Origin of the sequence: Microbacterium phycohabitans (assembly GCF_032464935.1) — a bacterium.
GTDB lineage: Bacteria > Actinomycetota > Actinomycetes > Actinomycetales > Microbacteriaceae > Microbacterium > Microbacterium phycohabitans.
The window spans coordinates 172,514-229,267 of the sequence record NZ_JAWDIT010000003.1; the positions used below are offsets into that span (position 1 = coordinate 172,514).

Annotated in this window: 52 protein-coding genes and 4 tRNA genes (2 of these 56 only partly in view); 17 read left to right on the top strand and 39 right to left on the bottom strand. The window is 70.3% G+C overall.

Annotated features, from left to right (window positions below; all coding sequences use genetic code 11):
* The 3 genes from RWH44_RS09390 to RWH44_RS09400 form a co-directional block, all read left to right on the top strand.
* Positions 1 to 377 carry the 3' portion of a TetR/AcrR family transcriptional regulator gene (locus tag RWH44_RS09390; RefSeq protein WP_316004381.1) on the top strand. Its footprint begins 256 nt before the window's first position, so the window shows 377 of its 633 coding nt (coding positions 257–633); its start codon lies off the left edge, out of view; the stop codon is at positions 375 to 377.
* A gap of 310 nt (positions 378 to 687) precedes the next feature.
* On the top strand, positions 688 to 1,593 hold the full coding sequence (locus RWH44_RS09395) for a shikimate dehydrogenase (RefSeq protein ID WP_316004382.1): 906 nt from the start codon (positions 688 to 690) through the stop codon (positions 1,591 to 1,593).
* Positions 1,594 to 1,608: 15 nt separating this feature from the next.
* Positions 1,609 to 2,928, top strand: coding sequence for an MFS transporter (locus RWH44_RS09400; protein ID WP_298872912.1), 1,320 nt, complete (start codon positions 1,609 to 1,611; stop codon positions 2,926 to 2,928).
* Positions 2,929 to 3,260: 332 nt separating this feature from the next.
* On the opposite strand, the gene RWH44_RS09405 is transcribed toward RWH44_RS09400, so the two are convergent.
* The 11 genes from RWH44_RS09405 to RWH44_RS09455 all read right to left on the bottom strand — a co-directional run bounded on the left by RWH44_RS09405 (position 3,261) and on the right by RWH44_RS09455 (position 15,255).
* On the bottom strand, positions 3,261 to 3,776 hold the full coding sequence (locus RWH44_RS09405) for a GNAT family N-acetyltransferase (protein WP_316004383.1): 516 nt from the start codon (positions 3,774 to 3,776) through the stop codon (positions 3,261 to 3,263).
* A 52-nt stretch (positions 3,777 to 3,828) separates the two neighbouring features.
* Entirely contained in the window at positions 3,829 to 4,905 is a 1,077-nt protein-coding gene (gene aroB / locus RWH44_RS09410; protein WP_316004384.1) for a 3-dehydroquinate synthase, read from the bottom strand.
* Positions 4,902 to 5,486: a shikimate kinase gene (locus RWH44_RS09415; RefSeq protein WP_437127282.1), complete on the bottom strand. Its 585-nt coding sequence runs from the start codon at positions 5,484 to 5,486 to the stop codon at positions 4,902 to 4,904. Before RWH44_RS09415 ends, aroB begins: the two co-directional genes overlap by 4 nt.
* Entirely contained in the window at positions 5,473 to 6,699 is a 1,227-nt protein-coding gene (gene aroC / locus RWH44_RS09420) for a chorismate synthase (protein ID WP_298872906.1), read from the bottom strand. The genes RWH44_RS09415 and aroC overlap by 14 nt, the downstream gene beginning before the upstream one ends.
* Positions 6,700 to 6,703: 4 nt before the next feature.
* A complete protein-coding gene (locus RWH44_RS09425; protein WP_316004385.1) occupies positions 6,704 to 7,540 on the bottom strand; it encodes a shikimate dehydrogenase in 837 nt (278 codons plus the stop codon).
* Positions 7,534 to 9,336, bottom strand: a complete 1,803-nt coding sequence (mltG, locus tag RWH44_RS09430) for an endolytic transglycosylase MltG (RefSeq protein ID WP_316004386.1) — start codon at positions 9,334 to 9,336, stop codon at positions 7,534 to 7,536. Before mltG ends, RWH44_RS09425 begins: the two co-directional genes overlap by 7 nt.
* A gap of 1 nt (position 9,337) precedes the next feature.
* The gene (gene ruvX, locus RWH44_RS09435) at positions 9,338 to 9,811 is read right to left on the bottom strand and encodes a Holliday junction resolvase RuvX (protein WP_298872899.1); all 474 of its coding nucleotides are present in this window, start codon (positions 9,809 to 9,811) and stop codon (positions 9,338 to 9,340) included.
* Positions 9,808 to 12,477: an alanine--tRNA ligase gene (gene alaS / locus RWH44_RS09440; protein WP_298872897.1), complete on the bottom strand. Its 2,670-nt coding sequence runs from the start codon at positions 12,475 to 12,477 to the stop codon at positions 9,808 to 9,810. Before alaS ends, ruvX begins: the two co-directional genes overlap by 4 nt.
* A 63-nt stretch (positions 12,478 to 12,540) precedes the next feature.
* Entirely contained in the window at positions 12,541 to 12,843 is a 303-nt protein-coding gene (locus RWH44_RS09445) for an ATPase (RefSeq protein WP_316004387.1), read from the bottom strand.
* 163 nt (positions 12,844 to 13,006) lie between these two features.
* Positions 13,007 to 13,636 (bottom strand): 30S ribosomal protein S4, encoded by a 630-nt coding sequence (gene rpsD / locus RWH44_RS09450; RefSeq protein WP_013586600.1) that lies wholly within the window; start codon positions 13,634 to 13,636, stop codon positions 13,007 to 13,009.
* A 185-nt stretch (positions 13,637 to 13,821) separates the two neighbouring features.
* Entirely contained in the window at positions 13,822 to 15,255 is a 1,434-nt protein-coding gene (locus RWH44_RS09455) for a replication-associated recombination protein A (RefSeq protein WP_316004388.1), read from the bottom strand.
* A gap of 115 nt (positions 15,256 to 15,370) precedes the next feature.
* Here RWH44_RS09455 and RWH44_RS09460 point away from each other — a divergent pair, with 115 nt between their 5' ends.
* The 3 genes from RWH44_RS09460 to RWH44_RS09470 all read left to right on the top strand — a co-directional run bounded on the left by RWH44_RS09460 (position 15,371) and on the right by RWH44_RS09470 (position 18,162).
* Positions 15,371 to 15,649: a dioxygenase gene (locus RWH44_RS09460; RefSeq protein ID WP_316004389.1), complete on the top strand. Its 279-nt coding sequence runs from the start codon at positions 15,371 to 15,373 to the stop codon at positions 15,647 to 15,649.
* Between the two features lie 605 nt (positions 15,650 to 16,254).
* Complete coding sequence (locus tag RWH44_RS09465) at positions 16,255 to 17,520, top strand: DUF349 domain-containing protein (RefSeq protein ID WP_437127288.1); 1,266 nt, start codon at positions 16,255 to 16,257, stop codon at positions 17,518 to 17,520.
* A gap of 63 nt (positions 17,521 to 17,583) precedes the next feature.
* Positions 17,584 to 18,162, top strand: coding sequence for a type IV toxin-antitoxin system AbiEi family antitoxin (locus RWH44_RS09470; protein ID WP_316004391.1), 579 nt, complete (start codon positions 17,584 to 17,586; stop codon positions 18,160 to 18,162).
* Positions 18,163 to 18,291: 129 nt separating this feature from the next.
* On the opposite strand, the gene RWH44_RS09475 is transcribed toward RWH44_RS09470, so the two are convergent.
* The 10 genes from RWH44_RS09475 to pdxS form a co-directional block, all read right to left on the bottom strand.
* Positions 18,292 to 20,544 (bottom strand): RelA/SpoT family protein, encoded by a 2,253-nt coding sequence (locus RWH44_RS09475; RefSeq protein WP_298872889.1) that lies wholly within the window; start codon positions 20,542 to 20,544, stop codon positions 18,292 to 18,294.
* A gap of 111 nt (positions 20,545 to 20,655) precedes the next feature.
* Positions 20,656 to 21,645, bottom strand: a complete 990-nt coding sequence (secF, locus tag RWH44_RS09480) for a protein translocase subunit SecF (RefSeq protein WP_298872887.1) — start codon at positions 21,643 to 21,645, stop codon at positions 20,656 to 20,658.
* Positions 21,645 to 23,354, bottom strand: coding sequence for a protein translocase subunit SecD (secD, locus tag RWH44_RS09485; protein WP_298872886.1), 1,710 nt, complete (start codon positions 23,352 to 23,354; stop codon positions 21,645 to 21,647). Before secD ends, secF begins: the two co-directional genes overlap by 1 nt.
* A 44-nt stretch (positions 23,355 to 23,398) precedes the next feature.
* Positions 23,399 to 23,857 (bottom strand): preprotein translocase subunit YajC, encoded by a 459-nt coding sequence (locus RWH44_RS09490; RefSeq protein ID WP_316004392.1) that lies wholly within the window; start codon positions 23,855 to 23,857, stop codon positions 23,399 to 23,401.
* A gap of 91 nt (positions 23,858 to 23,948) precedes the next feature.
* Complete coding sequence (ruvB, locus tag RWH44_RS09495; RefSeq protein WP_298872884.1) at positions 23,949 to 24,995, bottom strand: Holliday junction branch migration DNA helicase RuvB; 1,047 nt, start codon at positions 24,993 to 24,995, stop codon at positions 23,949 to 23,951.
* Entirely contained in the window at positions 24,988 to 25,608 is a 621-nt protein-coding gene (ruvA, locus tag RWH44_RS09500; protein ID WP_316004393.1) for a Holliday junction branch migration protein RuvA, read from the bottom strand. Before ruvA ends, ruvB begins: the two co-directional genes overlap by 8 nt.
* Before the next feature lie 9 nt (positions 25,609 to 25,617).
* Positions 25,618 to 26,220, bottom strand: coding sequence for a crossover junction endodeoxyribonuclease RuvC (ruvC, locus tag RWH44_RS09505; RefSeq protein WP_316004394.1), 603 nt, complete (start codon positions 26,218 to 26,220; stop codon positions 25,618 to 25,620).
* Between the two features lie 48 nt (positions 26,221 to 26,268).
* Positions 26,269 to 27,027, bottom strand: coding sequence for a YebC/PmpR family DNA-binding transcriptional regulator (locus RWH44_RS09510; protein ID WP_316004395.1), 759 nt, complete (start codon positions 27,025 to 27,027; stop codon positions 26,269 to 26,271).
* 9 nt (positions 27,028 to 27,036) lie between these two features.
* Positions 27,037 to 27,657 carry a pyridoxal 5'-phosphate synthase glutaminase subunit PdxT gene (gene pdxT, locus RWH44_RS09515; RefSeq protein WP_316004396.1) on the bottom strand — a complete coding sequence of 207 codons (621 nt, stop codon included), beginning with the start codon at positions 27,655 to 27,657 and terminating at the stop codon, positions 27,037 to 27,039.
* On the bottom strand, positions 27,647 to 28,531 hold the full coding sequence (gene pdxS / locus RWH44_RS09520) for a pyridoxal 5'-phosphate synthase lyase subunit PdxS (protein ID WP_298872873.1): 885 nt from the start codon (positions 28,529 to 28,531) through the stop codon (positions 27,647 to 27,649). The genes pdxT and pdxS overlap by 11 nt, the downstream gene beginning before the upstream one ends.
* A gap of 96 nt (positions 28,532 to 28,627) precedes the next feature.
* Here pdxS and RWH44_RS09525 point away from each other — a divergent pair, with 96 nt between their 5' ends.
* Entirely contained in the window at positions 28,628 to 29,968 is a 1,341-nt protein-coding gene (locus RWH44_RS09525; protein ID WP_316004397.1) for an aminotransferase class I/II-fold pyridoxal phosphate-dependent enzyme, read from the top strand.
* The gene (gene pdxY / locus RWH44_RS09530; RefSeq protein ID WP_298872867.1) at positions 29,965 to 30,816 is read left to right on the top strand and encodes a pyridoxal kinase PdxY; all 852 of its coding nucleotides are present in this window, start codon (positions 29,965 to 29,967) and stop codon (positions 30,814 to 30,816) included. Before RWH44_RS09525 ends, pdxY begins: the two co-directional genes overlap by 4 nt.
* 185 nt (positions 30,817 to 31,001) lie before the next feature.
* Here pdxY and RWH44_RS09535 read toward each other — a convergent pair whose 3' ends face one another.
* From RWH44_RS09535 to thrS, 3 genes are all read right to left on the bottom strand, one after another.
* Entirely contained in the window at positions 31,002 to 31,607 is a 606-nt protein-coding gene (locus RWH44_RS09535; protein ID WP_316004398.1) for a hypothetical protein, read from the bottom strand.
* Positions 31,608 to 31,664: 57 nt separating this feature from the next.
* The gene (locus RWH44_RS09540; protein ID WP_298873150.1) at positions 31,665 to 32,177 is read right to left on the bottom strand and encodes an HIT family protein; all 513 of its coding nucleotides are present in this window, start codon (positions 32,175 to 32,177) and stop codon (positions 31,665 to 31,667) included.
* Positions 32,178 to 32,272: 95 nt separating this feature from the next.
* On the bottom strand, positions 32,273 to 34,258 hold the full coding sequence (gene thrS, locus RWH44_RS09545) for a threonine--tRNA ligase (protein WP_316004399.1): 1,986 nt from the start codon (positions 34,256 to 34,258) through the stop codon (positions 32,273 to 32,275).
* A gap of 82 nt (positions 34,259 to 34,340) precedes the next feature.
* Here thrS and RWH44_RS09550 point away from each other — a divergent pair, with 82 nt between their 5' ends.
* Positions 34,341 to 35,492, top strand: coding sequence for an SLC13 family permease (locus RWH44_RS09550; protein WP_316004400.1), 1,152 nt, complete (start codon positions 34,341 to 34,343; stop codon positions 35,490 to 35,492).
* Between the two features lie 3 nt (positions 35,493 to 35,495).
* On the opposite strand, the gene RWH44_RS09555 is transcribed toward RWH44_RS09550, so the two are convergent.
* The 3 genes from RWH44_RS09555 to RWH44_RS09565 form a co-directional block, all read right to left on the bottom strand.
* On the bottom strand, positions 35,496 to 35,888 hold the full coding sequence (locus RWH44_RS09555; protein WP_264630796.1) for a TIGR03618 family F420-dependent PPOX class oxidoreductase: 393 nt from the start codon (positions 35,886 to 35,888) through the stop codon (positions 35,496 to 35,498).
* A gap of 40 nt (positions 35,889 to 35,928) precedes the next feature.
* On the bottom strand, positions 35,929 to 36,312 hold the full coding sequence (locus RWH44_RS09560) for a DUF7882 family protein (protein WP_316004401.1): 384 nt from the start codon (positions 36,310 to 36,312) through the stop codon (positions 35,929 to 35,931).
* A gap of 194 nt (positions 36,313 to 36,506) precedes the next feature.
* Complete coding sequence (locus RWH44_RS09565; RefSeq protein WP_316004402.1) at positions 36,507 to 36,920, bottom strand: PPOX class F420-dependent oxidoreductase; 414 nt, start codon at positions 36,918 to 36,920, stop codon at positions 36,507 to 36,509.
* A gap of 130 nt (positions 36,921 to 37,050) precedes the next feature.
* Here RWH44_RS09565 and RWH44_RS09570 point away from each other — a divergent pair, with 130 nt between their 5' ends.
* Positions 37,051 to 37,233 (top strand): hypothetical protein, encoded by a 183-nt coding sequence (locus tag RWH44_RS09570; RefSeq protein WP_316004403.1) that lies wholly within the window; start codon positions 37,051 to 37,053, stop codon positions 37,231 to 37,233.
* A 609-nt stretch (positions 37,234 to 37,842) separates the two neighbouring features.
* Here RWH44_RS09570 and RWH44_RS09575 read toward each other — a convergent pair.
* The 3 genes from RWH44_RS09575 to RWH44_RS09585 all read right to left on the bottom strand — a co-directional run bounded on the left by RWH44_RS09575 (position 37,843) and on the right by RWH44_RS09585 (position 38,153).
* Positions 37,843 to 37,914 (bottom strand) — tRNA-Val (locus RWH44_RS09575).
* Positions 37,915 to 37,941: 27 nt separating this feature from the next.
* Positions 37,942 to 38,012, bottom strand: a tRNA-Cys gene (locus tag RWH44_RS09580).
* 68 nt (positions 38,013 to 38,080) lie between these two features.
* Positions 38,081 to 38,153, bottom strand: a tRNA-Gly gene (locus RWH44_RS09585).
* 151 nt (positions 38,154 to 38,304) lie between these two features.
* On the opposite strand from RWH44_RS09585, the gene RWH44_RS09590 reads away from it, so the two are divergent.
* Positions 38,305 to 38,380: transfer RNA gene (locus tag RWH44_RS09590), tRNA-Val, on the top strand.
* A gap of 492 nt (positions 38,381 to 38,872) precedes the next feature.
* On the opposite strand, the gene RWH44_RS09595 is transcribed toward RWH44_RS09590, so the two are convergent.
* From RWH44_RS09595 to zapE, 3 genes are all read right to left on the bottom strand, one after another.
* Entirely contained in the window at positions 38,873 to 39,412 is a 540-nt protein-coding gene (locus RWH44_RS09595) for a type II toxin-antitoxin system PemK/MazF family toxin (protein WP_316004404.1), read from the bottom strand.
* Positions 39,413 to 39,484: 72 nt separating this feature from the next.
* The gene (locus RWH44_RS09600; RefSeq protein WP_316004405.1) at positions 39,485 to 40,759 is read right to left on the bottom strand and encodes an ammonium transporter; all 1,275 of its coding nucleotides are present in this window, start codon (positions 40,757 to 40,759) and stop codon (positions 39,485 to 39,487) included.
* A 166-nt stretch (positions 40,760 to 40,925) separates the two neighbouring features.
* Positions 40,926 to 41,963, bottom strand: a complete 1,038-nt coding sequence (zapE, locus tag RWH44_RS09605) for a cell division protein ZapE (RefSeq protein WP_316004406.1) — start codon at positions 41,961 to 41,963, stop codon at positions 40,926 to 40,928.
* A gap of 118 nt (positions 41,964 to 42,081) precedes the next feature.
* Between zapE and RWH44_RS09610 the strand changes: the two genes are divergently transcribed.
* Positions 42,082 to 42,984 (top strand): sulfurtransferase, encoded by a 903-nt coding sequence (locus tag RWH44_RS09610; protein ID WP_316004407.1) that lies wholly within the window; start codon positions 42,082 to 42,084, stop codon positions 42,982 to 42,984.
* A gap of 34 nt (positions 42,985 to 43,018) precedes the next feature.
* Positions 43,019 to 43,459 carry a SufE family protein gene (locus RWH44_RS09615; protein WP_316004408.1) on the top strand — a complete coding sequence of 147 codons (441 nt, stop codon included), beginning with the start codon at positions 43,019 to 43,021 and terminating at the stop codon, positions 43,457 to 43,459.
* A gap of 57 nt (positions 43,460 to 43,516) precedes the next feature.
* Here the strand turns inward: RWH44_RS09615 and RWH44_RS09620 are convergent, their stop codons facing one another.
* Complete coding sequence (locus RWH44_RS09620) at positions 43,517 to 44,725, bottom strand: alpha/beta hydrolase family protein (protein ID WP_316004409.1); 1,209 nt, start codon at positions 44,723 to 44,725, stop codon at positions 43,517 to 43,519.
* A 25-nt stretch (positions 44,726 to 44,750) separates the two neighbouring features.
* On the opposite strand from RWH44_RS09620, the gene RWH44_RS09625 reads away from it, so the two are divergent.
* The 4 genes from RWH44_RS09625 (at position 44,751) to RWH44_RS09640 (ending at position 49,945) form a co-directional block, all read left to right on the top strand.
* Complete coding sequence (locus RWH44_RS09625; RefSeq protein ID WP_298872831.1) at positions 44,751 to 45,341, top strand: DUF3000 domain-containing protein; 591 nt, start codon at positions 44,751 to 44,753, stop codon at positions 45,339 to 45,341.
* On the top strand, positions 45,334 to 46,530 hold the full coding sequence (locus RWH44_RS09630; RefSeq protein WP_316004410.1) for a ribonuclease D: 1,197 nt from the start codon (positions 45,334 to 45,336) through the stop codon (positions 46,528 to 46,530). Before RWH44_RS09625 ends, RWH44_RS09630 begins: the two co-directional genes overlap by 8 nt.
* Before the next feature lie 71 nt (positions 46,531 to 46,601).
* The gene (locus tag RWH44_RS09635) at positions 46,602 to 47,810 is read left to right on the top strand and encodes a thiolase family protein (RefSeq protein WP_316004411.1); all 1,209 of its coding nucleotides are present in this window, start codon (positions 46,602 to 46,604) and stop codon (positions 47,808 to 47,810) included.
* Positions 47,807 to 49,945 (top strand): 3-hydroxyacyl-CoA dehydrogenase NAD-binding domain-containing protein, encoded by a 2,139-nt coding sequence (locus RWH44_RS09640; RefSeq protein WP_316004412.1) that lies wholly within the window; start codon positions 47,807 to 47,809, stop codon positions 49,943 to 49,945. Before RWH44_RS09635 ends, RWH44_RS09640 begins: the two co-directional genes overlap by 4 nt.
* 211 nt (positions 49,946 to 50,156) lie before the next feature.
* Here the strand turns inward: RWH44_RS09640 and dxs are convergent, their stop codons facing one another.
* The 5 genes from dxs to dut all read right to left on the bottom strand — a co-directional run.
* Positions 50,157 to 52,106, bottom strand: coding sequence for a 1-deoxy-D-xylulose-5-phosphate synthase (gene dxs, locus RWH44_RS09645; protein ID WP_316004413.1), 1,950 nt, complete (start codon positions 52,104 to 52,106; stop codon positions 50,157 to 50,159).
* Between the two features lie 201 nt (positions 52,107 to 52,307).
* Positions 52,308 to 55,148 carry an aconitate hydratase AcnA gene (gene acnA, locus RWH44_RS09650; protein WP_316004414.1) on the bottom strand — a complete coding sequence of 947 codons (2,841 nt, stop codon included), beginning with the start codon at positions 55,146 to 55,148 and terminating at the stop codon, positions 52,308 to 52,310.
* 133 nt (positions 55,149 to 55,281) lie between these two features.
* On the bottom strand, positions 55,282 to 56,037 hold the full coding sequence (locus tag RWH44_RS09655; protein ID WP_316004415.1) for a DUF3159 domain-containing protein: 756 nt from the start codon (positions 56,035 to 56,037) through the stop codon (positions 55,282 to 55,284).
* Positions 56,034 to 56,663 carry a DUF3710 domain-containing protein gene (locus RWH44_RS09660; RefSeq protein ID WP_298872820.1) on the bottom strand — a complete coding sequence of 210 codons (630 nt, stop codon included), beginning with the start codon at positions 56,661 to 56,663 and terminating at the stop codon, positions 56,034 to 56,036. The genes RWH44_RS09655 and RWH44_RS09660 overlap by 4 nt, the downstream gene beginning before the upstream one ends.
* On the bottom strand, positions 56,660 to 56,754 hold the 3' portion of the coding sequence (dut, locus tag RWH44_RS09665) for a dUTP diphosphatase (RefSeq protein WP_298872819.1). Its footprint extends 361 nt past the window's final position; 95 of the gene's 456 nt are visible here — the last part of the coding sequence; the start codon falls outside the window, past its right edge — the gene reads right to left on this strand; it ends in the stop codon at positions 56,660 to 56,662. Before dut ends, RWH44_RS09660 begins: the two co-directional genes overlap by 4 nt.

The following is a 56,754-nucleotide window of genomic DNA, read 5'->3' on the forward strand; positions in this document are numbered from 1 at the left end:
CCATCCGCGCCCTCGCCGAGCTGACCTTCGACCATCACGTGGGTCACGATGCGTTCATCCGCCTCGTCGCGATCGAGAACATCCACCGCGGGGCGTTCATCCGGCAGATCGAGGGGCTGCGCACCCAGTCCCAGCCCGCGAAGGGGCTGCTCGACGAGATCCTGGAGCGCGGGCGTGCGGCCGGGATCTTCCGCGCCGACGTGGATGCCATCGACGTGCACCTCGTGATCAGCTCGTACTGCGTGTTCCAGGTCGCCAACCAGTACACGTTCGGCCACCTGTTCGACGTCGACCTCGCCTCCCCCGACCGCCGGTCGCACCTCCGCGCGATGATCGGCGACGTGGTCGTCGGCTGGCTCACGGCGCCCGCGCGCTGACCCCCTGCGGCCGGCCCCGGCGCGTCGGGTCGGGCTGCGTCATCCGCGCTCGCGCGCCCGTCCGCGCCGTGGCCCCGGCATCCGTCGAGTGTCCGAGACACGCCGGCTGGGGACTCTCGCGTGCGGCGTGTCCTGGACACTCGATGGGTGGGAACGTCCCGCGCGCGGGGCGGGCCGACGCCGCGTTGCGCGAGTGCGGCCGTGGTGGCGCGACACCCGGGATCCGTCGTTGACATGGACAGGCGAGCGTGGTTTCCTCTGAACGTACCGGTTAGTACATTGACCGGTGTCGCGGAAACGAAGGAGTACCGTGAACGACTCGCACCCCTACCTCGTGGGCCTCATCGGCACGGGTGTGCTCCCCTCGCTGACGCCGCCGATGCACATGGCCGAAGCCCGCGCCCTCGGTCTCACCTACGTCTACCGTCCGCTCGACCTCACCGCGCTCGGCATCGACCCCGCCCGCATCGGCGAGGTGCTCGCGTGGGCCGAACGCCTCGGATACGACGCCGTCAACGTCACCCACCCCTGCAAGCAGAGCGTCCTGGCCCACCTCGATCGCATCGACCCCGTCGCCGCCGCTCTCGGAGCGGTCAACACGGTGCTGTTCACCCCGACCGGGCGCGTGGGCCACAACACCGACACCACCGGTTTCGCCGCGGCCTTCACCGACGGACTCCCGGATGCCGAGACCCGGCACGTGGTCCAGCTCGGCGCGGGCGGGGCGGGCTCCGCCGTCGCCGACGCGCTGCTGCGCCTCGGCACCGCCCGCCTGAGCATCGTCGACCTCGACGCCGCTCGCGCCCGGGCGTTGGCCGACGACTTGGCGACACGGCATCCGCTCGCCCTCGTCGACACCGCAGCGCCGGCCGATCTCGCCACCGTGCTCGCGACGGCCGACGGCCTCGTGCACTGCACGCCGGTCGGCATGGCGGAGCACCCCGGGCTCCCCCTCGACGCCGGCCTGCTGCGCCCCGAGCTGTGGGTCGCCGACATCGTCTACCGCCCCCTCGACACCGAACTCCTCGTCGCCGCGCGCGAGCGCGGCTGCCGCACCCTCAGCGGCGGACGCATGGCGGTCCACCAGGCCGTCGATGCGTTCGCCCTCATCACCGGGACGCGACCCGATCCCGACCGCATGACCGCCCATTTCCTCGACCTCGTCACATCCGACGGAGCCCTCGACCGACCCGTCGACCCGGCTCTCGCCCGCTAAAAGGAGCACTCGTCCATGACCACCCCCGCAACGACGCGGAAGACTCCCGTGAAGGCGGCCACCGCCAGCTTCATGGGCAGCGCCGTGGAGTACTACGACTTCTTCCTGTTCGGCTCTGCCGCGGCCCTCATCTTCCCGACGGTCTTCTTCCCGTCGGGCGATCAGGCGGCCCTGGTGATGTCGTTCGCCACCTTCGGTTTCGCCTACATCGCCCGTCCCGTCGGCGCCGTCATCCTCGGCCACTTCGGCGACCGCATCGGACGCCAGAAGGTGCTGATGTTCACGCTGGTGCTGATGGGTCTGTCGACGTTCATCATCGGCTGCCTCCCCGGCTTCGCGCAGATCGGCTGGTTCGCTCCCGCCCTCCTCGTGCTGTGCCGTCTCGCCCAGGGCCTGTCGGCCGCGGGCGAGCAGGCCGGAGCCTCGTCGCTCACGCTCGAGCACGCCCCCGACGGACGTCGTTCGTTCTTCACCTCGTGGACCCTGACCGGAACGCAGGGCGGTCAGATCCTCGCCGCCCTGATCTTCATCCCCGTCGTCGCCCTACCCGATGAGATCAAGTTCTCGTGGGGATGGCGCGTGCCGTTCTGGCTCAGCGCCGTGGTCGTCGTCGTGGCGTTCTTCATCCGCCGGAGCCTGCACGAGACGCCCGAGTTCGAGCAGGCGAAGGCCACCGGACAGATCGCCCGGATGCCGTTGCTTCCGCTGCTGAAGAACCACTGGCGCGACGTGCTGCGCGTGATCTGCTGCGCGTTCATCGCCGCGGTCTCGACCGTGTTCGGCACGCTCGCGATCGCCTACGGCAAGGAGCAGGGCCTCGCCGCGAGCGTCACCCTGTGGCTCGTCGTGGTCGCGAACGTCGTCGCGCTCTTCACCCAGCCGCTGTTCGGCAAGCTCGCGGACCGCATCGGCCGCAAGCCCGTCTTCATCTACGGTGCGCTGTCGTCGGCGGCCTTCATGCCGTTCTACATGCTGTCGATGGGCGCCGGGAACGACCTCGTCACCTTCGGCCTCGCCATCCTCACCTTCTCGTGCGGATACGCCGCCGCGAACGCCGTGTGGCCCTCGTTCTACGGCGAGATGTTCAGCACCCGCGTCCGCTTCTCGGGCATGGCGATCGGCACCCAGCTCGGCTTCCTCATGGCCGGATTCGCCCCGAGCATCGTCGCGGCCCTCGGCGGCGGCGCGGCCGGCGGATGGGTCGTGATCAGCGTCTTCACCGCCGTGATCGCCGTCATCGCCTCGGTGAGCGCGCTGACCGCTCGCGAGACGAAGGACGTCCCCACCGACCAGCTCGGCCTCGCCGCCGAGCGCCGGGTGCCCGTCTCGGTCTGACCGGCGTCCGCGAGCCCCGTCTTCTCCGGAAGGCGGGGCTCCCGCGCGTCGTCGCGCGGCGGCGGATGGGTCCGTGCACATCGGCAGGGATCTCGCGGGACACGCCGTGTCGTCCCGTCCGGGGCCGGCGTGTCGGGAACGCGCCCCGCCGTCGTGCTCGCCGGCATCCGCTCCTGCCCAGCCGCCCGGCGCATCCCGCCGGTCCGGGCACGACGGCGGGAGACCCGCGCGACACGCTCCGCTGCGGCATCCGGAGTCGGCGCGTCGGCGAATCGCTCCGCCGTCGTGCTCGTCCACCCGGGGTGAGGGTGGGCCGCCGGGTCGAAACGGCGTCAGAGCGCGCGCAGCGAGCGGCTCATCGCGCGCTCGGCGCCGATGGGCCCCGTGAAGGTCTCCCCCGTCGCCACGAAGCCGGCGCGCCGGTACACCGCCTGCGCCCGGACGTTGTCGACGTGGACGTCGAGCGAGAGCGTCTCGAAGCCCCGAGCGGCGCACCAGAGCGCTGCGGCGTCGAGAAGCGCGTCGATCGCTCCACGTCCGCGGTGCGCCGGGTCGACGTAGACGCCGACGACGTCGGCGCGGTCGCTCGTCGACCGCCGTCCGGTGTGGTCGAGGTCACCCGCGCGCCGCACGAGCACGGTGCACGTGCCGATCCACTCCTCACCGTGCTCCGCGATGAACATCGCCGCGGAGTCTCCGTCGGCGCCGCCCGCCGCGCGTTCGTCCCAGAACGCCTGATCGCGCTCGAGCTCCTGCTCGTACGTGGTGAGGAAGGCGATGGATGCCGCGGGGTCGCTCACGGCGCGCAGACGCAGCTCGCGCACCCGGGCGCCTTCCCCGGCGCGCACGCGCCGCACGGTCGCGCCCCCGGTCCGCCCCTCCGTCACGAGGCGCTCCGGGTCACGCACCGACCTCCTGGTAGGCCGCGAACAGCAGCGACTCGTCGGGCGCCTGCAGCACGGTCGGGCGGGCGAGGTCGTCGAGCACGATGAAGCGCAGCATGCTGCCGCGGCTCTTCTTGTCGCGCTGCATCGTGGCCTTCAGCGTCTGGAAAGCGCCGGCGCGGTACGTCGTGGGCAGGCCGAGCGACTCGAGCACGGTGCGGTGGCGCTGCGCGACGTCGTCCGACAGGCGCCCGGCGAGGCGCGACAGCTCGGCGGCGAACACCATGCCCACCGAGATCGCGGCGCCGTGACGCCAGCGGTAGCGCTCGGCGTGCTCGATGGCGTGGCCGAGCGTGTGCCCGTAGTTCAGCACCTCGCGAAGACCCGCCTCGCGCAGGTCTTCGCCCACGACGCGTGCCTTCATGTCGATCGCGAGCTCGACGCACCGACGGAACGCGTCGCCCTTCGGGTCGACGATCCCCGTGGGGTCGGCCTCGATGAGGTCGAGGATCTCCGGATGCCAGATGAAGCCCGCCTTCACCACCTCGGCGAAGCCCGCGGTGGCTTCGTTCTTCGAGAGCGTGTCGAGCAGGTCGAGATCGCACACCACCGCGACCGGGGGCCAGAAGGCGCCGACGAGGTTCTTGCCCTCGGCGGTGTTGATGCCGGTCTTGCCGCCCACCGCGGCATCCACCATCCCCAGCACGGTCGTCGGCACCTGCACGAGCGCGACACCGCGCAGCCAGGTGGCCGCGACGAACCCCGCGAGGTCGGTGACCGCTCCCCCGCCGAAGCCGACCACCACATCGGTGCGCGTGAAGTCGGCCTGGCCCATGACCTGCCAGCAGAACGCCGCCACTTCGACGCGCTTGCCCTGCTCGGCGTCGGGGATCTCGGCCAGCAGCACCTGACGGTCGCCCACCAGCTGCGCGCGCAGGGCCTCGGCCTGCGCGGCGAGGGTGGGCGGGTGCACCACGAGCACCTTCTGCGCGGCGGCGGGCAGCTTCTCGCCCAGCGTGGCCAGCAGGCCCCGGCCGATGGTGATGTCGTAGCCGGGGTCGCCGGCGACGCTGATCGTGGTGGTGTCGCTCATGATCTCTCCTGGGCCGGAACGCTCTGCGCCCAGGCCACGATGTCGTCGACGACGCGGGACAGGGGCCCCGACGACGTGTCGATGGTGATGTCGGCGGCGGCCTCGTAGACGGGGCGCCGCTCTTCGTAGATGCGCCGCCAGCGCTCGGCCGGGTCTTCTCCGCCGAGCAGGGGCCGTTCGTCGCCGTGGATGCGGGATGCCACCACGTGCGGCGCGACCGTCAGCAGCACGACGCGATGCGCGGTGAGGCGTTCCCGGGTCGAGGGGTCGAGCACGGCTCCCCCGCCGAGCGCGACGACGCCCCCGCGGCCGAGCGCCTCGACGACCGCGTCGCGCTCGAGGGCGCGGAAGTGCGCTTCGCCGTGGGCGAGGAACAGATCGCGGATCGGCCCGTGGTCGCGTACGACGAGCTTGTCGGTGTCGGTGAAGGCCGTGCCCAGGGCGCGCGCGACGCGGCGCCCGACACTGGTCTTGCCCGCGCCCATCGGACCGATGAGCACCACGGCCGATCCGGCCCCGGTCACCGCTGCGCGGTCGTCCGGGCCGGCAGCGCCGGAGGGCGCCTGCTCAGGCGAGGTCATGCGCGAGAAGCGCGGCGTCCGACGCGTCGGTCGTGCGCAGGGTCTCGGGCAGGTTGGCGAGGTACGACTCGAGGTTGCGGCGCGTCTCGGCGACGTTGTCGCCCCCGAACTTCTCGAGCACGGCGTCCGCGAGGGTCACCGCGACCATGGCCTCGGCGACGACGCCCGATGCGGGGACGGCGCACACGTCGGAGCGCTGGTGGTGCGCGGCGGCGGTGTCGCCGGTGGCGACATCGACCGTGCGCAGGGCCTTGGGAATCGTCGCGATCGGCTTCATGCCGGCGCGCACGCGCAGCACGGTGCCGGTCGACATGCCGCCCTCCGTACCACCGGCGCGGTCGGACGAGCGGGTGATGCCGTCTTCGGTGGCGAAGAGCTCGTCGTGCGCCTGCGAGCCGCGGCGGGTCGTGGTGAGGAAGCCGTCGCCGACCTCGACGCCCTTGATCGCCTGGATGCTCATGAGGGCCTGGGCGAGCTTGGCATCCAATCGACGATCCCACTGCACGTGCGAGCCGAGCCCCGGCGGCAGGCCGTAGGCGAGCACCTCGACGATCCCGCCGAGGGTGTCGCCCGCCTTCTTGGCATCGTCGACCTCGGCCACCATCGCCGCGCTCGTCTCGGCGTGGAAGCACCGCAGCGGATCGGCGTCGAGACGGTCGACGTCGTCGGGGGTGGGCAGCTCGGCGTCGTCGGGAACCCGCACGGGCCCGATCGACAGCGTGTGGCTGACCAGACGGATGCCGAGCTCGCTCAGGAACGAGCGGGCCACCGCGCCCAGCGCCACGCGAGCCGCGGTCTCCCGCGCGGAGGCCCGCTCGAGGATGGGGCGGGCCTCGTCGAAGCCGTACTTCTGCATGCCGACGAGGTCGGCGTGCCCGGGGCGCGGGCGGGTGAGCGCGGCACCGCGTCCGCGCGAGCGGTCGGAGAGCTCGACGGGCTCGGGGCTCATCACCTCGGTCCACTTCGGCCACTCGGTGTTGCCGATGCGCAGAGCGATCGGGCTGCCGATCGTGAAGCCGTGCACGATGCCCGTCGACAGGGTCAGTTCGTCTTCCTCGAACTTCATGCGCGACCCGCGGCCGTACCCGAGTCGGCGGCGCGCCAGTTCGGCGCGGATCTGGGCCGAGGAGACGGGGACGCCGGCCGGCATCCCCTCCATGAGGGCGATCAGTTCGGGGCCGTGGGACTCGCCGGCGGTGAAGACGCGAAGCATTCGTCTAGTCTCCCACGAGCGCGATGCGCATTGCGGCCAGCACCTCGTCCTCGTGGACGAGGGGCCGAGCGGGGTCGCCTGCGACGAACACGCGCACCTGCAGCAGCGCCTGGTGGAGCAGCATCGCGAGCCCGTCGTGCGCGGCCACCCCCGCACGCTCCCACTCCCGCGCGAGGGGCGTGGGCCAGCCGCCGTAGACGACGTCGACGAGGGGTCCGGACGTGGATGCCAACGCCCCGGCGAGAGCGCCGAGGTCGGTGCCCCCGGGCAGGGCGGCGATCGTCGCGTCGACCGAGACGGGATCGGGCGCGTCGAGCGCGGCGATCCGCACCGCGACGCCCAGGAGCGCGCCGAGCTCGGCGAGAGGGGCAGCGGCATCGGGGCGCCGTGCCCGCACCTCCACCTCGACCGCCCCGGCGCGCACCGCCGAAACGACGGCCGAGGTCGCCGTCGCGCCCGCACCGAGCACGCGCACGCGCTCGGGTCGACGCACGCCGACCTCGTCGAGGGCGCGGGCGAGCCCGCCCACGTCGGTGTTGAAGCCCCGGGGACCTTCCTCGGTCAGCAGGTAGGTGTTCACGGCGCCCGTCAGCCGCGCGTCGTCGTCGAGGCTGATCGCGCGCTCCGCGGCGACGTGCTTGAGCGGCATCGTCAGCGACAACCCGCGCCAGGCGGCATCCAGCCCCTCGATCTCGGTCGCGAACGTCTCGTCGTCCACGCGCCGACGCCCGTACTCCCAGTCGAGCCCGAGCACGCCGTACGCGGCGGCGTGCAGCCGGGGCGACCGCGAGTGCGCGATCGGGTCGCCCCAGACGGCCAGCCGTGTCCCGCCGGTCAGCATCCGCCGTCGGGGTTGTCGCGACACCACGCGCGGAACTGGTCCACGGCCTTGAGCTGGTCGGCGTAGGTGGTGGAGAACACCGTCTCACCCGTGGCGAGGTTGACGGTGGTGAAGTAGTACCACGGGCCGTCCACCGGCTTCATGGCCGCATCGATCGCGAGGTCGCCGGGGTTGGCGATGGGGCCGATCGGCAGACCCGGACGGATGTAGGTGTTCCACGGGTTGTCGCTGGTGAGGGCGTTCTCGGACGACGACGAGGAACCGGCATCCAGCTCACCCGCGCCGTACTGGGCGGTCGAGTCCATCTGCAGCAGACCATGGGTCTCGGTGTTGTCGGGCTGCAGGCGGTTCTCGATGACCCGAGAGACCTTGTAGAAGTCCTCGCTGCTGCGCGCCTCGCGTTCGATGATCGAGGCGACGATGAGGATGCGCTCGCGATCGGTCTCCGGGACTCCCGCGGCGTCGAGCGACTGGATTGTGCGCTGCACCATGCGCTCGATGACCTGCTGCGCGGTGACGCCCTCGTCGAAGTCGTACGTCGCCGGGAAGATCCAGCCCTCCAGCGTGGAGGCCGGCACGCCGTACACCGAGGGATCGGCGACGGCCGCGTCGAGGTCGGCGCGCGGGAGACTGAGCTGCTCCGCGATGACGTCGAGCGACTGCGTCAGGGTGAGCCCCTCGCGCAGCTGCACGGAGTAGTTCAGTCGGCTCGCGGGGTCGCGGAGCGCGGCGAGGACCGCCTCCGACGTCATCTGCTGCTGCAGCTTGTAGACGCCGGGCTGGAAGGTGAAGGCGACGGAGTTGTCGACCATGTACTTGTAGAGCGAGTTCGAGGCCTTCGTGACCCCGGCCTCGAACAGCTTCGGCGAGACGGACTCCCCCGTGTCGCCCGAGACGATGGTGATGCGGGCCTCGCCCGTGGCCTGGCCCGCCTCGTAGTCGAGGGGCTCGCCGTTGCCCAGGAATGCTTGGATGCGATCACCGTAGGTGTTCCACACGACCGCGCCGCCCGCGGCGAGACCGCCGAGGAGCACGAGCACCACCGCGAGGGCGATCCACCCTCCGATGCGACGACGCTTTTTGGGCGGTCGCGGGGCGCTCTGGCCGATCTCGTGGGTCGTGGTCTGACCGGTGAAGAGGTCTTCGAGCGACCCGGAGGGGATGCCGCCGCCGGCAGGTGCCGTGCGTCCGGCCGTGCCGACCCCGGCGCCGACGAGCGCCGGCTCCGCTTCGCGCGGGGCGTCGGCGGACGCCGAGGGACGACGCGCACCGTCCGCTGTGGTCGACGGTGCTCCCGTACGGCGGGGTCCGGGCGCAGCCTCTCCCCCGTCGCGCAGGGCGCCGGAGGATGCCGGGGCGGATGCCGTGACTCCGGCGGCGTCGGCAGAGCGAGGGGCCGGGGCGGGCTCGGGGGCGCGTGCCGCGGGCTCGGCGGCACGGGGCGCCGGAGTCGGCTCCGCAGCGCGCGGAGCGGGCTCGGCGGCGCGCGGCGCGGGCGCGGAATCCGCAGCACGGGTCGGTTCCGGCATCCCGTTCCCGGCGGTCTCGCCCGGTGCGCGGCGGGCGGCGTCGAACCGGGGCGCCGGGGTGGCGGCACCGTTCGCGGCCGGAGCTTCGGCGGCGGGGTTCGTGTCGGTGGGACCGGTCTGCGCGCGTCGCGCCTCGCGAGCGGCGCGCCGAGACGGCGGAGCGGCGTCCGCGGAACCGTCGGCCGAGCGCGCACCGGTGCGCGGGTCGGGGAGGCGGCTGTAGAGGTCCGCGAACGGATCGCTCCCGGGGGGCTGGTTCTCGGGCATGTCAGGCGGGCTCCTGTCCCGGTGATATGGCGGGTCCGGCCGGCTCGCCGGACTGTCGCTCCACGTCGAGCGCCTGCTGCAGCAGCACCACAGCGGCGACTTGGTCAACAATGCTACGAGAGTCGCGCTGGGAACGACCTGCCTCCCGTAGGACGCCGTGCGCCGACACGGTGCTCAATCGCTCGTCGACGAGCCGCACCGGGATGGGCAGGGCCGAGGCGAGCTGGTCGGCGAACCGACGTGCGTCGGTGGTCGACGGGGTGTCCTCTCCGCGGAGGTTGAGCGGCAGACCCACCAGCACCTCGAACGCCTCGTACTCGGCCACGAGGGCGACGATGCGGCGCACCGGTTCGCCCTTGCGCGGCACCGTCTCCACCGGCACGGCCAGCACCCCGTCCGGATCGGACCGGGCGACGCCCACGCGCGCACGCCCGACGTCGATTCCCAGACGGATGCCGCGCCGGAACGCCGTCACGCGGTGGTCGCCCGGACGTCGGCGACGATGCCGTCGAGCGCCTGGGGCAGGGCCGCGGCATCCGTTCCGCCACCTTGCGCGACGTCGGGCCGACCGCCGCCACCGCCACCGAGGACGGCGGCAGCGGCTTTCGCGAGGGCACCGGCGGCGAGACCGCGCTCGCGCGCGGCGTCGTTGGTGACCACGACGACCGTCGCGCGGCCGCCCGCGACCGAGGCGAGCGCGACGACCGCGGGGTCGCTGCCGAGGCGATCGCGCACCTGCAGGGCGAGCGAGCGGACGTCGTCGGCCGATGCACCCTCGCCGAGACTCTGGGCCACGACGCGCACGGTGCCGACGGCCACGGCCGACTCGACGAGTTGCGGCAGACGTCCGGTCAGGGCCTGCGCCTCGAACGCGGCGATCTTCTTCTCCGCGGCCTTGAGGCTCGCGGCGAGCTCGCCGATGCGAGTGGTGAGCTGCTCGCGCGGGGTCTTCAGGCTCGTGCTGAGCTGCGAGACGATGGCGCGCTCGGCGGCGAGGTCGCGGAACGCGTCGAGACCCACGAGGGCCTCCACGCGGCGGTTCGACGCGCCGACCGACTGCTCGCCGACGAGGTTGACCAGACCGATCTCGGCGCTGCGCGCGACGTGCGTTCCGCCGCAGAGCTCGCGCGACCACGGACCGCCGATGTCGACCATGCGCACGGTGTCGCCGTACTTCTCGCCGAACAGCGCCATGGCGCCCGCGGCCTTCGCCTCATCCAGCGACATCACGCGCGTGGTGACCTCGAGGTTGTCGCGGACGGCGTTGTTGGCGATGTCCTCGATCTCGGTGCGGGTCTCGGGCGAGAGCGCCGATCCCCAGCTGAAGTCGAAGCGCATGTACCCGGCGCGGTTGAGCGACCCCGTCTGCGTCGCGGTCTTGCCGAGAGTGTCGCGGATCGCCGCGTGCACGAGGTGCGTGGCGGTGTGCGCCTGCTGCGCCGCGTGGCGGTTGAGCCCGTCGACCACGGTGGTGGCCGGGGCGCCCACGGCGACCTCGCCGGTGGTCACCTCGACCGTGTGGCTGACCAGACCCGGAACGGGACGCTGCACGTCGAGCACCTCGAGCTCGTAGCCCGGGCCGACGATGACGCCCTTGTCGGCCACCTGACCACCGGACTCGGCGTACAGCGCGGTCTCGGCGAGGATGACCTCGGCGATCTGTCCCTCCGAGGCGCGATCGGTCCCCTGCCCCTGGACCAGGATGCCGAGCACCGTCGACTCCGTCTGCAACTCGGTGTAGCCGGTGAACACCGTCTCGCCGAGCGCGCGGAACGGGCGGTACGCGCTCTGATCGGCGATGGTGCCCTTGCGGGCACGGGCGTCGGCCTTGGCGCGCGTGCGCTGCTCCTGCATCAGCGTGTCGAACGCGGCGCGATCGACGCTCAGCCCGGCCTCCTCGGCGATCTCGAGCGTGAGGTCGATGGGGAAACCGTACGTGTCGTGGAGCAGGAATGCTTCGGAGCCGGAGAGCGTCGAGCCGCCGCCGGTCTTGGCTTCGGCGACCGACTGGTCGAGGATGGCCGATCCGGCCGCGAGGGTGCGCAGGAACGTCTGCTCCTCGGCGATGGCGTAGGCCGAGAGACGGGCGTAATCCGCCTCGACCTCGGGGTACGACTCCTTCATCGCGTCGCGAGAGGCGGCGAACAGCTCGGGGAAGGTCGCGCCTTCGACGCCGAGCAGGCGCATCGAGCGGATCGCGCGACGCATGATGCGGCGCAGGATGTAGCCGCGGCCCTCGTTCGAGGGGGTGACGCCGTCGGCGAGCAGCATGAGCGAGGAGCGCACGTGGTCGGCGACGATGCGCAGACGCACGTCGTCCTCGTGGGACTCGGCGCCGTACGCCTTGCCCGCGAGCTTCGCGGCCAGGTCGAGCACGGGGCGCACCTGGTCGGTCTCGTACATGTTGTCGACGCCCTGCTTGATGAACGCGATGCGCTCGAGGCCCATGCCGGTGTCGATGTTCTTCGCCGGCAGCTCGCCGACGATGTCGAAGTCGTACTTCGAGCGCACGTTGGTGATCTCGTACTGCATGAACACGAGGTTCCAGATCTCGACGTAGCGGTCGTCGTCGGTCGCGGGACCGCCGTCGATGCCATAGGCCGGACCGCGGTCGAAGAAGATCTCCGAGCAGGGGCCCGCGGGACCCGGGAGTCCGGTCGACCAGTAGTTCGTGTCCTTGCCGAGACGCTGGATGCGGTCCTCGGGAAGAGAGCTGAGCTTCAGCCAGAGGTCGTGCGCCTCGTCGTCCTCTTCGTAGACGGTGACCCACAGGTCCTTCGGGTCGAAGGCGAGGCCGCCCTCGGACTCGGGGGCGGTGAGCAGCTCCCACGCGAAGCGGATCGCATCTTCCTTGAAGTAGTCGCCGAACGACCAGTTGCCGAGCATCTGGAAGAAAGTGCCGTGGCGCGGGGTCTTGCCGACCTCTTCGATGTCGTTGGTGCGGATGCACTTCTGCACGTCGGCCGCGCGCGGGTAGGGCGGCGGCACGACGCCGCTCAGGTACGGGATGAAGGGCACCATGCCCGCCACGGTGAACAGCAGGGCCGGATCGTCGGTGACGAGCGAGGCCGAGGGGACGATCGTGTGATTCTTCTTCTCGAAGAAGTCGAGGAAGCGCTGGGCGATCTCGGCGGTTTTCATGGCGGGTCTTTCCGTGCGCGTGCGGGATCGTCCCGCGGGGCGGGACGACGGATCGCAGAGAGGTCAGTCGGAGGTCGTGAGGGTCTTCTTGGCGGCGGAGGCCGCGTCGCCCGCGGCGTCCATGGCATCGCCGACGGCACCGGCGACACGGTCGGCCGCCGAGGAGGTGACGGCCTTGGCATCGTCGATGATGTCCGACAGCCGCGTCTCCTGGGCGTGGTAGGCGTCGGTCATGCGGTCGGTGAACTCGCCGATGCGCGCATCGAGTTGCGCGAAGATCTCCTGCCCGCGCGGGTCCTTGTTGACCAGGTGGGCGGCGACGAAACCGCCGGCGATCCCCACTGCGAACCAGAACAGGCTTCTCACGATGACCACTTCTTCCTCGATACGACGCCGCGGTCGCGGCATCCCTCATCGTAGGCGACGGCCCCTGTGCCGCGCGCGAGCACACACCACCGGGGGAACGACGGCCGGGCGGGAACGACGAAGGGCGCCGGGAGAACCCGACGCCCTTCTGTGCTCGCTGGGATCAGCGGGCGGCGTAGTACTCGACGACGAGCTGCACGTCACACGTGACGGGCACCTCGGCGCGCTTGGGGCGACGCACGAGCTTCGCCTGGAGCGTCGAGAGGTCGACCTCGAGGTAACCGGGAACGGGGGGCAGCACCTCGGCGTGCCCACCGGCGGCGGCGACCTGGAAGGGCTCGAGGCCCTCGCTCTTCGGCTTGACGTGGATCTGCTGACCCGGCTTGACGCGGAACGACGGGCGGTCCACGAGCTGGCCGTCGACCAGGATGTGGCGGTGCACGACGAGCTGGCGAGCCTGCGCGGTGGTGCGGGCGAAGCCCGAACGCACGACGAGGGCGTCCAGACGCATCTCGAGCAGCTCGACCAGGTTCTCACCGGTCAGGCCGTCGGTGCGGCGGGCCTCGTTGAACGCGATGCGCAGCTGCTTCTCGCGGATGCCGTACTGCTCGCGCAGACGCTGCTTCTCGCGCAGACGCACGGCGTAGTCGCTGTCGGCCTTGCGCTTGGTGCGGCCGTGCTCACCGGGAGCGTAGGGACGCTTCTCGAGGTAGCGGGCGGCCTTGGGGGTGAGTGCGACGCCGAGGGCGCGCGACAGACGCACCTTGCGGCGGTCCTGAGACTTCGTGGTCACGAAGTTCTCCTTCCGATGACGTGGCCGCGCCTTTCACGGCTCACGGGCGTATCGCCCCCTTCCGCCCGATCCGAAGCGCACGCCGGGGCGCACCGGAAGGTGATCACAGGAAGGAGGGGATGCCCGAAAACCCTGTTCCGAGCCGGTTCATGCTATCAGAGCGCGCTGCGGAGCCTCTCCGCGCGTCACTTCCCCTCGAGGATGCGGCGGATCTTCTCCAACCGTGCCGACACGTCGCGCTCGGTGCCGTGGTTGGTCGGCTCGTAATAACGGCGTCCGCGCAGCTCGTCGGGCAGGTACTGCTGAGCGACGATGCCGATCTCGCTGTCGTGGGCGTACTTGTACCCCTTGCCGTGACCGAGTCGTTTGGCGCCCGGGTAATGCGCATCGCGCAGGTGCATCGGCACGCGGCCGAATCCGCCGCCCCGCACGTCGGCGATGGCGGCGTTGATGGCGTTGTAGGCGGCGTTGGACTTGGCGGTCGTGGCCAGGTAGATCGTCGCCTCGGCCAGGGGGATGCGCCCCTCGGGCATCCCGATGAAGGCGACCGCGTCGGCGGCGGCCACGGCGATCTGCAGCGCCTGCGGGTCGGCCATGCCGATGTCTTCGGCGGCCGAGATCACCAGGCGGCGCGCGATGAAACGCGGATCTTCCCCGGCCTCGATCATGCGCGCGAGGTAGTGGATGGCGGCATCCGGATCGGATCCCCGCACCGACTTGATGAAGGCGCTGATGACGTCGTAGTGCTCGTCGCCCTGGCGGTCGTAGCGGAGCAGGGCCCGGTCGACGGCCTGCGCGATGTGGTCGGCGGTGATGACCGGTGGATCGGCGTCGCCCGGCTCGAACGGCGCCCCGTCGTCGTCACCGTCGTCGTCGCCGTCGTCGTCATCGTCGTCGTCATCGTCGTCTGCCCGGACGACGTCGCCGGACGCTCCCCCGTCGTCTCCCGCGACCGAGGCCGCCGCCTCGAGGGCGGTCAGCGCACGTCGCGCGTCCCCCGAGGCCAGGCGCACGAGCGCGGCCCGTGCGTCGTCGTCGAGCACGACGCGTCCGGCGAGACCGCGCGGATCGGCGACCGCGCGATCGACGAGCGCTCCGAGGTCGTCGTCGCCGAGCGGGCGCAGGGTCAGCAGCAGGGAACGCGAGAGGAGGGGCGAGATGACCGAGAACGAGGGGTTCTCCGTGGTCGCCGCGATCAGCACGACCCACCCGTTCTCGACCCCGGGGAGCAGGGCGTCCTGCTGCGCCTTGGTGAACCGGTGGATCTCGTCGAGGAACAGGATGGTGGACTGCCCGTAGAGATCGCGCTGCGTCAGCGCCTCCTGCATGACCTCTCGCACGTCTTTGACCCCGGCGGTGATGGCCGACAGCTCGACGAAACGCCTCCCCGACGAGCGCGCGATCGCCTGCGCCAAGGTCGTCTTGCCGGTGCCGGGCGGTCCCCACAGGATGACGGAGACCGCGGCGCCGGATGCCGAGGAGTCGGTGGTGGCGAGGGTGACGAGCGGCGACCCGGGGCGCAGCAGATGACTTTGACCCGCGACCTCGTCGAGGCTCACCGGGCGCATCCGGACCGCGAGCGGCGTCTGGCCCTGGAAGAGCGCGGAGGAAGGGGTCACCCCTCCAGGCTAGCCGCGGCCTCCGACACCGGTTCCGTGCGCGGCGGCGGCACGGTGCACCTCTCGGCGGGGTTTGTAGGATCGAGGGGCCCGTCGGTGGGCGGAGGAGGTCGATGTGGCGACGCGCGGGAAAGACCGGCAGACGCGGGAGCAACGCGAACGCGCCCGTGCCTATCAGGCTCGGGTGGCCCTGCATGAACGGCAGGTCCGACGCCGCACCCGTGACAACGTGCTCGGCGTGGTGGTCGGTCTCGTCGTCATCGCCGGGGCGATCGGCGCGCAGACGGCGTACTTCGTCGCCGGTCCGGGCGCGCCCGCCCCGTCGCCGAGCCCCTCCGCGCCGGCGACCGAGGCACCCGCCTCACCCTCCGGCGCCCCGTCGACGACGCCCTGACCCGGCGTTCCGCCCGCACGGCGCTCGTCCACCGCCGTCCCCATGCCTGTGGCGGCGCGGCCGCTCGTACTAGGCTCGGAGAGTCCTTCTCCCCCAGGCGGTTCTGCCGCGATGAGGTGCTACCCGTGACTTCCGTTCCCTCCCCCGAGACCTCCGACCCGCGCGACGACGCGAGCACGCCCGAGGTCGATCCCGCCGCGACCCAGACCGCGGCCGACACGACGGATGCCGAGGCCTCCGCGTCGTCGATCCCCGACGCGACCGACGAATCGGCGGATGCCGCGACCCCGGCCGCCGATGGCACGGACGCCGTCGAGGCCGCCGACGCCGCGTCGCAGCCCGCCGAGAGCGCAGAGAGCGGGGAGCCCGCGGCGCAGTCCCCGTCCGATGACGCCGTCTCCGCCGAGTCGGAGACTTCGGAGCCCGAGACCGCTGAGTCCGAGTCCGCCGAGCCCGATGCTGCGGAGCCCGAGGCTGTCGAGCCCGAGACCGCCGAGTCGGACGCTGCGGAGCCCGAGGCGGCTGAGCCCGCGTCCACCGAGCCCGCGTCCGAAGAGGTCCCCGCCGCGCCGCAGCCCGCGGCCCGACCCGTTCCCGGCGCGCGCATCCCCGGCCCCCCGCCGGGTGCCACGGCCTCCAAGACGGCGAGCCAGCCCTGGGGCCGTGTCGACGACGAGGGCACGGTCTCGGTCCGCGAGGCCGACGGCTGGCGCGTCGTGGGGCAGTACCCCGACGGCACCCCCGCCGAGGCGCTCGCGTACTTCCAGCGCAAGTTTGCCGACCTCGCCGGCGAGGTGACGCTGCTCGAGACCCGTCACCGTCGCGGTGGTGCCTCGGCATCCGATCTCCGTGCGACCGCGAAGACGCTGCGCGCCAAGCTCGACGGAGCGGCCGCGGTCGGCGACCTCTCCGCGCTGATCGGTCGTGTCGACGGCCTCACGGCCGAACTCGCGGAGGCGAGCGAGACCGAGGCCGTCGCGAACAAGCAGGCCTCCGAGGAGGCCGTTCGCGAACGTACCGCGATCGTCGAAGAGGCCGAGGCCCTGGCCGCCCGCGACCCGCAGTCCGTGCAGTGGAAGCAGATGACCGCCGATATGGCGGCGCTGTTCGATCGCTGGCAGGCCCACCAGCAGAACGGTCCGCGCCTGTCGAAGTCCACGGCGCAGCAGCTGTGGCGTCGTTTCCGCGACGCCCGCGCCACGGTCGACCGCCACCGCCGCGAGTTCTTCTCGTCGCTCGACGAGACGCACAAGGCCGCCCGCGAGGCGAAGACCCGCCTCGTCGAGCGTGCCGAGGCCCTCGCCCCCCGCGGAGAAGACGGCATCGGGGCGTACCGCGACCTGCTCGACACGTGGAAGGCCTCGGGTCGTGCCGGTCGTAAGGTCGACGACGCCCTGTGGGCGCGCTTCAAGGCTGCCGGTGACGCCCTGTACGGTGCGCGCATCGAACGCGAGACGGCCGACGCCGAAGCCTCCAAGGAGAAGATCGAGCAGAAGCGCGCGCTCCTCGAGCAGGCGGCGCCGATCGTCGACGAGAAGAACCTCGCGACGGCCCGTCAGAAGCTCACCGCCATCCAGCGCCAGTGGGACGAGATCGGTCGCATCTTCCCGCGCGACAAGGAGCGCGCCCTCGACGACGAGCTCCGCAAGATCGAGCAGTCCGTCCGCACGCGCGAAGACGCCGACTGGAAGCGCAACGACCCGGAGCAGAAGGCGCGCGCCAACGACATGACGCGTCAGCTCACCGACGCGATCGACAAGCTCGAGGCCGAGCTCGCCGACGCCGAAGCCCGCGGAGACAAGCGTGCCGCGGCGCAGGCCTCGGAGGCGCTCGAGGCGCGCCGCACCTGGCTGCGCGCCCTGGGCGGCTGACCGGCTCTCCACAGATCCGACGGGTCACCGTCACGGGCGACACCGCCCCGCCACAATGGCGGGATGGTGTCGCCCTTCCTCTTCTTCGCCAACGAACGGCTCTCCCTCGCCGAGCTGACCGCGGCGTGCCTCGACGGTGCGCTCGTGCCGCTGGGCGAGGGCTTCATCCCGGCCGACGCCGCCGAGACGAGGTGGATGCGCGCGCGCAGCCTGGCGCCTCTCCTCGGCGATCGGTGGGCCGCAGTTCGACTCACGGCGGCGTGGGTGCACGGCGGTGCCGCGAGCGAACCGGCGATCCATCACCTGCAACGCGTCCGCGACGTCCGCCTGCGCACGCGGCGCGACCTGCGCGCCGTGTTCCACGACGTGCGTCTCCCGAGCGACGACATGATGTCGATCGCCGGGGTCTGCGTCAGCACCCCGACACGCACGCTCGTCGATCTCGCCCGCTCCGACGACCGCGACGAGACCGCCGCGGCGCGCGCGTGGGCGTCCCGCGACCCCCTGCTCCGCGCGGATGCCGTGGCCTGGTTCGAGCGGCATCCGCGTTTCCCGCACGTCCACCGGGCCACTCGCCTGCTCCGCTCCGACGCCGTGAGCGAGACCACCGCGGAAGATGAGGTGGCGGATGCCGACGGGTGAGGCGAGGTCGGAAGGGGCGGATCCGGCGCGCACGGGACGACGCGGTGGAGGCTCCGAAGAGCGCGAGAGGGGCCCCACCCCGAGGAGGTCACGGGCGATGCGCCGTGGGCCGGGAGTGCGAGTCCCGGCTCAGGACGAGGTGACGCGGTACACGTCGTACACCGCATCGATGCGGCGGACCGCATTGAGGACGCGATCGAGGTGCACGGTGTCGCCCATCTCGAAGACGAATTTGCTGAGCGCGAGCCGGTCGTTAGTCGTCGACACCGTCGCCGAGAGGATGTTGACGTGGTGCTCGCTCAGCACGCGGGTCACGTCGCTCAGCAGGCCGGACCGGTCGAGAGCCTCGACCTGGATCTGCACGAGGAACACGCTCTTGGTCGTAGGCGCCCACTCGACGTCGATGAGACGATCGGGCTCCTCCTTCAGCGACCGCACGTTCGTGCAGTCGCCGCGGTGCACCGAGACGCCGCTTCCACGGGTCACGAAGCCCACGATCTCGTCGCCCGGAACCGGCGTGCAGCACTTGGCGAGCTTGACCAGGATGTCGGGCGCTCCGCGCACCAGCACGCCGGAGTCGCCGCCGCGCGGCGCGCGGCTACGTCCGACCGGGATGTCGATGGGACCGGTGTTGGTCTCCTCGACGCTGACCAGCGCGGTGACCTTCTCGATCACGGACTGCGTCGAGACGTGCCCCTCGCCCACGGCCGCATACAGCGCCGAGACGTCTTCGTAGTGGAACTGCCGCGCGACTTCGGTGAAGGAATCCTGGTTCATCAGGCGCTGCAGGGGCAGATTCTGCCGACGCATGGCGCGGGCGATCGAATCCTTGCCCTGTTCGATGGCCTCTTCGCGACGCTCCTTGGTGAACCAGCCGCGGATCTTGTTGCGCGCGCGCGTGCTCTTGACGAAGCCGAGCCAGTCCTGACTCGGCCCGGCGTCGGGGTTCTTCGAGGTGAACACCTCGACGACGTCGCCGCTCTGCAGCGTCGACTCGAGCGGCACGAGACGCCCGTTGACCTTGGCGCCCATCGTGCGATGGCCGATCTCGGTGTGCACGGCGTAGGCGAAGTCGACCGGGGTGGCACCCGTCGGCAGACCGACGACACGACCCTTCGGCGTGAAGACGTAGACCTCTTTCGCGCCGATCTCGAAGCGGAGCGAGTCGAGGAACTCCCCCGGATCGGCGGTCTCGGCCTGCCAGTCGGAGATGTGCGCGATCCACGCCATGTCGGCGTCGACGGCCTTGGCATCCGTCTTTCCGCCCGCCATCCGCTCCTTGTACTTCCAGTGCGCGGCGACGCCGAACTCCGCCTGCTGGTGCATCTCGTTCGTGCGGATCTGGATCTCGACGGTCCGCCCGCCCGGGCCGATCACCGTCGTGTGCAGCGACTGGTACAGGTTGAACTTGGGCGTGGCGATGTAGTCCTTGAAGCGCCCCGGCAGCGGCGTCCACCGCGCGTGGATCGCCCCGAGCACCGCGTAGCAGTCGCGTACGGTGCCGACCAGGATGCGGATGCCGATGAGGTCGTAGATGTCGTCGAACTCGCGCCCGCGCACGACCATCTTCTGGTACACGGAGTACAGCTGCTTCGGACGCCCCATGACGCGGCCCCGCACGCGCAGTTCGCGCAGGTCGGCGTCGACCGCGTCGATGACGTTCTGCACGTACTGCTCGCGCTGCGGGGTGCGCTGCTTCACGAGGCTGTCGATCTCGGCGTAGAGCTTGGGGTGCATGACGGCGAACGAGAGGTCTTCGAGCTCGCTCTTGATGGCCTGGATGCCGAGGCGATGCGCGAGCGGCGCGTAGATCTCGAGCGTCTCGGTGGCCTTCTTCGCGGCCTTGTGCGGGGGGACGAAGCCCCAGGTTCGCGCGTTGTGCAGACGGTCGGCGAGCTTGATGAGCAGCACGCGGATGTCCTTCGACATCGCGACGATCATCTTGCGCACCGTCTCGGCCTGGGCGCTGTCGCCGTACTTGACCTTGTCGAGCTTGGTCACGCCGTCGACGAGCATCGCGACCTCGTCGCCGAAGTCGGCGGCGAGCTCGTCGAGCGGATAGCCGGTGTCCTCGACCGTGTCGTGCAAGAGGGCGGCGGCGATCGCCTTCGGCCCGAGCCCCAGTTCCGCGAGGATCTGCGCGACGGCGAGGGGATGCGTGATGTAGGGCTCACCGCTCTGACGCTTCTGGCCGTCGTGCGCCTTGTCGGCGACGGCGTACGCACGCTCGATGATCGCGAGGTCGCCCTTGGGATGGTGCGTGCGGACGGTGCGCAGCAGCTTGTCGACGTCGTCGCGGCGAGCGGCGCGGGAGAAGATGCGCGGAACCAGGCGTCGCAGCGACGACGGCGGCGGCGGCGCGGAAGAAGCGGTCTCGGTCATCGTCACCCCCTCCTCGTGGCCAGTCGATCAAGTCTACGCTCCCCCGGCGTGCCGAAGCGGGCACGCCGGGGGATGTCGAGCGCGCACCAGGTGCGTGCGCTGCTACGGCGGTCAGGCCGGGATGCCGGCCTTCTCCCGGGCGGCCCGTACGCGCTGGTCTCGCTGGGCGATCGGCTTCTCGCGCTCGCGCAGCAGGGCGTACATGGGCACGGCGACGAACAGCGTCGAGTACGCCGCGACGATCGTGCCGACGAAGATCGACAGCGAGATGTCGCTGAGGGTCCGCGCTCCGAGAGGCACACCGATGAACAGGATCGCGCCGACGGGCAGGATCGCGACCACGGTGGTGTTGATCGAGCGGATCAGTGTCTGGTTCGCCGCGAGGTTGACCGACTCGGCGAATGTGCGGCCGGAGATCTCCCCGTCGTCCCGCGTGTTCTCCCGCACCTTGTCGAAGACGACGGTGGTGTCGTAGAGCGCGTAGGAGAGGATCGTGAGGAAGCCGATGACGGCGGCGGGCGAGATCTCGAAACCGAAGACCGCGTATACCCCGATCGTGATGACGAGCACGTCGACGAGGCCGATGATGGCGGCCACCGACATCTTCCACGTGCGGAAGTAGAGCGCGAGGATGAGGAATGTCAGCGCGAGGAAGATCGACAGCCCCCACAGCGACTGCCGCGTGACGTCGGCACCCCAGGTGGGGCCGATGAAGGAGTCGGTGATCTCCGACGAGGGCACGTCGTACGCGGTGGCGAGAGCGGCCGAGACGGCCTGGGTCTCGTCGGGCCCGAGCTGGTCGGTCTGCACGCGCACGGCCTGATCGCTGATCGTCGTGACGCGGGTGGTGGCTCCCGGAACGACGGACGTGACGGCGTCGGTGGCGAGGGCCTGATCGAACGATGCCGGGTTCGACACGGTGAACTGCGACCCGCCGGTGAACTCGATGGAGAACTGCACGGGTCGGAACAGCGGCACCAGCGCGGCGCCGATCACGAGGACGGCGGCGATGATGAACCACAGGCGACGACGCTGCACGAACGGGAAGGAGGTCTTCCCGGAGTAGAGGTCGTTACCGAGCTGCGACATGGAGCGGGGCATCAGTCGTCTCCCTCCTTCGTGGAGCGGCTATCGCCGCGGGCGGCGGCCGCGAGTTCCGCCTGCTTGCGCTCGGCGATCGTCTGGCGGCGCTGTGCTTCGCCGCGGGAGCGCGAGGTGCGACCCGCATTCGCGACGGGAGCGCGGAACTGGGCACGGCCGCGGTACACCGCGCCGAGAGCGTTGGGATCCATACCCGAGAGCGGGTGGCCGGAGCCGAAGAAGCGCGTGCGCGCGAGCAACTGCATCACCGGGTGCGTGAACAGAATGAAGATGAGCACGTCGATCGCGGTGGTCAGCCCCAGCGTGAAGGCGAAGCCCTTCACCGTGGAGTCGGCGAGGATGTAGAGCACGACGGCGGCGAGGACGTTGATCGACTTCGAGATGTAGATCGTGCGCTTGGCCCGCGACCATCCGTCTTCGACCGCGGCGGTGATCGACTTGCCGTCGCGAAGCTCGTCGCGGATGCGTTCGAAATAGACGATGAACGAGTCGGCCGTGAAGCCGATCGTCACGATCAGGCCCGCGACGCCGGCCAGTGACAGGCGGAATCCCGCACGCCACGCCAGGATGCACAGGGCGAGGTAGGTGAGCACCGCCATCACGGCGAGCGAGGCGATGATCACGGTGCCCAGCGCCCGGTACACGATGAGCGAGTAGATCGCCACGAGCCCGAGGCCGATCAGACCGGCGATGAAGCCGACCTGCAGCTGCTGCGATCCGAGCGTGGCCGAGACGGTGTCGGAGCTGACGACCGTGAAGCTCAGCGGGAGGGCGCCGTACTTCAGCTGGTCGGCGAGGGCCTTGGACGACTCCTGTGTGAAGCTGCCCGTGATGCTCGGACGACCGTCGACGATGATGCCGTTCATCGACGGCGCGGACAGCACGCTGCCGTCGAGGACGAAGGCGAACTGGTTGAACGGGGCCTGAGCTCCGTACAGACGCTGGCTCACCTCGGCGAACTTCTGCGTGCCCTGGTCGTTGAACACGAGGTTGACGGCCCACTGGCCGGTGTTCTGCTCCTGGCCGTTGGTGGCGTCGGAGATGTCGTTCCCGTCGAGTTCGACGGGGCCGAGGATGTACTTCGCCTGCCCGTTGACGTCGCAGGTGATCATCGGCTGGTCGGCCGGGGCCTGCGCGGGGTTGGACGACGGGTTGGCGCAGTCGTACGAGAGGAACTCGGCCTGCAGCGCCGGCGTGATGTATGCGGGGTCGCTCGCGTTGGTCGGCGACGCGGTGGGGGTCGCCGGCAGGCTCGGGTCGGGTGTCGGGTACGGGGTGTTGTTGCCGTCCTCGCCGACGAACGACGTGGCCGGCGAACCCGTGAACAGCACCGGCCGCAGCTGCAGCTGAGCGGAGCTCTGGATGCGCTGACGCGTGGCGTCGTCGGCCTGGCCGGGGATCTGCACGACGATGTTGCGCCCGCCCTCGGTGGCGACGTCCGCCTCGCCGACGCCCGAGGCGTCGACGCGCTGGCGGATGATCGTGACGGCCTGTGCCAGCTGGTCGCTGTCGGGGGCCGCGCCGTCGGTCGTCTGGGCTTGCAGAATGATCTGCGTCCCGCCCTGGAGGTCGAGAGCGAGCTCGGGAGTCCAGGAGCTGGCGTTGAAGACGTACACGCCCAGCGCGTTGATGCCGAAGAGCACGCCGACGATGGCGAGCAATCCGGTCAGTACGCGCCAGGCATGACGGACAGGGGTCGAGGGCGCCACGGAGTCGGCTTTCTGTGCGGCGGGCGGGAACGGCGGAGCGGGCGTCAGGCCTGCGGGCGGTCCTTGTCGGTCGGGTCGGGGTCGGCGGTGTGCTGACGGGCCGCGCGCTGGTCGTCGCTGATCGAGGTGATGTCGCCGTCGGCGACGCCCGCGACGTACTCGGCCTCGGTCTCCTCCGCCTCGATGAACTCGTCTTCGGTGACCGCGCCCTGGGCCGGGTCGACGATGCGCAGCACGGCCTGGCTGTGCACCTTGATGACCACGCCGGGGGCGATCTCGACGAGGGCGGGCTTGTCGAGGTCGACGCCGTCGTACTCGACGACGGTGCCGTAGAGGCCGCCCTGCAGGAGCACCTCGGCGCCGGGAACGGTCTCGCGCGACTTCTTCTCGAGCTCCGCCTTCTGCTTCTGCATGCGGCGCCGCGAGCTGTAGAACATGAAGATCAGCAGGGCGATGAGCAGGATGACGATGCCGTAATCGGCGAAGAACCGGGCGATATCCATCGAGGCGGTGCACCTTTCGAGTCAGGCGCGCCGTGCGGCACTGCCTAGCGTGAGTCAAGCGGGGGTCGGGGAATCCCTCGCCGAGTATAAGTCATGACCCCTGGCTGAACCGGAGCAGGCCGTCGGGGTGAGGGGCGCCGAGGTGGTCGTACGCCTCGGGCGTGGCGACGCGGCCGCGCGGGGTGCGACCCATGAAGCCGATCCGGACGAGATAGGGCTCCACGACCGATTCGATGGTCTCGGGTTCTTCGCCGACGGCCACCGCGAGAGTGCTGAGCCCCACCGGTCCCCCACGGAAGCGACGCACCAGGGCATCCAGCACGGCGCGGTCGAGGCGGTCGAGCCCGATGGCATCCACGTCGTAGAGGTCGAGGGCGGCGCCGACCGTACGCACGTCGGCGTCGCCGTCGTCGGTGCCCGCCGAGGGGCCGTGGACCACGAGGTAGTCGCGGACGCGCCGGAGCAGGCGGTTCGCGATACGGGGCGTCCCTCGCGAGCGGCGGGCGATCTCGGAACGCGCGGTGCCGGGGAGGCCGACGTCGAGCATCGCCGCCGACCGCGACACGACGCGCTCGAGCTCCTCCGGTTCGTAGTACTCCAGATGCGCGGTGAAGCCGAAGCGGTCGCGAAGCGGGTTGGGGAGGAGTCCCGCGCGCGTGGTCGCTCCGACCAGCGTGAACGGCGAGAGGTCGAGAGGGATGCTGGTGGCACCCGCCCCCTTGCCGACCATGATGTCGATGCGGAAGTCCTCCATCGCCAGGTAGAGCATCTCCTCCGCAGAGCGCGCCATGCGGTGGATCTCGTCGATGAACAGTACTTCTCCGGGCGTGAGCGACGACAGCAGCGCGGCCAGGTCGCCGGCGTGCTGGATCGCGGGACCGCTCGACAGGCGCAGCGGTCGTCCGCTCTCGTGCGCCACGATCATCGCGAGGGTCGTCTTGCCGAGGCCGGGAGGGCCCGAGAGCAGGATGTGGTCGGGCGAGCGCTGCTGGATGCGCGCGGCGTCGAGGAGGAGCTGGAGCTGGCCGCGCACCTTCTGCTGACCGACGAACTCCGCGAGCGAGGTGGGACGCAGGGCCCCCTCGATCGCGAGCTCGGTCTCGTCGTCGGGAGTGCCGGCGTCGCGGACGTCAGCCACCCACGCTCTCCTTCCGCGCCGGACCGAGCATCGCCAGGGTCAGTCGAAGCAGGGCCTGGACCGACGCCCGATCGGCCTCGGAGGCGTTCTCGGCGACGGATGCCACCGCCTCGGCCGCGGTGCGCTCGGTCCACCCGAGCCCGACGAGCGCCTGGGTCACCTGGACGGGGACCTGCCCGTGCGGGGCGACCGCGGCGGGGGTGGATGCAGGCTGAACGGCGAGCTTTCCGGCCAGCTGCACGACGATGAGCTTGGCCGTCTTCGGACCGATGCCCGACACGCGCCGGAAGGGGGCGTCGTCGTCGTCGGCGACGGCCTGGGCGATCTGCGGGACGGTCAGCGACGACAGCACACCGAGCGCCGATTTGGGACCGACGCCCGTGACGCTGATCAGCTGGGTGAAGACGGTCAGCTCTTCGCGCGTCTCGAAGCCGTACAGCGACAGGGCGTCTTCTCGCACGATGAGGTTGGTGTGCAGGTGGACGTCGTCGCCGAGGTGGACCGTGCGCGCGAACTGCGCGGTGACGGCGACCGAGAAGCCCACGCCTCCGACGACGACCACGAGGGAATCGTCGGCGACGTGCGCCGCCGCCCCATGCAGCGAAGAGATCATGAGACGAGCCTACGCGTCCGTTCGTACATGTGTTCGAGCGACACGGGGCTGTGGAGAACGCCGCTTCTCGGCATCCCGCCACGCCCGCTGGGCCGGCGTGAGGGCGGACTCCGCCGAGGGCGTCGCCGCGCCTCCTCGCCATGCGTGGCACAGCGCGATCGCGAGGGCGTCGGCGGCGTCCGCCGGCTGGGGCAGGGCGTCGAGACGGAGCACGCGCGCGACCATCGTCTGCACCTGGAGCTTGTCGGCCGACCCGTAGCCGGTGATGGCCGCTTTGACCTCGCTGGGCGTGTGCGTGGCCGCGGTCAAGCCGTGCTCGGCGGCGAGGAGCAGCGCGATGCCGCTGGCCTGCGCCGTGCCCATCACGGAATGGCGGTTGTTCTGCGCGAAGACGCGCTCGACGGCGACCACGTGCGGCTGGTGGGCGACGAGAACCTCCCGGATGCCGGCGGCGATGGCCGCGAGACGCTTCTCGATCGGATCGCCGGGCGCCGACCGCGCGACGCCGACGTGCACGAGCGAGGCGGTGCGGTTCGGCGAGACGTCGACGACGCCGATGCCGCAGCGCGTGAGGCCGGGGTCGATGCCGAGGACGCGCAGAGAACGGGACACGGCCCCCACGCTAAGCGCAGGGGCCGTGTCGTGGCGAAGGGCGCGCCCTTACTCGTCGTTCTCGAGCTCGGCCTGCACCTCGGGGGTGAGGTCGAAGTTGGTGTAGACGTTCTGCACGTCGTCGCTGTCTTCGAGCGCATCGATGAGGCGGAAGACCTTGCGGGCGGTGTCGGCGTCGACCTCGACCTTGAGGGAGGGGACGAACTCGACGTCGGCGGAGTCGTACTCGATGCCGGCGTCCTGGAGCGCGGAGCGGACCGACACGAGGTCGCTGGCCTCGGTGATCACGCCGAACCCGTCGCCGTGCGGCTCGACCTCTTCGGCGCCGGCCTCGAGCACGGCGAGCATGACGTCGTCTTCGGTCGTGCCCTCGGCGGGGACGACGATGACGCCCTTGCGGCTGAAGTTGTAGGCGACGCTGCCCGGGTCGGCCAGGGTGCCGCCGTTACGGCTGAGGGCGGTGCGCACCTCGGCCGCGGCGCGGTTCTTGTTGTCGGTCAGACACTCGATGAGGAAGGCCACGCCGTTCGGGCCGTACCCCTCGTACATGATCGAGGCGTACTCGACGGCCTCGCCGCCGATGCCGGCACCGCGCTTGATCGCGCGGTCGATGTTGTCTTTGGGGACCGAGGTCTTCTTGGCTTTCAGGACCGCGTCGAACAGCGTCGGGTTGCCCTGGAGGTCGGCTCCACCGAGCTTCGCCGCGACCTCGATGTTCTTGATGAGCTTGGCCCACGACTTGGCGCGGCGGGAGTCGATGACCGCCTTCTTGTGCTTGGTCGTGGCCCATTTGGAGTGTCCGGACATTTCTCCAGTTTACGATGCGGGGGCGCTGATGCCGCGTCGGTTGCGCACGTGCTGCAGGAACCGCTCGTGGAAGCGCGTCTCCCCCGTCGATTCGGGGTGGAACGCCGTCCCCATCAGCACCCCCTGCTCGATCGCGACTACGCGCCCGTCGGGAAGGGATGCCAGGGGCTCGGCATCCGGGCCCCACTCGACCACCGCGGGCGCCCGGATGAACACGGCGTGCACCGGTGGCGCGCCCAGGGCGGGCACGTCGAGATCGGTCTCGAACGACGCGGTCTGGCTGCCGAAGACGTTGCGTGCGACGCGTGCGTCGATGCCACCGAAGGTCTGCTGGTCGGCGATCGCGCCGTCGATGCGGTCGGCGAGGAGGATGAGCCCGGCGCAGGTGCCGTACATCGGCATCCCCGCGGCGATCGCCGCCCGGATCGGGTCGAAGAGGCCGAAGGCCCGCGCGAGCTTGTCGATGACGCTCGACTCGCCGCCGGGGAGCACGAGGCCCTCCACGGCGGCGAGTTCCTCGGGCCGACGCACGGGCTGCGCGTCGGCTCCGAGGGAGCGCAGCACGGCGAGGTGCTCGCGCACGTCGCCCTGCAGGGCGAGCACCCCGACGAGAGGGCTGTTACCAGCCACGCTCTGCCAGGCGGTGCGGGGCTGGGAGGTCGCTGACGTTGATGCCGACCATCGCCTCGCCGAGTCCGCGTGAGGCTTCGGCGACGATCTTGGGGTCGTCGTGGAAGGTCGTGGCCTTGACGATCGCGGCCGCGCGCTGGGCGGGGTTGCCCGACTTGAAGATGCCCGAGCCCACGAACACGCCGTCGGCGCCGAGCTGCATCATCATGGCGGCGTCGGCGGGGGTCGCCACTCCCCCGGCGGTGAAGAGGACGACCGGGAGCGTGCCGGTCTCGGCGATCTCGGCGACGAGCTCGTACGGGGCCTGCAGCTCCTTGGCGGCGACGTACAGCTCGTCCTTCGTCTTCGCGCGCAGCGCGTTGATCTCTCCGCGGATCGTGCGGATGTGCTTGGTGGCCTCGGACACGTCGCCCGTTCCCGCCTCGCCCTTGGAGCGGATCATCGCGGCGCCCTCGGTGATGCGGCGCAGGGCCTCGCCGAGGTTCGTGGCACCGCACACGAACGGCACGGTGAAGTTCCACTTGTCGATGTGGTTCACGTAGTCGGCGGGCGAGAGCACCTCGGACTCGTCGATGTAATCGACGCCGAGCTCCTGGAGGATCTGCGCCTCGACGAAGTGACCGATGCGCGCCTTGGCCATCACGGGGATCGACACGGATGCCACGATGTCGTCGATCAGGTCGGGGTCGCTCATGCGGGCCACGCCGCCCTGGGCGCGGATGTCGGCGGGCACGCGCTCGAGCGCCATCACGGCGACGGCGCCGGCGTCTTCGGCGATGCGGGCCTGCTCGGCGGTGACGACGTCCATGATGACGCCGCCCTTGAGCATCTCCGCGAGTCCGCGCTTGACGCGGGAGGTTCCGGTGTCGGTCATGACTGCTCCGTTCCGCGCTTCGGGGCGCGTTCTATTGGCTTAGGCCAAACCGTAGCATGGCGCAGGACATAAGCTGGGCGAAAGCTTTGGGGGCGTATGACCATCGACATCACCGGCCGTTCGGCATCCGAGATCGCCGCGGGCCTGCGCACGCGCATCGAGCGCGGAGAGCTGCCTCCGGGCACGCTCCTGCCGCCGGTCCGCACGCTCGCGGCCGAGCGGGGCGTGAACCGGAACACCGTCGTCGCCGCCTATCGGCAACTCGCTCAGGCCGGGCTCGTCGAGGCCCGCGGCCGCGGGGGCACGAGGGTGGCCGACCGCGCCGCGGTGGCGCAGGAGGGCTACGCACCCGACACCGTGCTGCGCGACGTGGGCACCGGCAATCCCGATCCCGCGCTCATCCCCGACCCCACCGCAGCGCTCGCCCGCTCCGCCCGCCCGGTGCTGTACGGCGAACCCGTCATCGACCCGGGACTGGAGGCGTGGGCGCGCGAGTGGATGGCCGACCAGCTCCCCCACGACGACATGCGCATCACGGTCACCAGCGGCGCGAGCGACGCGATCGAGCGTCTGCTCGCGCAAGCGCTCCAGCGCGACGACGCGGTGGCGCTGGAAGACCCCTGTTTCCTGTCGGCGCTGCACACCGTCCGCACCGGCGGGTACCGTGCGGTCCCCGTGCCCGTGGATGCCGAGGGTATGACGGTCGAGGGGCTCCGGGAGGCACTGGCCGCCGGCGTCCGTGCGGTGGTCGTGACGCCGCGGGCGCACAACCCCACCGGCGCGAGTCTCAGCACGGAGCGGGCGACGGCCCTGCGCGCGGTTCTCGCCGAACATCCCTACGTGCTGGTCATCGAAGACGATCACTTCTCGCTGCTCTCGCGCGCCCCGCTCCACTCCGTGATTGGCCCCGCCCAGCGGCGGTGGGCGCGCATCCGCTCGATGTCGAAATTCCTCGGACCCGACACGTGCCTCGCCGTCACGGCATCCGACGCCGACACCGCCGACGGTCTCGCCCTGCGGCTCACCCCCGGCACGACCTGGGTGAGCCACATCCTGCAGCGGCTGACGCTGGCGCTCGTGACCGACGCGGCCGTGCGGGCCGACATCGAGAGGGCCGCCGAGCACTACGCCGATCGCAACGCCGCTTTCGCCCGCGCCCTCGGCGAACGCGGTCTGCCCGTGACGCCCGGCGACGGTCTCAACCTCTGGGTGCCGCTCCCCGTCGCCGCCGCACGCGTGCGCGAGGAGCTCATGCATCGCGGGTGGTTGGTGCGCGAGGGCGACCCCTTCTTCCTGGGCGACGGCGACCACGGCTCCTTCCTGAGACTGACGGTGCACGACCTCGACGGCGACTCCGCCCGTGTCCTCGCCGACGACATCGCGCGCGCCTGCGGAGTGCTCCGCGCCGACGTGGGAAGTGGAAGGATCGAGGCATGAAGGTTCTCTCGATCCAGTCCGCCGTCGCGTACGGACACGTCGGCAACTCCGCCGCCGTCTTCCCCCTCCAGCGCATCGGCGTCGAGGTGCTCCCGGTGTACACGGTGAACTTCTCCAACCACACCGGCTACGGCGCATGGCGCGGCCCGCTCATCTCGCCCGACGACGTCGCCGCGGTGATCGCGGGCATCGAGGACCGCGGCATCTTCCCCGAGATCGACGTCGTGCTCTCGGGCTACCAGGGCGGCGAGGGGATCGGCGACGTCATCATCGACGCCGTCTCGCGCGTGAAGAAGGCCAACCCGGATGCCGTGTACGCCTGCGACCCCGTCATGGGCAACGCCAAGTCGGGGTGCTTCGTGGCCCCGGCCATCCCCGAGCTGCTGCGCGAGCGCGTGGTCCCCGTGGCCGACATCATCACGCCGAACCAGTTCGAGCTCGGCTTCCTCACCGGCACCGAGCCCGGAAGCATCGACTCGACCTTGGAGTCGGCGGATCTCGTGCGTGCCCGTGGCCCGCGCACCGTGCTGGTGACCAGTGTCGAACGTCCCGACCGCGAGGCCGACACGATCGAGATGATGGTCGTCGACGACGCCGGTGCGTGGATCGTGCAGACTCCCCTCATCCCGATGAAGGCGAACGGTTCGGGAGATGTCACGGCGGCATTGTTCACCGCGCACTACCGCCGCACGGGGGATGCGGCGGACGCCCTGGCCCGCACCGCCTCGAGCGTCTTCGACCTCCTGTCGAACACGTACGAGTCGGGCTCGAGAGAGCTCCGCCTCGTCGAGTCGCAGGAGGCCTACGCCCACCCGCGCCTGCAGTTCGGCGTGCGTCAGGTGCGCTGACTGAGCGCCGAGCGCCCGCCGCTTCGGATCCGCCGCTTCGCGCGCCGCGAGCTTCCTGAGCCTGTCGAAGGCGCCGGCTCGGCGGCGTTCGGGCGGGGTGCGGGATCTCCGCGTCACACGGGTGAGGTCCCTGAGCCTGTCGAAGGGACCGGGACCACAGCAGTGATGTGCCGGGGCGGCGGAGCTCAGCCCCCGTACACCTGCTGATACGCGGCGACCCACGCGTCGCCGTCGTCGGGGCAGAGGAACGTCGTCCCGAAGACCATCACGCTCGAAATGGGCGCCTCCGCTTGCGTGCGGGCTGCACCGTCGAGCTCGGCGGGGATGAGCTGTGCGAACAGCGGAGACGTCGTGACGTGGGCGATGAGGGTCGAGGAGTCCACCTCATGCCGGCTCAGGATGGCGGTCTCGCACGCGTCTCCCGCCAGGGCCAGAGCCAGGTTCTCGTCGGATGCCGTCCACTGCAGCCCCTGCTGTTCGACGTATGCGCGCTGCTGGGCGATGAAGTCCTGCTGAGCCGGGGTCACCGCGACCAACGGCGTGCCGTCCATGGGGAGCTGCTGCTCGCGGAAGAACTCGTCGCGCTCGGCGAACACATCGGCGAAGTCGTCGGGATCGGCCGTCGCCTCGTCACCGGGCGTGGACGGCTGCGAAGCGGCGGGGGCCGGGGCGGACGCCTCCCCCGCCTCCCCGCGCTCGAGCGGGCTCGGAAGCGGGAGGCACGCGGTGGTCGCGCCGAGCACGGCGGCGAGAGTCAGCGAGAGCACGAAAGGGCGAGTCCGAGCGTTCATCGGAACACCATAGCCACGCCCGCTGCCCCGGCGGACGGGGTTGTGGATGACGCCGATTCAGGCGTCCCACGCCTCCGACACCGTCCGGCGCACGTCGCCGAGCAACTGCGGGAGGGCCTTCGTCTTCGCGATGATCGGGAAGAAGTTCGCGTCCGATGCCCATCGCGGCACGATGTGCTGGTGCAGGTGCGCGTCGACGCCCGCGCCCGCGATCGCCCCCTGGTTCATCCCCAGGTTGAAACCGTCGCAGTTCGACACCGCGCGGAGCACGCGCATGCCCCGCTGCGTGAGGGCGCCGATCTCCGCCACTTCCTCGTCGGTCGCCTGGTCGTAGGTGGCGATGTGGCGGTACGGGCACACGAGCAGATGCCCCGAGTTGTAGGGGAAGAGGTTGAGCAGCACGTAGGCGGTCTTCCCCCGCGCGACGATGAGCCCGTCTTCGTCGCTCTTGTCGGGTGCGGCGCAGAAGGGGCAGTTCTTCTCCATCGGCTCGCGGCCGGCGGAGATGTAGGCCATGCGGTGCGGCGTCCACAGGCGCTGGAACTCGTCGGGGACGCCCGGCAGGGTCATCGCGTCGACGAGCTCCGCGTCGGTGGTGGGCGCCCCGGATGCCGCCGCGTCGGTCGCGGACGTCGACTCCCCCGCGACGGCTTCCGGGTCGTTCGTCACGCGAGGTCCTCCGCGGTGTTCACGAGCGCGCGCCCGCTGATCGCTCCGGTGATGCGCGCGACGGCCTCGTCGACCGGGATGCCGTTGAGCTGGGTGCCGTCGCGGAAGCGGAACGAGACCGTGCCGTTCGAGCGGTCCTGCTCGCCGGCGATCAGCATGAGCGGCACCTTCTGCGTGGTGTGCGTGCGGATCTTCTTCTGCATGCGGTCGTCGCTGTGATCGGCCTCGGCGCGGACGCCCCGGGCCTTCAGATCGGCGACGATCCCCTGGAGGTAGTCACCGTACTCGGCGGCCACCGGCACGGCCACGACCTGCACGGGGGCGAGCCACACCGGGAAGGAGCCCGCGTAGTGCTCGAGCAGGATCGCGAAGAATCGCTCGACCGAGCCGAACAGGGCGCGGTGGATCATCACCGGGCGGTGCTTCTCCCCGTCGGGGCCGGTGTATTCGAGCTCGAAGCGCTCGGGCTGGTTGAAGTCGAGCTGGATCGTCGACATCTGCCACGTGCGGCCGATCGCATCGCGCGCCTGCACCGAGATCTTCGGGCCGTAGAACGCGGCTCCGCCCGGGTCGGGGACGAGTTCGAGGCCGGAGGCCTCGGCGACCTCGCGCAGGGTCTCGGTCGCCTCGGTCCAGAGGGCGTCGTCGCCGATGAACTTCGGGTTGCCCTCCTCCTTCGTCGACAGCTCCAGGTAGAAGTCGTTCAGACCGTAGTCGCGCAGCGTCTGCAGCACGAAGTCGAGGCTGTGCGTCAGCTCGCCCTTCACCTGGTCGGCGGTGACGTAGATGTGCGTGTCGTCCTGGGTCATGCCGCGCACGCGCGTGAGGCCCGCGAGGGTTCCGCTCTTCTCGTAGCGGTAGACCGAGCCGAACTCGCTGAGGCGCAACGGGAGTTCGCGATAGCTGCGTCCGCGCGAGCGGAAGATCAGGTTGTGGAACGGGCAGTTCATGGGCTTCAGGTAGTACTCCTGGCCCTCCCGCGACACGTGCCCGTCGGCATCCACCACCTCGTCGAGCACCATCGGGGGGTACATGCCGTCGGCGTACCACTGGAGGTGGCCGCTGGTCATGAACAGGTCGCCCTTGGTGATGTGCGGGGTGTTGACGACGTCGTAGCCGTTCGCGAGCAGGCGCTCGCGCATGTACCGCTCGATCTCGTAGCGGATGATGCCGCCCTTGGGGTGGAACACCGCCAGGCCCGGCCCGATCTCGTCGGGGAACGAGAAGAGGTCGAGTTCCTTGCCGAGCTTGCGGTGGTCGCGCTTCGCGGCCTCCTCGAGGCGGTGCTGGTAGGCGCGGAGTTCGTCCTTCGTGGGCCACGCGGTGCCGTAGATGCGCTGCAGCTGCGGGTTCTTCTCGCTGCCACGCCAGTAGGCGCCGGCGATGCGGGTGAGGTCCCACCCGTTGCCGATCAGGCGCGTTCCGGGCACGTGCGGACCGCGGCACAGGTCTTTCCACGCGGTCTCGCCGTCGCGGGTGACGTTGTCGTAGATGGTCAGCTCTCCGGCTCCGACCTCGACGGACGCACCCTCGGCGGCTTCGGCGGACCCGCCCTTGAGGCCGATGAGCTCGAGCTTGAACGGCTCGTCGGCGAGCTCGGCTCGCGCCTCGTCGTCGGTGACGACACGGCGTACGAACCGCTGGTTCTCGCGGACGATGCGCTCCATCTCCTTCTTGATGACCTTGAGGTCGTCGGGGGTGAAGGGCTCGTCGACCTGGAAGTCGTAGTAGAAGCCGTCGGTGACGGGCGGGCCGATGCCCAGGTTGGCCTGGGGCTTGACACGCTGGACGGCCTGGGCGAGAACGTGCGCCGTGGAGTGGCGGAGGATCGAGAGCCCGTCGGCGCTGTCGATGGTGACCGGCTCGACCTGATCGTCGGCCCTCACGGTCGTGGCCAGGTCTTTCAGCTCCCCGTTGACGCGCAGAGCGACGACCGAACGGTCAGGGAAGAGGGCGAAGCCATCGGCGGGGAAATCAGTCACAGAACATCTCCTGAAGGGGTCGGTTCCAGGCTACCGGGCGGGCGTGGCCTCGATCGCACCGGACGTGCCCCATAGTGGAGCGGTGACTCTGGCCATCATCGGCGGCGTGCTCTGGATCCTCGGGATCGTCGCGCTGCTCACCGGCGCCTTCCCCGCCGACGACGCCCTCGCCGTGGCCGACCGCGTCTGGCCCATCCTGCTGTTCGTTGTCGCCGTCACGATCGTGGCGGAGTTGGCGTCGAAGGCGGGCCTGTTCGACGTCGTGGCGGCGCGCCTCGCGCGGATCGCCCGCGGGCGCACGGCGCTGCTCTGGGCCCTCGTCGTGCTGCTGGCGACGGTGGCGACCGCCTTCCTCTCCCTCGACACCACCGCGGTGCTGCTCACGCCCGTCGTGGTCGCGATGGCGGTGGCGCGCAAGATGGACCCGCTGCCGTTCGCCTTCGTGACGGTGGTGCTGGCGAACACCGCCTCGCTGGTGCTGCCGGTGTCGAACCTCACCAACCTGTTGGCATCCGAGGCCCTCGGCGGTGGTCACGACCCCGTCGCGTTCCTCGTGCTGCTCGGGCCGTCGGCGCTCATCGCGATCGCGGTCTCGGTGATCGTGCTCACGGTGGTCTTCCTGCGGCGTCTGCCGAAGACGTACCCGGATGCCGCGCCCCCGGCCGTGTCCGATCCGATCCTGCTGCGGGTGGCCGGCGTGGTGACCCTGGCCCTGCTTCCTCTGCTCGTTGTGGGGCTGGAGCCCTGGATGCCGGCCGTCGCGGCCGCCGTGGTGCTCATCGTGGCGTTCGCCCTGCGCGCGCCGAAGGCACTCGGCATCCGTCTGGTGCCGTGGTCGCTGCTGGTGTTCGCGGGCGGACTCTTCCTCGCCGTCGGCGCTCTCGAGGCCCTCGGCAGCGGGAGGGTCATGTCGGTGCTCGCGGGGACCGGAGACGACCTCGGATCGCTGTGGCAGCTCGCGGGGGTCGGCGCGCTGGTCGCGAACGGGATCAACAACCTCCCCGCCTACCTCGCCCTCGAGTCGGTCGCGGGTTCGCCCGAGCGCCTCGCCGCGCTGCTCATCGGCGTCAACGCCGGCCCGATCGTCACCCCCTGGGCGTCTCTCGCGACGCTGCTGTGGCACGACCGTCTCGTGGCAGCCGGCATCGAGGTGCGCTGGAGCCGCTTCATCGCGCTGGGCGCCGTGATCGCCCCGCTGATCCTGCTGCTGGGCGTCCTTCCGCTCGTTCTCTGAGCGTCAGTCCTCGTACGTCCGCGACCACGCCTTGCGCGGCTCGATGAACCAGACCGCCAGCCCTTCGCGCAGTCCGTAGGGCTCGCCTGTGTAGAGCGTCGAGATGCGATCGACGAACGGCAGCGCGGCGTCGCCGTCGATGCGCTCGACCGCCTCTCCGCGGACGAACGCCATCGCGTACGGGTTGTCGGCGCCGGTCACCGAGACGGCGACCCGGGGGTCGCGGCGGATGTTGCGGTCTTTCAGGGTGTCGACCTCGGTGAAGATCATGAGGCGATCCCCGTCGACCCCCACCCACAACGGGATGCCGTGCGGTGAGCCGTCCGGCATCAGCGTGGACAGGTGGGCGACGGCGTTCGTCTCGAAGAAGGGCTTGGCGTCGTTCCAGGCGGTCATACGGGAGGGAACGAGTGCGAGGTCGGGTGGCATTCCCGTCTCAGGTCTGCGCCGGGGCCTGATACTGCTCGTTCGGAACCTCGCGGAAGACCATCTCGGGTCGTTGCGCGCTCTCGCGCGGCGGGAAGTCGTCGGGTTCGGGGATGACGTAGAGCCCGCGTCCGGAGTTGGCGTTGTACGTGAGCGCGTGCAGCCAGGCGGGGCTCAGCTGCGGGGTGCGGCTGCCGTGGTACTTGAACACGAGCGAGACATTGGGGTGGATGTACACGGTGGTGCGTCCTCCCCCGGTGCTGATGTCGTCCTTCCAGGTGAAGGGGAAGGACTCGCCGCGCCGGACCTTCGCCATGATCACCGCCTGGAGGTGCGCGAGGAGCCGGTCCTCGAAGTCGACTTTGATGTCGCCGTCGTAGATGAATTTGCCCATGATGACCCCCGAGGCGATCCGCCTCCCGGTGGTGCGCATCTCCAGGCGAGAAAGGCAACGCGATCGACCGGAGGCGCAACGCCGTCTCCGTGAGCACTGTCCCCCGCCGGCTCCGCGCACGCAAACCCCCTTGCTTCCGCATCGTTCGGCGGGTAGCGCATGGCGCAACGCGGCCAGCAGCCGCGACCGACGTGTCAGTCGGTGCGCGAGATCCGCAGGATGACGCGATCGCCCGGTTTGCGCTGGATGCGGCGGACGAGAGCCTCGAAGCCGAGGATCGCGCGGTACTGCAGCCCGTATTTGCGGCGCAGGGCCGTGTCGGCTCGGGCGTCGTCGGTGGCGGGGCCGGCGACGCGCCCGTTCGCCTCGACGGTGATGGCGTCCGGCTCGACCGCACCCATCCTGCTGCATGGGCGCAGCACGACGCGGGAGTCGTTGCGCAGCCGTTTGACCTTGCCCGTGGTCCGCTCGCTCGTGACGACGAGCTCGTCTCCGTCGCGCGCGATCCACACCGGCACGGCGACGAGGGCTCCGTTCTTTCGGTAGGTGCCGAGGGAGACGAAGGGCGACGAGGCGATCTCGCGCCAGTGGGTGTCAGGGACCGTCATGGCTTCACGCTAGCGCCGCCCGGCCGACCTCCTCGGGGGTTGCGGCCGCACCGGAGGTGGAGGCCGGTTTACGAAGACTCCGTATGGGAGCGCTTCCATACGCGCTCCGCGGACCCGTACGCTCGCGGTCATGGGGAGCTATGACGTCCCGCAGGTGGGGCCTGTGGTCGTGTCGCTGGAGACGTACCGGTTCGGGTTGACCACCGAATCGTTGACGACCTTGACGTCGGTCCGTCGGCCCGATGGCAGGGCGTTGGACGTCGTCGACGAGGAGCGCGTGGCGCAGTACCTCGAAAGCATCGACGTGATCTGAGGCTTCCGGTTGTGCGCGGCCTATGCCGAACCTCAACGTCGGCGCAAGGAAAGCGCAACAGTGCCACAAGAGCGGCGGATTCGTGTCCCCCTTTCGGTGGACATGGGTTAGCGTCGTCTCGTTCCCGCCGCCAGGCACTCCGCAGCCCCCCTTACTGGCGGCGGGAACAACCACTCCCTCGGTTCTTCCCGTGAACCCGGCGATGCGGGGATGATTTCGTCGACGAGGACGCGCCCACGCCGCGCCGCCACCCGCCTTCGCGTATCGTGCCCGCTTCATCGCCGGTGTCGCGTGATCGGCGCCGGTCTCCGCGTGCTCGCGCCGGGACGTCGGCGCGGCGAGAAGGGGCTGAGCTGCACGTGTTCAATGGCGCAGGGTTGTCTCGCGCCGGCCGCCCCTCCCCCGCGTTCGATCGCCGGGGAGCCCGGTGTCGAACCACTCGGGACCCCGCTGTCGATCCCGGCCGGACCGGCCTGGCGGGGTGATCGCCACGCGCGAGCGCGATTTCAGCCGACGGGCGCGTCTGCGCTGACGCATCGGACGACCGCCATCGAGCCGCGCCGCCCGGGCATACGAAAAAACCCCCGGCGAGCCGGGGGTTTCATTCGGTGCGCGATACTGGGATCGAACCAGTGACCTCTTCCGTGTCAGGGAAGCGCGCTACCGCTGCGCCAATCGCGCCTATACAGGCTGTTCTATTGTGAGGCGAGGTGGCGACGGGATTCGAACCCGTGTAAACGGCTTTGCAGGCCGGTGCCTAGCCGCTCGGCCACGCCACCGTGATGTGGTTCGACCCACGTGTCGTGATCTGTCCGCCAGCCACGCTGACAACAGTTCCCTCCACTCGAGCGGATGACGAGACTCGAACTCGCGACCCCAACCTTGGCAAGGTTGTGCGCTACCAACTGCGCTACATCCGCATTTCGTTCCCGGGGCTTGCCCCGAGCACTCGTAAGACATTACCCGATCTGAGCGCGGGCGCAAAACGAGGTGCGCCCCGCGCGTGTCTTTCGGATTGGTCGGAAGCACCGTCCGGCATCCGGTACGATCGTTGAGTCCCGTTCGGGATGCGGGCGATTGGCGCAGTTGGTAGCGCGCTTCCTTCACACGGAAGAGGTCATCAGTTCGAGTCTGGTATCGCCCACCACAGAAGGCCCTCGGTTCGCCGGGGGCCTTCGTCGTTCCCCGCACCGCCGTGCCACGGTGTCGCGCCGCACTCGCCCGCCGGTGAGCCGCCTCCACCTGGCGCCCGCATGGTCTCGACGTCACCCTCAATGGGGAACGTTCTCGGTTCTCCCCGCGCAGCGACACGATCAGGCAGGCAGGCACACGAACGATCGCGTCGAGCTCGCGGTAGCCGCGGGCGGCACAACGACGGATGCCGCGTCCGACGCGCCGCGTTCGAGCGCGGGTGCTGTGGCGTGTCACTGTGACGACCCGCCGTTGTGCGCGATCCAGTCGCCCCGCCGCGGACCAGGTCGATCTGAGGTGTCGAATCGTCACCGCTCCAGGATGCGATCACCCTCGATGAGGTGGGGGGATGGGACCCGGAAAGGTCCAGGACCTCCGGGGCAGGCGGGTCCGCGCTGGGCTGTCGCGCACGGGCGCCGACCACGCGGTCCTTCCATCGGGCCGTCGGTCAGCCGCGGGTCCACCCGTACCGGGCCGACAGCGCCGCCGCCACGGCATCGAACCTCTTGCGATCCAGAGCCGCGGCCTCGCGCCGCACACCCGAGTCGTGCACCAGGTACACCTGTTCCACATCCACCCACGAGGGTCGACGCTGCGGGTCCCACTCCCCCGTGCCGAGAGGCAGGTACTGCCGGTCGCCGTCGTGCGGCTTGCTGGTCAGGCGCACGGCGTAGGAGCGGGTGGCATCCGCTCGACCGAGGATGAGCACCGGGCGGTCCTTCCCTCGACCGTCGCGCTCCTCGTACGGGACCCACGTCCAGACGATCTCGCCCCCGTCGGGCGCACCGTCGCGCTCGGGGGCGTACGACAGCGTCAGACGCCGCGGAGGATCGACCTCGACGGTCTCGGTCACCGACGGCGCGTCAGGGCGCGAGGTGGGCCGTGTGGGCGCCGGAGAGGGGCGCGAAGGGCGGGTAGAGGGCGTCGTGGCCGAACCGGACCGGAAGAGGCCCAGCAACGCCGACAGCACGCGAGAGGTCGTTCCCATACGGCCCACCCTAGACACGCGGAACGGGGCGCCACCGACGAATCGGCGACGCCCCGTTCGGGGTGAGCGGTGTCAGCCGCGCACGTCGGAGAGCACGTAGCCCTCCTCGCCGTGCACGACGGTGTCGATACCGGCGATCTCGTCCTCGTTCTTCACGCGGAAGCCGATCGTCTTCTCGATCGCGAAACCGATGACGAAGGCCAGCACGAACGAGTACGCCAGCACCGCGAGGGCGGCGATCGCCTGGACGATCAGCTGGTTGAACGAGCCGCTGTAGATCAGGCCCGAGGTGTTCGCGAAGATGCCGAGGTACAGCGTTCCGAGCAGACCGCCGACGAGGTGGATGCCGACCACGTCGAGCGAGTCGTCGAAGCCGAGCTTGAACTTCAGCTCGATCGCCAGGGCGCAGACCGCACCGGCGAGCAGGCCCAGGACGATGGCCCAGAACGGCGTCAGGGCGGCGCAGGCGGGGGTGATCGCGACCAGACCCGCGACGGCACCGGAGGCGGCGCCGACCGAGGTGGGCTTGCCGTCCTTGATCTTCTCGACGATCAGCCAGGCCAGGAGGGCTGCGGCGGGAGCGGCGATGGTGTTGACGAAGGCGAGAGCCGCGGTGCCGTCGGCAGCGAGCTCCGAACCGGCGTTGAAGCCGAACCAGCCGAACCACAGCAGACCCGCGCCGAGGAGCACGAACGGCGGGTTGTGGGGGACGTGAGCGCCCTTCTGGAACCCGACGCGCTTGCCGAGCACGAGCGCAAGGGCGAGGGCGGCGGCACCGGCGTTGATGTGCACCGCGGTTCCACCGGCGAAGTCGATCGCACCGACGCCGAAGACGTCCTGCATACCGTGGGTGATCCAGCCGCCGTACGAGAACGAGGCGTCATCGGCCAGGCCGAAGTTGAAGACCCAGCTGGCGACCGGGAAGTAGACCACGGTGGCCCAGATGCCGGCGAAGATCATCCACGCGCCGAACTTGGCGCGGTCGGCGATGGCGCCCGAGACCAGGGCGACGGTGATGATGGCGAAGGTGGCCTGGAAGGCGACGAAGGCGAGCGGCGGGTACGCCGCGCCTTCGGGCGTCTCGAGGACGCCGGCGAGGCTGAAGTTGCTGGGGTCGATCGCCCACGGGAACTGGGTGGTTCCCTCTTCGGTGGTCGGGAACGCGATCGAGTAGCCGTAGAGCACCCACAGGACCCCCATGAGGCCCATGGCGCCGAAGCTCATCATCATCATGCTGATGACGCTCTTGGCCTTGACGAGACCGCCGTAGAAGAACGCGAGTCCTGGCGTCATGAGCAGCACGAGTGCCGCTGCTATCAGGATGAATGCGGTGTTGCCTTGATCCATCTCGGAGGGAACCTCTCTGCAGGGACGCAGGTGTAGCGTCGGGTCCCCTCAGTGTTCACAGTCGCGGTTACCATCGCCGTTCGTCCCGTGTTTCGCGAAGGTTACAGCCGCGGCTCTCCGGTAAACATCGCGTTTCGTGCCCATGAGAGGCACTGATGAACCGGCCTCAGGAGTGAGTCAGCGCGACCAGGCGCGAGACCGCGCGAAGGTACTTCTTGCGGTATCCGCCCGCCAGCATCTCGTCGCTGAAGACGGTGTTCAGTGCCACGCCCGTGGCGCGGATCGGGATCTGCGCGTCGTACGCGCGGTCGACGAAGGCGACCAGGCGAAGGGCGGCCGACTGATCGTGCAGCACCTGCACGTCGCGCAGCCCGATGACCCCCACACCGTCGATGAGGCGGATGAAGCGCGACGGGTGCACACGGGCCAGGTGTCCGACGAGGTCGGCGAACACGTCGTCGGATGCCACGCTTCCCGCCGAGGCGGTCTTCAGCGCGGCGCGGTAGTCGTCGTCGGAGAGCACCTTGGCCTCTCCGTCGATCGCGCGCTGGCGGAAGTCGGTGCCGTCGATGCGGATGGTGCGGAAGCTGTCGGCCATCGACTGGATCTCGCGGAGGAAGTCCTGCGCCGCGAAGCGTCCCTCCCCCAGGGCGTTCGGCGGAGTGTTCGAGGTCGCTGCGAGTCGGGTTCCGGATGCCACGAGCTCGCCGAGCAGTCGCGTCATGACCATCGTGTCGCCGGGGTCGTCGAGCTCGAATTCGTCGATGCACAGCAGATCGGATCCGCGGAACAGCTCGACGGCCTTGGCGTAGCCGAGCACGCCCACCAGGGCGGTGTACTCGATGAACGAGCCGAAGTACTTCCGACGTGCGGGCATGGCGTGGTAGATCGCGGCGAGCAGGTGGGTCTTTCCGACGCCGAAGCCGCCGTCCAGGTACACGCCCGGCTTGACCGGCGGGGTCTTCTCGGCGCGGCGGAAGAAGCCGCCCTTCTTCGCGGGGGCGGACTGCTTCGCGGCGAAGGCCTGCAGCAGCTCTTTCGCCTCCTGCTGCGAGGGGTAGGCGTCATCCGCCCGGTACGACTCGAAGGTCGCACCGTCGAACTGCGGCGGGGGCACCAGCGCGCTGACCATCTCGGCGCCCGAGACCGCGGGCTCGCGATCGGTGAGGTGGATGAGGCCGGTCGTCGCGGGGGTAGAGGTCATGGCCGTCCTGAGTCCAAGTCTTACGGGGAGGGTGCGTGCCCCTTGCCGCGGATCTAGGGTCGAAGGTGCGGTGTCCACCCTATGCCGCCGCATCCGCCGTACCGACCGAGGAGACACCGTGACCGTCGAGATCGACACCACCTCCCCCAAATTCGCCGAGTACTCCGAGCCCGGACGGCTCGTCACCGGCGAGTGGCTGCAGGAGCGCCTCGGGGCGCCGGGGCTCGTCGTGGTGGAATCCGACGAAGACGTGCTGCTGTACGAGACCGGCCACATCCCGGGAGCGGTCAAGGTCGACTGGCACACCGAGCTCAACGACCCCGTCGTGCGCGACTACGTCGACGGTGCGGGCTTCGCGAAGCTCCTGAGCGCCAAGGGCATCTCGCGCGACGACACGGTCGTCGTCTACGGCGACAAGAACAACTGGTGGGCCGCGTACGCCCTCTGGGTGTTCTCGCTGTTCGGCCACGAGGACGTGCGCCTGCTCGACGGCGGCCGCGACAAGTGGATCTCCGAGGGACGCCCGCTCACGACCGACAAGACCGTCGTCGAGCCCACCGACTACCCCGTCGTCGAGCGCGACGACTCCGTGCTGCGCGCCTACAAGGACGACGTGCTCGCGCACCTCGGCAACCCCCTCATCGACGTGCGCTCCCCCGAGGAGTACTCCGGCGAGCGCACGACTGCCCCTGCGTATCCCGAAGAGGGGGCGCTGCGCGCGGGTCACATCCCGAGCGCGCAGAGCGTGCCGTGGGGCAAGGCGGTCGCGGAGGACGGCGGCTTCAAGTCGCGTGCCGAATTGGAGGCTATCTACCGCGACGGCGCGGGCCTCGCCGACGGCGACAAGATCGTCGCGTACTGCCGCATCGGCGAGCGTTCGAGCCACACGTGGTTCGTGCTGAAGCATCTGCTCGGCTTCGATGACGTGCGCAACTACGACGGGTCGTGGACCGAATGGGGCAGCGCGGTGCGCGTTCCGATCGTCGCCGGGGCGGAGCCGGGAGAGGTCCCCGGACGCTGAGCCCGGCCGCGGTGGGCGTGGGAGGATGACGGAGATGTCCGATAACGCCCTCCCCGCCCGCCTCGCCGAGATCCGCGAGGAATTCCTGGAGCTCGACGAGCCCGACCGTCTGCAGCTGCTGCTGGAGTTCTCGCAGGAGCTGCCCGAGGTGCCCGTGGAGTACGCGGACCACCCCGAGCTCGCCGAGCGCGTCGCGGAGTGCCAGTCGCCGGTGTACATCATCGTCACCGTCGACGACGACGACCGAGTCGCGATGCACGCGACGGCGCCCGCCGAGGCGCCGACCACCCGCGGTTTCGCGAGCATCCTGGCGCAGGGACTGACCGGGTTGAGTGCCGACGAGATGCTCGCCGTCCCTGACGACTTCCCGCAGAGCATCGGGCTCACCCGCGCGGTGAGCCCGCTGCGCATCGCCGGCATGACCGGCATGCTCATGCGCGCGAAGCGTCAGGTGCGCGCCAAGCGCGGCGCCTGATCCGCGAGGGCCCCGGAGCCTGTCCCGGCCATCGCGCCGGGTTCACGGCATCCGGGATCACTCCTCGCGGGTGAGACCCCGCTTGCGCAGCCAGTCCGCGATGGCGTCGGACCACCGCGTCTCGTCGTAATTCCACAGCTTGGTGTGGCGGGCGGTGGTGAAGGTCTCCATCGTCACGAGGTCGGGCCGCGCTGCCGCGAGCGCGTGCGAGGCGTCCGAGGGGACGAAACCGTCGTCGTCGCTGTGGAGGATGAGCACGGGATGCCGCAGGTCGCGGGCGCGGGCGACGACGTCGAGCCGGTCGAGGGGGATCGGTTCGTCGGCACCGAGCACGGCGGCTCCCCAGTTGGAGCGGATCGTGCTCTGCGCCAGCGCGATCACCGGTTCGGGAAGCCGCATCATGCGTCCTTGGAACGCCAGAACCGTGCGCCAGTCCACGACCGGCGAGTCGAGCACGAGCCCGGCGATCACGTCGCCGTGCGGGGACTCGAGGGCCGCCTGCAGGGCGAGCGCTCCCCCCATCGACCAGCCCATGAGGACGATACGGCGCGCGCCGTGGCGTCGGGCGTAGCCGATCGCGGCATCCAGGTCGCGCCATTCCGTGGCGCCGAGGCCGTAGGTGCCCGACGGGCTCCGGGGAGCATCGCCGTCGTTGCGGTACGACACGACGAGGCTCGTGATGCCGAGACCGTGGAAGACCGGAACGGCGCGCAGCGTCTCGGCGCGGGTCGTGCCTCGACCGTGCACCTGGACCACCCAGACGTCGGTGTCCTCCGACGCGGGGAACTCCCACGCGGGACACGCGCCCACCCCGGTCTCGATGTCGACCTCGTGGAACGGCAGGTGCAGCTGCCCGGGCTGGTCGAAGTACCAGCCGCTGAACGCGGCCTCGGGGGCGAGATCGCCGTCGGCGGCGACGTGGGTGAGCAGCTTGCGGGTGACGCTCGCCTCGTCGCTGCCCACGATGGCGCCGAGGCGCAGATACTCGGCCGAGCCGACGGTGAAGAGCCCGTAGCGGCCCGGCAGTGCGGTGTCGGGGGTCCGCGCGAGGGTGATGGTCTGCGCGGCGGCGTCGAGGCGCAGGATGCGGGTGTCGGGGCGGCGGCCGGCCGGGCGCACGACGGTGCGTGCGACGCGCAGCGAAACGGCACCCAGAGCGCCCACCGAGGCGGTCAGGGCGAAGGCCAGGGAGGAGAGGGCGATGCGGAAACCGGTGATGCGGCGCCGCGATGCGCGGGGACCCGCGGCGCGCCTGGGAGCGTTCATCGAGGCCTCACTCTAGTCTGCTGCCGTGAGGGAACATCGCCCGACGGAGGCCGCCGGACCGTTCGCGCGTGCCGCCGAGGAGGTGCGCGCCACGACGTTCCGCGACGACCTCGTGGTGCGGGAGATCCCTTCGCCCGCGGGCCTGGCGCCCTTCTCGCTCGCCCTTGCCGGCGACGTGCGCCCCGAGGAGCACGCCACCGACTCGCCCTTCGGCACCGGTCGCTTCATCCTCCTGCACGACCCCGAGGAGCCCGAGCCCTGGGGCGGGGCCTGGCGCATCGTGTGCTTCGCCCAAGCGCCGCTCGAGCCCGAGATCGGCGTCGACCCGCTGCTCGCCGAGGTCGCCTGGTCGTGGCTCATCGATGCCCTGGACTCGCGCGGGGCCGACCGCCACTCCGAGTCGGGCACCGCCACCAAGACCCTCTCGACCGGTTTCGGCGCTCTCGCCGCGCAGGGCGAGGGGTCGCAGATCGAACTTCGCGCGTCATGGTCGCCGCGCGGTCCCTTCCGCCCGCACCTCGAGGCGTGGGCGGAGCTCGTGTGCATGCTCGCCGGTCTCCCCCCGGGGTCGGAGGGCGTTGCCGTGTTCGGAGCCCGGAGGCCCACGCGTGGTTGAGTACATCGTCATCGAGGATGCCGCGGGGTTCCACGCCGCGTGCGAGGCGCTGGCTGCCGGGACGGGGCCGGTCGCGGTCGACGTCGAGCGCGCCTCGGGGTTCCGCTATTCGCAGCGCGCCTACCTCATCCAGGTCTTCCGTCGTGAGGCCGGGGTCTTCCTCTTCGACCCCACGACCATCGAGGACTTCACGCCGCTGCAGACGGCGATCGGCGACGCCGAATGGGTGTTCCACGCCGCCAGTCAGGACCTCCCGTCGCTCCGGGAGCGCGGGCTCGAGCCCCCGGTGATCTTCGACACCGAACTGGGCTCGCGCCTGCTCGGGCACGAGCGGGTGGGCTTGGGGGCCGTGGTCGAGCAGACCCTCGGCATCACCCTCGCCAAGGCGCACTCGGCGGCCGATTGGTCGACGCGTCCGCTGCCGGCATCCTGGCTCGAATACGCCGCCCTCGACGTCGAGCACCTCATCGACGTGCGCGACGTACTCGTCGCCGAGTTGGAGGAGCAGGAGAAGACGGAGTTCGCGCGGCAGGAGTTCCAGGCGGTGCTCGACCGGCAGCCCAAGCCAGTGCGGGAGGACCCGTGGCGCCGCCTCAGTGGCCTGCACACGGTGCGCGGACGCCGCTCGCTCGCCGTCGCCCGGTCGCTGTGGCAGGCCCGTGAGGACTTCGCCCGCGAGCAGGACGTCGCCCCCGGTCGGCTGGTCCCCGACCGTGCCCTGGTGGCCGCGGTTCTCGCCGACCCGGCGAGCAAGCAGGCGCTGGCGGGGGTCAAGGAATTCAACGGGCGCGCGAGTCGCTCGCAGTTGGACCGATGGTGGAACGCGATCGTCGAGGGCCGCGAGACCGCGGACCTCCCGGCCGACCGGGTCCCCAGCGACACGCTGCCGCCGCCCCGCGCGTGGGCCGACCGCAACCCGGACGCCGACCGGCGTCTCAAGGCTGCGCGGCCCGCCGTCGAGGCGCGGGCGGAAGAGCTGCGGATGCCGACCGAGAACCTGCTCACCCCGGAGACGCTGCGTCGTCTGGCGTGGGCGCCGCCCGCCGAGGTCACCGTCCAGAGTGTCGGAGCAGCTCTCACCGAACTCGGCGCGCGCCCCTGGCAGATTGATCAGACCGCACAGGTGATCGCGGATAGCTTTGTAGCTTCCCTCAACACGGCCGAGGACGCTCCCCCCACCGATTCGTAGGTTCGGACAACCGATTCTCCGCGGTCGGGGTGGCTTCCTAGGCTGGGGTCATCCCAAACTATGGAGGCAGAGTGGCCGAGATGACGGACGTCTTCTTCGTCGACGGAATGCGCACCCCCTTCGGGCGCGCCGGCGAGAAGGGCATGTACTGGAACACCCGCGCCGACGACCTGGTGGTCAAGGCGATCATCGGGTTGATGGAGCGCAACGGCGACGTGCCGAAGGACCGGATCGACGACGTGGCGATCGCCGCGACGTCGCAGACCGGTGATCAAGGACTCACGCTGGGCCGTACGGCGGCGATCCTGGCGGGACTCCCGATGACCGTGCCGGGCCTGGCGATCGAGCGCATGTGCGCCGGCGCCATGACGAGCGTCACGACCATGGGCGCCTCGATCGGCGTCGGCATGTACGACCTCGCCCTCGCGGGCGGTGTCGAGCACATGGGTCGCCACCCCATCGGCGGCAACGTCGACCCCAACCCCCGCTTCGTGGCCGAGAAGCTGGTCGACCCGGGCGCGCTGAACATGGGCGTCACCGCCGAGCGCATCCACGACCGCTTCCCCCACCTGACCAAGGAGCGCGCCGACCGCTTCGGCGCGGCCAGCCAGCACAAGGTGCAGGCCGCGTACGAGGCCGGCAAGATCCAACCCGACCTGGTACCCGTCGCGGTGAAGGATGCCGACGGCGCGTGGGGCCTCGCGACCGAGGACGAGGGGCGCCGCCCCGAGACCACCGTCGAGGGTCTCGCGACGCTCAAGACGCCGTTCCGTCCCCACGGCCGCGTCACCGCCGGTACCTCGTCGCCCCTCACGGACGGCGCGACCATCAGCCTGCTCGCCGGAGCCGACGCGGTGAAGGAGTTCGGCCTCGCTCCCAAGATGCGGATGGTCTCGTTCGCCTTCGCGGGCGTCGAGCCCGAGATCATGGGCATCGGCCCGATCCCCTCGACCGAGAAGGCGCTGAAGAAGGCCGGTCTCACGATCGACGACATCGGCCTGTTCGAGCTGAACGAGGCATTCGCGATCCAGGTGATCTCGCTGCTCGATCACTTCGGCATCGCCGACGACGACCCGCGCGTGAACCCCTGGGGCGGCGCGATCGCGCTGGGCCACCCGCTCGCGGCATCCGGAGTCCGCCTGATGATCCAGCTCGCGGCGCAGTTCGCCGAGCGTCCCGACGTGCGCTACGGCCTCACCGCCATGTGCGTGGGCCTCGGCCAGGGCGGCTCGGTCATCTGGGAGAACCCGTTCTTCGACGGAAAGAAGAAGCGCAAGTGACCGACTACGCATCCATCGACTTCTCGCCCCTCGACGCCCTCACCGGCGACGAGGTGGTGACCCACTCCCCCGTCCGCGACGTGCGCCTGCCCTCGGGCAACGTGCTCGCGCTGATCACGCTCGACAACGGTCGTGACCACACGCGTCCCAACACGCTGGGGCCGGCGACCCTCGCCGAGCTCGGGCGCACGTTCGAGACGTTGAAGGAGCGCGCCGCGAAGGGCGAGATCCACGCGGTCGCGATCACCGGCAAGCAGTACATCCTCGCCGCCGGCGCCGACCTGTCCGACGTCGCGAAGCTGCCCTCGAAGGACGTCGCCCGCCTCATCGCGCAGCGCGGCCACCAGGTGATCGGGTCGCTTTCCGACCTCGGCGTCCCGTCGTTCGCGTTCGTCAACGGCCTCGCCCTGGGTGGCGGTCTCGAGATCGCGCTGAACTCGACCTACCGGACGGTCGACGCCTCAGCCGCGGCCGTCGCGCTGCCCGAGGTGTTCCTCGGCATCATCCCCGGCTGGGGCGGGGCCTACCTGCTGCCGAACCTCATCGGCATCGAGAACGCCCTCGAGGTCGTCATCTCGAACCCGCTCAAGCAGAACCGCATGCTCAAGCCGCAGCAGGCCTTCGACCTCGGGATCATGGATGCCATCTTCCCGGCGGCCTCCTACCTCGAGGACTCGCTGCGCTGGGCCGACGGCGTGCTCACCGGCCGGGTCCGCGTCGAGCGGAAGAACGAGCCGGGCAAGCTCGAGCGCCTGACCAAATGGCCCATCGCGATCAAGATGGCCCGCGGCATGCTCGAGTCCAAGATCGGCACCGTGCCCCGCTCCCCCTACGTCGCACTCGACCTGCTCGACAAGGCCAAGAGCGGTACGAAGGCCGAGGGTTTCGCGCGCGAGGACGAGGCCCTGGCCGACCTCATCACGGGCGATCAGTTCGCGGCATCCATGTACGCCTTCGATCTCGTGCAGAAGCGCGCCAAGCGGCCGGTCGGCGCCCCCGACAAAGCGCTCGCGAAGAAGGTCACCAAGGTCGGCGTCATCGGTGCGGGCCTGATGGCGTCGCAGTTCGCTCTGCTGTTCGTGCGGAAGCTGCGCGTGCCCGTCATCATCACCGACCTCGACCAGGGCCGTGTCGACAAGGGTGTGTCATCCATCCGCGAGGAGATCGGCAAGCTCGAGGCGAAGGGCCGCCTCGACGTCGACACCGCGAACCAGCTCCGCGCCCTCGTGCACGGAACGACGGACCGCGGCGAGTTCGCCGACTGCGACTTCGTCATCGAGGCCGTGTTCGAGGAAGTGGGCGTCAAGCAGGAGGTCTTCTCCGCCATCGAGAAGATCGTCGCCGACGACGCGATCCTCGCCACCAACACCTCGTCGCTCTCGGTCGCCGAGATCGGTTCGGTGCTGCAGAACCCCGAGCGCTTGGTGGGCTTCCACTTCTTCAACCCCGTCGCGGTCATGCCGCTCATCGAGGTCGTGAAGACGGATGCCACGAGCGACGCCGCGCTGTCGACGGCCTTCGTGGTCGCGAAGGGTCTCGGCAAGAACGCCGTGCTCACCGCCGACGCCCCCGGGTTCGTCGTCAACCGCCTCCTGGCCAAGGTCATGGGAGAGGCCGCGCGCGCGGTGTACGAGGGAACGCCGATCACTGTCGTCGAGAAGGCGTTCGCGCCCCTCGGGCTGCCGATGGGGCCGTTCCAGCTCATCGACCTCGTCGGCTGGAAGGTCGCCGCCCACGTGCAGGACACGATGGCGCACGCGTTCCCCGAGCGGTTCTTCTCGTCGGAGAATTTCCACGAGCTCGCAGCTCTCCCCGAGGTCGTCGAGAAGGACAAGGGCGGTCGGGTGACCGGCTGGACGAAGGCCGCGCAGAAGGTGCTCGTCACCGGCAGGACCCCGGTCGCGCCCGAGACGATCCTCGCCCGCGTGCAGGACGGCCTCGCGCAGGAGATCAAGATCATGCTGGAGGAGGGCGTGGTCCCCGAGGTGCAGGACATCGACCTGTGTCTCATCCTCGGCGCCGGTTGGCCCTTCATCGATGGTGGCGCCTCGCCCTACCTCGACCGCGAGGGAGCCTCGCAGCGCGCCTTCGGCGACACGTTCCACCACCCGCCCATCCGCGGCATCGGGGCCTGAGGGTCCTCTCGCGCGACGGCGCCGTCCCCGAGGGGGCGGCGCCGTCGTCGTCCGTGCGGGGCCGGCGTCGCCCGGGCACAGGAGATCGTTCGAGGACAGGGCCGGGCTGGTCGGTGCGGGCCTGTTCCGGCGTGATCGCCTGTGGCGGCGCGGTGGGCGCGGTACGACGAAGGGGCCGGGATGACGGCATCCCGGCCCCTTCGTCCGTGCATCACGGTCGCGACTTCTCCCACTCCTCGATCGTGGGGATCGAGCCGGTGGGCGTCTGGCGGGCCATCGGCACGCGGGTGCCGAGCACCTGGGCCACGACGTCGTGGGCGATCTTGGAAGCCGTGAGGCCGGCATCCTCGAGGATCTGCTCGCGGGTGGCGTGATCGATGAATTCATCGGGGATGCCGAGCTCGTCGACAGCCGTGTCGACACCGGCCTCGCGCAGCACCTGGCGCACGCGCGTTCCGACGCCCCCGACGCGGATCCCGTCTTCGATCGTGATGACGAGACGGTGCTCGCGAGCGAGATCGACGATCGACGGCTGCACGGGGATGGCCCAGCGCGGATCGATGACGGTGGCGCCGATCCCCTGGGCACGCAGGCGCTCGGCGACCTCGAGTGCGAGGTGAACCATCGGCCCGATGCCGACGAGGAGGACGTCTTCGCTCGAGCCGCGGCTGAGCACGTCGACGCCGTCGTGCAGACGCTCGATCGCCTCGACGTCGTCGTTGACCGTGCCCTTGGGGTAGCGCACCACGGTCGGCGCGTCTTCGACGGCGGTGGCCTCGCGGAACACCTCGCGCAGGCGGGCCGCATCACGCGGAGCCGCGATCCGGATGCCGGGCACCAGCTGCAGCATCGCCAGGTCCCAGATGCCGTGGTGGCTCGGGCCGTCGGGACCGGTGACGCCGGCGCGGTCGAGGACGAAGGTCACGCCCGCCTTGTGCAGCGCGACATCCATCATCACCTGATCGAACGCGCGGTTCATGAACGTGGCGTAGATGGCGACGACGGGGTGCAGCCCGCCGAAGGCGAGGCCCGCGGCCGAGGCGACGGCGTGCTGCTCGGCGATGCCGACGTCGTAGACGCGCTCCGGGAAGCGTTCGGCGAACTGCTGCAGACCGGTGGGACGCAGCATGGCGGCGGTCATGGCGATGACGTCGTCGCGCTCGGAGCCCACCTTCACGAGCTCCTCCGCGAAGACGTCGGTCCACTGCGGGCCACCGCCCGATCCGAGGGCCTCGCCCGTGATCGGGTCGATCTTGCCGACGGCGTGGAACTGGTCGGCCTCGTCGCTCATCGCGGGAGCGTATCCGCTGCCCTTGTCGGTGATCGCGTGCACGATGACCGGCGCCCCGTAGGACTTCGCCAGCTCGAGGGTCTCGATGAGCGACTCGAAGTCATGCCCGTCGATCGGCCCGAGGTACTTGATGTCGAGGTTGCTGTAGAGCGCCTCGTTGTTGGTGAAACGCGAGAGGAAGCCGTGGGTGCCACCGCGCACACCGCGGTACACGGCACGGGCCGCCGGGCCCAGCCGGCGGAACAGGGTGTCGGAGCCGCGGTGCAGGGTGCGGTAGGCCTCGTTCGTGCGCACGCGGTTGAGGTAGCGGGCCATGCCGCCGATGGTGGGGGCGTAGGAACGGCCGTTGTCGTTGACGACGATCACGAGGTTGCGGTCGTTGTCGTCACTGATGTTGTTCAGCGCCTCCCACGTCATCCCGCCCGTGAGGGCACCGTCGCCCACGACGGCGACGACGTGGCGGTCGCGGCGACCGGTGCGGCTGAACGCGCGCGACACACCGTCGGCCCAGCTGAGGGAGCTCGAGGCGTGCGAGGACTCCACGACGTCGTGCTCGCTCTCGGAACGCTGCGGGTAGCCGGCGAGGCCGCCGCGCGAGCGGAGTTTCTCGAAGTCCTGACGACCGGTGAGGATCTTGTGCACGTAGGACTGGTGCCCGGTGTCGAAGATGATGGGGTCGGCGGGGGAATCGAAGACCTTGTGGAGGGCGATCGTCAGCTCGACGACGCCGAGGTTCGGACCGAGGTGCCCGCCGGTGCGGGCGACGTTCTCGACGAGGAAGGACCGCACCTCGGCCGCGAGCTGACGCAGCTCGTCGGGGGTCAGGTCATCGAGATCACGGGGGCCGTGGATGCCGGGTAGGAGAGCCATGAGACTCCTCTCGTGCGGGGCGCGCAGGGGTCTGCGCGTCTGTCGATTCTAGTCTCCGGGGGTGCGGAGGGCCCGGCAACGGCTTGCCGATCGGAGTCGAGTAGTGTTCGCTCCCCCGCCCGCGGAGCGCTCGCGGGAGAGCCTCGGAAACGACAGGTGCCCCGGGAGCGCGAGGCTCCCGGGGCACCTGAGGTCGGTCGCTCAGACGAGCGAACGCAGCACGTACTGCAAGATGCCGCCGTTGCGGTAGTAGTCGGCTTCACCGGGGGTGTCGATGCGGACCACGGCGTCGAACGTGATGGTCTGCTTGCCCTCGGGCGAGAATTCGCTCGGCTCGGCGGTGACCTTCACGGTCTTGGGCGTGACGCCCTCGTTGAGCTGCTCGATGCCCTCGATCGAGACGATCTCGGTGCCGTCCAGGCCCAGCGACTTCCAGCTCTCGCCGGCCGGGAACTGCAGCGGGACGACGCCCATGCCGATGAGGTTCGAGCGGTGGATGCGCTCGAAGCTCTCGGTGATGACCGCCTTCACGCCGAGGAGGTTCGTACCCTTGGCCGCCCAGTCGCGCGACGAGCCCGAGCCGTACTCCTTGCCGCCGAAGATCACCAGCGGGGTGCCCTGCGCCTGATAGTTCTGGCTCGCGTCGTAGATGAACGACTGCGGTCCGCCGGGCTGGGTGAAGTCACGGGTGTAGCCGCCCTCGACGACCGCGCCGTCGTTGACCGCCGCCGTGAGCTCGTTCTTCAGGCGGATGTTGGCGAACGTGCCGCGGATCATGACCTCGTGGTTTCCACGGCGCGAGCCGTAGGAGTTGAAGTCCTTCTGCGCGACGCCGTGCTCGGTCAGGTACTGTGCGGCGGGGGTGCCCGCCTTGATGTTGCCGGCCGGGCTGATGTGGTCGGTCGTGACCGAGTCGCCGAGGGTCGCCATCACGCGCGCACCGGTGATGTCGCTGACCGGCGAGGGCTCCATCGACATGCCGTCGAAGTAGGGGGCCTTGCGCACGTAGGTCGAGTCGGCATCCCATTCGAAGACGGGGCCGGTGGGCGTGGGCAGGTTCTTCCAGCGCTCGTCGCCCTCGAAGACGGTGGCGTACTGCTGGATGAACTGCTCTCGCGAGATGGAGGCGTCGATGATGGTCTGCACCTGGTCGGGCGCGGGCCAGATGTCCTTCAGGAAGACGTCGTCGCCGTTCTGGTCCTTGCCGAGGGCGTCGGTCTCGAAGTCGAAGTTCATCGACCCGGCGAGGGCGTAGGCGACGACCAGCGGCGGGGAGGCCAGGTAGTTCATCTTCACGTCGGGGCTGATGCGGCCCTCGAAGTTGCGGTTTCCCGAGAGGACCGCCGTGACGGCGAGGTCGTTCTCGTTGATCGCCTCGGAGACCTCCTCGATGAGGGGGCCCGAGTTGCCGATGCAGATCGTGCAGCCGTAGCCGACGGTGTAGAAGTCGAGGCCCTCGAGCGCCTTGTCGAGACCGGACTTCTCGTAGTAGTCGGTGACGACCTTCGACCCGGGTCCGAGCGTCGTCTTGACCCACGGCTTGCGCTTCAGGCCCTTGTCGACGGCGTTCTTGGCGAGCAGACCCGCCGCGATCATGACCGAGGGGTTGGAGGTGTTGGTGCACGAGGTGATCGCCGCGAGGGTGACCGCGCCGTTGTCGAGCAGGTAGGACTGACCGTCGGGCGTGGTGACCTTGACGGGGTTAGACGCGTTCGCGGGGTGCCCCGACGAGATGAGCACCTCGGTCTCGGTGACCTCCTCGTGCTCCTCGCCGGGAACCGAGCCCGGGTCGGATGCCGGGAACGTGCCGTCGACCTCGAGGTCGACGATCGAGTCGGAGACCGACGAGCCGGCGTAGTTGAGGATGTCCTTCTCGAACTGGTTCTTGGCCTCGGACAGCAGGATGCGGTCCTGAGGGCGCTTCGGACCGGCGATCGAGGGCACGACGGTCGAGAGGTCGAGCTCCATGAACTCGCTGAAGACGAGCTCGCGGGCCGGGTCGTGCCAGAGCTTCTGCTCCTTGGCGTACGCCTCGACGAGGGCGACGGTCTGCTCGTCACGGCCGGTGAGGCGCAGGTAGTCGAGCGTGACGTCGTCGATCGGGAACATCGCGGCGGTCGAGCCGAACTCGGGGCTCATGTTGCCGATGGTGGCGCGGTTGGCCAGGGGCACGGACGCGACGCCCTCGCCGTAGAACTCGACGAACTTGCCGACCACGCCGTGCTGGCGCAGCATGTCGGTGATCGTGAGCACCACGTCGGTCGCGGTGACGCCCGCGGGGATCTCGCCGCTGAGCTTGAAGCCGACCACGCGCGGGATGAGCATCGACACGGGCTGGCCGAGCATCGCGGCCTCGGCCTCGATGCCGCCGACGCCCCAGCCGAGCACGCCGAGGCCGTTGACCATGGTGGTGTGCGAGTCGGTGCCGACGCAGGTGTCGGGGTAGGCGCGGAGCACGCCGTCGACCGAGCGGTCGTAGATGACCTTGGCCAGGTGCTCGATGTTGACCTGGTGGACGATGCCCGTGCCCGGGGGCACGACCTTGAAGTCGTCGAATGCCGTCTGGCCCCAGCGGAGGAACTGGTACCGCTCGCCGTTGCGCTCGTACTCGATCTCGACGTTGCGCTCGAGGGCGTTCTCGCTGCCGAACAGATCGGCGATGACCGAGTGGTCGATGACCATCTCGGCGGGCGAGAGCGGGTTGATCTTGTTGGGGTCGCCGCCGAGGGCGGTCACGGCCTCGCGCATGGTGGCGAGGTCGACGATGCAGGGCACACCGGTGAAGTCCTGCATGACCACGCGGGCCGGGGTGAACTGGATCTCGGTGTCGGGGTCGGCCGTGGGGACCCACGAGCCGAGCGCCTCGATCTGCTCCTTGGTGACGTTGGCGCCGTCCTCCGTGCGGAGGAGGTTCTCGAGCAGCACCTTCAAGCTGAAGGGGAGCTTCTCGTGACCGGCGACCGTGTCGATCCGGAAGATCTCGTAGTCGGTGCTGCCGACCGTCAGGGTGCTCTTTGCACCGAAGCTGTCAACCGTGGACACGATCGTCTCCTTCGTCGGCGAATGCGCAGGCGTCGGCCCGCATTTCTCCATCTTCCCCGCGCTGCGCGGCCGATGCCAGGAAGGTCGGCCTAACCGATCGGGGAGACGGATTTATCTTGATGTCAAGATAATATCAGGACTCTCGGCGTGGGGAGAGAGAACGCACCACGAGCCACGTCACGGCCAGCATCGGTGCGAACAGGGGCAGGCCCATCACGATCTTCAGCGTGCCGAGCGCGGTGACGTCACCCGCGAAGTAGAGCGGGAGCTGGACGGCCAGGCGCGCCGCGAAGAGCCCCGCCCAGGCGACCGAGAGCCACGTGTACGCCCGCTTCTTGCGGCGATCCGCCCGCCAGCGCGTGCCCTCGCCCAGCAGATACCCCGCGGCCAGGCCGATCAGGGGCCAGCCCACGAGCGCCGAGACGAGGAACGCCGTGCCGTAGGCGCCGTTGGTGAAGAAGCCCAGCACGAAGTTGTCCTGGCCGCGGCCCGTGACCAGGGCCAGCACGGCGGCTCCGACCGTGGCCAGAAGGCCGCCGATGGCCGCGCTCGGGGGCGACTTCGCCACCAGTCGGGCGACGGTGAACACCACGGCGAGACCGACGGACACGCCGAGGCTCAGGAGCAGATTGCCCTGTCGCGTTTCGGGGTCGATCGTGACGGTGAAGAGCACGACGAACGCGAGCGACGGCAGGACCGACTCCAGGATGCCGCGCCACCCGCCCATCGCGGACCACACCGCGGCCCCCGTGCTGCCGTGCGCAGCGGGGTCGAGGCCGGCGCGGCGGGCGGCGCCACCGAGGGCGGCTCCCACGCTCTCCGCCGCGGACGGCGGCTCCAACGGGACGCGGTCGGCGTCGGACGCCGGGCGGGAGGACTCCTCGCTCATGCCGTTCCGGGGCTCGACGGCATCCGGAGGGGGATGAGGTCGCGCGGCGGCATGGGCGACGAACCGCGGACGACCACGATCGAGCGGAAGAGGTCTTCGACGGCGGCGGCGGCCTCGACGTCGCTCGTCGCCGCTCCCCCGACCACGCCGCGCAGGAACCAGCGCGGTCCGTCGACGCCCACGAAGCGCGCGAGACGCTTTCCTGCGCCGTCCGGCCCCGCCATGACGGGGACTTCGGCGAGGAGCTCGGGACCCAGGGGGCCTTCGCGCTCCTCGACGCGTCCACCCTGCTGCTTCACCTGCTGACGGATCTGCTCGCGGGTCTCCTCCCACAGTCCGCTGGTGCGCGGAGCGGCGAAGGGCTGCACCTGCAGCGTGGAGTCGGCGTAGTCGAGTCCGACCGCGACGATGCGCTTGGTCTGCTCCTCGACCTCGAGACGCAGGTTCAGTCCTTCCCGCGGGAGGATCTTGATGCCGCCCAGGTCGATGTAGGGGCGTACGGGGTTGGCCTCGGCCTCGTCGAACGGTCCGGCGCTGTCGCGGTCGAGCGGTGCGCTCTTGGCGGGGGGCGCGAGGTCGGTCCCGGGCTCTTCGGCCTCGGGTGTGGTCTGAGACGCGTCGGTCATCGGGTGCTCCCTTGCAGGCTCTGGTATCCGCTCGATCCGAAGCCGCCTTCGCCGCGCACGCTGTCGGGGAGTTCGTCGACGGGGACGAAGC

Bases quoted from the DNA above. Each gene is read 5' to 3' on its own strand.
- pdxS (WP_298872873.1), bottom strand. From the start codon at position 28,531: ATGACCGACACCGGAACCTCCCGCGTCAAGCGCGGACTCGCGGAGATG.
- aroB (WP_316004384.1), bottom strand. From the start codon at position 4,905: ATGAGCGACACCACCACGATCAGCGTCGCCGGCGACCCCGGCTACGAC.
- RWH44_RS09425 (WP_316004385.1), bottom strand. From the start codon at position 7,540: ATGCTGACCGGCGGGACACGGCTGGCCGTCTGGGGCGACCCGATCGCG.
- RWH44_RS09570 (WP_316004403.1), top strand. From the start codon at position 37,051: ATGGGGAGCTATGACGTCCCGCAGGTGGGGCCTGTGGTCGTGTCGCTG.
- alaS (WP_298872897.1), bottom strand. From the start codon at position 12,477: ATGAAAACCGCCGAGATCGCCCAGCGCTTCCTCGACTTCTTCGAGAAG.
- RWH44_RS09600 (WP_316004405.1), bottom strand. From the start codon at position 40,759: ATGGATCAAGGCAACACCGCATTCATCCTGATAGCAGCGGCACTCGTG.
- secF (WP_298872887.1), bottom strand. From the start codon at position 21,645: ATGCCCCGCTCCATGTCGCAGCTCGGTAACGACCTCTACTCCGGGAAG.
- pdxY (WP_298872867.1), top strand. From the start codon at position 29,965: ATGAAGGTTCTCTCGATCCAGTCCGCCGTCGCGTACGGACACGTCGGC.
- ruvA (WP_316004393.1), bottom strand. From the start codon at position 25,608: ATGATCTCTTCGCTGCATGGGGCGGCGGCGCACGTCGCCGACGATTCC.
- RWH44_RS09655 (WP_316004415.1), bottom strand. From the start codon at position 56,037: ATGAGCGAGGAGTCCTCCCGCCCGGCGTCCGACGCCGACCGCGTCCCG.
- RWH44_RS09510 (WP_316004395.1), bottom strand. From the start codon at position 27,027: ATGTCCGGACACTCCAAATGGGCCACGACCAAGCACAAGAAGGCGGTC.
- dxs (WP_316004413.1), bottom strand. From the start codon at position 52,106: ATGGCTCTCCTACCCGGCATCCACGGCCCCCGTGATCTCGATGACCTG.
- RWH44_RS09565 (WP_316004402.1), bottom strand. From the start codon at position 36,920: ATGACGGTCCCTGACACCCACTGGCGCGAGATCGCCTCGTCGCCCTTC.
- RWH44_RS09525 (WP_316004397.1), top strand. From the start codon at position 28,628: ATGACCATCGACATCACCGGCCGTTCGGCATCCGAGATCGCCGCGGGC.
- RWH44_RS09415 (WP_437127282.1), bottom strand. From the start codon at position 5,486: ATGACCTCGCCTGAGCAGGCGCCCTCCGGCGCTGCCGGCCCGGACGAC.
- aroC (WP_298872906.1), bottom strand. From the start codon at position 6,699: ATGCTTCGCGTCTTCACCGCCGGCGAGTCCCACGGCCCCGAACTGATC.
- RWH44_RS09540 (WP_298873150.1), bottom strand. From the start codon at position 32,177: ATGACCCTGCCGGGCGTCCCCGACGAGTTCCAGCGCCTGTGGACGCCG.
- RWH44_RS09560 (WP_316004401.1), bottom strand. From the start codon at position 36,312: ATGGGCAAATTCATCTACGACGGCGACATCAAAGTCGACTTCGAGGAC.
- RWH44_RS09400 (WP_298872912.1), top strand. From the start codon at position 1,609: ATGACCACCCCCGCAACGACGCGGAAGACTCCCGTGAAGGCGGCCACC.
- RWH44_RS09660 (WP_298872820.1), bottom strand. From the start codon at position 56,663: ATGACCGACGCGTCTCAGACCACACCCGAGGCCGAAGAGCCCGGGACC.
- RWH44_RS09490 (WP_316004392.1), bottom strand. From the start codon at position 23,857: ATGGATATCGCCCGGTTCTTCGCCGATTACGGCATCGTCATCCTGCTC.
- RWH44_RS09535 (WP_316004398.1), bottom strand. From the start codon at position 31,607: ATGAACGCTCGGACTCGCCCTTTCGTGCTCTCGCTGACTCTCGCCGCC.
- RWH44_RS09475 (WP_298872889.1), bottom strand. From the start codon at position 20,544: ATGACCGAGACCGCTTCTTCCGCGCCGCCGCCGCCGTCGTCGCTGCGA.
- RWH44_RS09615 (WP_316004408.1), top strand. From the start codon at position 43,019: ATGTCCGATAACGCCCTCCCCGCCCGCCTCGCCGAGATCCGCGAGGAA.
- zapE (WP_316004406.1), bottom strand. From the start codon at position 41,963: ATGACCTCTACCCCCGCGACGACCGGCCTCATCCACCTCACCGATCGC.
- mltG (WP_316004386.1), bottom strand. From the start codon at position 9,336: ATGCCCGAGAACCAGCCCCCCGGGAGCGATCCGTTCGCGGACCTCTAC.
- RWH44_RS09470 (WP_316004391.1), top strand. From the start codon at position 17,584: ATGGTGTCGCCCTTCCTCTTCTTCGCCAACGAACGGCTCTCCCTCGCC.
- RWH44_RS09595 (WP_316004404.1), bottom strand. From the start codon at position 39,412: ATGGGAACGACCTCTCGCGTGCTGTCGGCGTTGCTGGGCCTCTTCCGG.
- RWH44_RS09555 (WP_264630796.1), bottom strand. From the start codon at position 35,888: ATGACCGCCTGGAACGACGCCAAGCCCTTCTTCGAGACGAACGCCGTC.
- RWH44_RS09620 (WP_316004409.1), bottom strand. From the start codon at position 44,725: ATGAACGCTCCCAGGCGCGCCGCGGGTCCCCGCGCATCGCGGCGCCGC.